Annotated in this window: 44 protein-coding genes, 4 tRNA genes and 1 pseudogene; 24 read left to right on the forward strand and 25 right to left on the reverse strand. The window is 73.6% G+C overall.

Going from position 1 to position 49936, the window contains the following annotated elements; all coding sequences use genetic code 11:
• Both AB0M28_RS23445 and AB0M28_RS23450 read right to left on the reverse strand, forming a co-directional pair.
• Positions 1 to 294, reverse strand: a 294-nt coding sequence (locus AB0M28_RS23445; protein ID WP_365408176.1) for a phosphoenolpyruvate carboxylase, incomplete at its 3' end; no start/stop codon positions are given.
• Entirely contained in the window at positions 294 to 1400 is a 1107-nt protein-coding gene (locus AB0M28_RS23450; RefSeq protein WP_365408280.1) for an ROK family transcriptional regulator, read from the reverse strand. The genes AB0M28_RS23445 and AB0M28_RS23450, both read right to left, overlap by 1 nt.
• Before the next feature lie 101 nt (positions 1401 to 1501).
• Here AB0M28_RS23450 and AB0M28_RS23455 point away from each other — a divergent pair, with 101 nt between their 5' ends.
• Genes AB0M28_RS23455 through AB0M28_RS23465 form a run of 3 tightly spaced genes read left to right on the forward strand, consistent with a single transcriptional unit; the run spans position 1502 to position 3905 of the window.
• Positions 1502 to 2608: a Gfo/Idh/MocA family oxidoreductase gene (locus AB0M28_RS23455; protein WP_365408178.1), complete on the forward strand. Its 1107-nt coding sequence runs from the start codon at positions 1502 to 1504 to the stop codon at positions 2606 to 2608.
• Entirely contained in the window at positions 2605 to 3168 is a 564-nt protein-coding gene (locus tag AB0M28_RS23460) for a heme-degrading domain-containing protein (protein WP_365408181.1), read from the forward strand. Before AB0M28_RS23455 ends, AB0M28_RS23460 begins: the two co-directional genes overlap by 4 nt.
• Before the next feature lie 50 nt (positions 3169 to 3218).
• Positions 3219 to 3905, forward strand: coding sequence for a nucleoside/nucleotide kinase family protein (locus AB0M28_RS23465; RefSeq protein ID WP_365408184.1), 687 nt, complete (start codon positions 3219 to 3221; stop codon positions 3903 to 3905).
• Here the strand turns inward: AB0M28_RS23465 and AB0M28_RS23470 are convergent.
• A complete protein-coding gene (locus AB0M28_RS23470) occupies positions 3895 to 4536 on the reverse strand; it encodes a response regulator transcription factor (protein ID WP_365408283.1) in 642 nt (213 codons plus the stop codon). The genes AB0M28_RS23465 and AB0M28_RS23470 overlap by 11 nt on opposite strands.
• A 2-nt stretch (positions 4537 to 4538) precedes the next feature.
• Positions 4539 to 5849: a sensor domain-containing protein gene (locus AB0M28_RS23475; RefSeq protein WP_365408186.1), complete on the reverse strand. Its 1311-nt coding sequence runs from the start codon at positions 5847 to 5849 to the stop codon at positions 4539 to 4541.
• A gap of 109 nt (positions 5850 to 5958) precedes the next feature.
• Here AB0M28_RS23475 and AB0M28_RS23480 point away from each other — a divergent pair, with 109 nt between their 5' ends.
• On the forward strand, positions 5959 to 7830 hold the full coding sequence (locus AB0M28_RS23480) for an FtsX-like permease family protein (RefSeq protein WP_365408189.1): 1872 nt from the start codon (positions 5959 to 5961) through the stop codon (positions 7828 to 7830).
• Between the two features lie 10 nt (positions 7831 to 7840).
• Here the strand turns inward: AB0M28_RS23480 and AB0M28_RS23485 are convergent, their stop codons facing one another.
• From AB0M28_RS23485 to AB0M28_RS23510, 6 genes are all read right to left on the reverse strand, one after another.
• A complete protein-coding gene (locus tag AB0M28_RS23485; RefSeq protein ID WP_365408191.1) occupies positions 7841 to 8362 on the reverse strand; it encodes a hypothetical protein in 522 nt (173 codons plus the stop codon).
• A 37-nt stretch (positions 8363 to 8399) separates the two neighbouring features.
• A complete protein-coding gene (locus tag AB0M28_RS23490) occupies positions 8400 to 12131 on the reverse strand; it encodes a S8 family serine peptidase (RefSeq protein WP_365408194.1) in 3732 nt (1243 codons plus the stop codon).
• 139 nt (positions 12132 to 12270) lie between these two features.
• Entirely contained in the window at positions 12271 to 16011 is a 3741-nt protein-coding gene (locus tag AB0M28_RS23495; RefSeq protein ID WP_365408196.1) for a S8 family serine peptidase, read from the reverse strand.
• A 141-nt stretch (positions 16012 to 16152) separates the two neighbouring features.
• Positions 16153 to 16470: a hypothetical protein gene (locus AB0M28_RS23500; protein ID WP_365408199.1), complete on the reverse strand. Its 318-nt coding sequence runs from the start codon at positions 16468 to 16470 to the stop codon at positions 16153 to 16155.
• A 138-nt stretch (positions 16471 to 16608) separates the two neighbouring features.
• Positions 16609 to 17316 (reverse strand): decarboxylase, encoded by a 708-nt coding sequence (locus tag AB0M28_RS23505; RefSeq protein WP_365408202.1) that lies wholly within the window; start codon positions 17314 to 17316, stop codon positions 16609 to 16611.
• A 129-nt stretch (positions 17317 to 17445) separates the two neighbouring features.
• Positions 17446 to 18219, reverse strand: a complete 774-nt coding sequence (locus tag AB0M28_RS23510) for a decarboxylase (protein ID WP_365408205.1) — start codon at positions 18217 to 18219, stop codon at positions 17446 to 17448.
• Positions 18220 to 18395: 176 nt separating this feature from the next.
• Between AB0M28_RS23510 and AB0M28_RS23515 the strand changes: the two genes are divergently transcribed.
• Positions 18396 to 19799 carry an amidase gene (locus tag AB0M28_RS23515; protein WP_365408208.1) on the forward strand — a complete coding sequence of 468 codons (1404 nt, stop codon included), beginning with the start codon at positions 18396 to 18398 and terminating at the stop codon, positions 19797 to 19799.
• 3 nt (positions 19800 to 19802) lie between these two features.
• Here the strand turns inward: AB0M28_RS23515 and AB0M28_RS23520 are convergent, their stop codons facing one another.
• Positions 19803 to 20291, reverse strand: coding sequence for a DUF3830 family protein (locus AB0M28_RS23520; protein WP_365408211.1), 489 nt, complete (start codon positions 20289 to 20291; stop codon positions 19803 to 19805).
• 184 nt (positions 20292 to 20475) lie between these two features.
• Here AB0M28_RS23520 and ehuB point away from each other — a divergent pair, with 184 nt between their 5' ends.
• The 8 genes from ehuB (at position 20476) to AB0M28_RS23560 (ending at position 26066) form a co-directional block, all read left to right on the forward strand.
• Positions 20476 to 21390 carry an ectoine/hydroxyectoine ABC transporter substrate-binding protein EhuB gene (gene ehuB / locus AB0M28_RS23525; protein ID WP_365408213.1) on the forward strand — a complete coding sequence of 305 codons (915 nt, stop codon included), beginning with the start codon at positions 20476 to 20478 and terminating at the stop codon, positions 21388 to 21390.
• A gap of 9 nt (positions 21391 to 21399) precedes the next feature.
• Positions 21400 to 22122, forward strand: a complete 723-nt coding sequence (ehuC, locus tag AB0M28_RS23530; protein WP_365408216.1) for an ectoine/hydroxyectoine ABC transporter permease subunit EhuC — start codon at positions 21400 to 21402, stop codon at positions 22120 to 22122.
• Positions 22122 to 22754: an ectoine/hydroxyectoine ABC transporter permease subunit EhuD gene (gene ehuD / locus AB0M28_RS23535; protein WP_365408219.1), complete on the forward strand. Its 633-nt coding sequence runs from the start codon at positions 22122 to 22124 to the stop codon at positions 22752 to 22754. Before ehuC ends, ehuD begins: the two co-directional genes overlap by 1 nt.
• A gap of 7 nt (positions 22755 to 22761) precedes the next feature.
• Entirely contained in the window at positions 22762 to 23574 is an 813-nt protein-coding gene (ehuA, locus tag AB0M28_RS23540; RefSeq protein WP_365408286.1) for an ectoine/hydroxyectoine ABC transporter ATP-binding protein EhuA, read from the forward strand.
• A gap of 237 nt (positions 23575 to 23811) precedes the next feature.
• Entirely contained in the window at positions 23812 to 24570 is a 759-nt protein-coding gene (locus tag AB0M28_RS23545) for an IclR family transcriptional regulator C-terminal domain-containing protein (RefSeq protein ID WP_365408222.1), read from the forward strand.
• 59 nt (positions 24571 to 24629) lie between these two features.
• Positions 24630 to 24703: transfer RNA gene (locus tag AB0M28_RS23550), tRNA-Lys, on the forward strand.
• Between the two features lie 53 nt (positions 24704 to 24756).
• Positions 24757 to 24830 (forward strand) — tRNA-Lys (locus AB0M28_RS23555).
• Positions 24831 to 25001: 171 nt separating this feature from the next.
• A complete protein-coding gene (locus AB0M28_RS23560) occupies positions 25002 to 26066 on the forward strand; it encodes an LLM class flavin-dependent oxidoreductase (RefSeq protein WP_365408224.1) in 1065 nt (354 codons plus the stop codon).
• Between the two features lie 20 nt (positions 26067 to 26086).
• Here AB0M28_RS23560 and AB0M28_RS23565 read toward each other — a convergent pair.
• The 4 genes from AB0M28_RS23565 to bcp all read right to left on the reverse strand — a co-directional run bounded on the left by AB0M28_RS23565 (position 26087) and on the right by bcp (position 28134).
• Positions 26087 to 26170 (reverse strand) — tRNA-Leu (locus AB0M28_RS23565).
• 49 nt (positions 26171 to 26219) lie between these two features.
• Positions 26220 to 26873 carry an HNH endonuclease signature motif containing protein gene (locus AB0M28_RS23570; RefSeq protein ID WP_365408227.1) on the reverse strand — a complete coding sequence of 218 codons (654 nt, stop codon included), beginning with the start codon at positions 26871 to 26873 and terminating at the stop codon, positions 26220 to 26222.
• Complete coding sequence (locus AB0M28_RS23575) at positions 26870 to 27520, reverse strand: HNH endonuclease (protein ID WP_365408230.1); 651 nt, start codon at positions 27518 to 27520, stop codon at positions 26870 to 26872. Before AB0M28_RS23575 ends, AB0M28_RS23570 begins: the two co-directional genes overlap by 4 nt.
• Before the next feature lie 140 nt (positions 27521 to 27660).
• Positions 27661 to 28134, reverse strand: coding sequence for a thioredoxin-dependent thiol peroxidase (gene bcp, locus AB0M28_RS23580; protein WP_365408233.1), 474 nt, complete (start codon positions 28132 to 28134; stop codon positions 27661 to 27663).
• A gap of 143 nt (positions 28135 to 28277) precedes the next feature.
• Between bcp and AB0M28_RS23585 the strand changes: the two genes are divergently transcribed.
• Together AB0M28_RS23585 and AB0M28_RS23590 are read left to right on the forward strand one after the other, a co-directional pair.
• On the forward strand, positions 28278 to 28613 hold the full coding sequence (locus tag AB0M28_RS23585) for a DUF3618 domain-containing protein (RefSeq protein WP_365408235.1): 336 nt from the start codon (positions 28278 to 28280) through the stop codon (positions 28611 to 28613).
• A 105-nt stretch (positions 28614 to 28718) separates the two neighbouring features.
• The gene (locus AB0M28_RS23590; protein WP_365408289.1) at positions 28719 to 29021 is read left to right on the forward strand and encodes a co-chaperone GroES; all 303 of its coding nucleotides are present in this window, start codon (positions 28719 to 28721) and stop codon (positions 29019 to 29021) included.
• Positions 29022 to 29117: 96 nt separating this feature from the next.
• Here AB0M28_RS23590 and AB0M28_RS23595 read toward each other — a convergent pair whose 3' ends face one another.
• On the reverse strand, positions 29118 to 30839 hold the full coding sequence (locus AB0M28_RS23595) for an EAL domain-containing protein (protein ID WP_365408292.1): 1722 nt from the start codon (positions 30837 to 30839) through the stop codon (positions 29118 to 29120).
• 564 nt (positions 30840 to 31403) lie between these two features.
• Between AB0M28_RS23595 and AB0M28_RS23600 the strand changes: the two genes are divergently transcribed.
• A complete protein-coding gene (locus AB0M28_RS23600) occupies positions 31404 to 32582 on the forward strand; it encodes a M6 family metalloprotease domain-containing protein (RefSeq protein ID WP_365408238.1) in 1179 nt (392 codons plus the stop codon).
• Between the two features lie 148 nt (positions 32583 to 32730).
• Here AB0M28_RS23600 and AB0M28_RS23605 read toward each other — a convergent pair.
• The 6 genes and pseudogenes from AB0M28_RS23605 to pepN form a co-directional block, all read right to left on the reverse strand.
• A tRNA-Lys gene (locus tag AB0M28_RS23605) sits at positions 32731 to 32804 on the reverse strand.
• Positions 32766 to 33371 carry a bifunctional DNA primase/polymerase gene (locus tag AB0M28_RS23610; protein ID WP_365408294.1) on the reverse strand — a complete coding sequence of 202 codons (606 nt, stop codon included), beginning with the start codon at positions 33369 to 33371 and terminating at the stop codon, positions 32766 to 32768. Before AB0M28_RS23610 ends, AB0M28_RS23605 begins: the two co-directional genes overlap by 39 nt.
• A gap of 121 nt (positions 33372 to 33492) precedes the next feature.
• Positions 33493 to 33867: a hypothetical protein gene (locus AB0M28_RS23615; protein WP_365408241.1), complete on the reverse strand. Its 375-nt coding sequence runs from the start codon at positions 33865 to 33867 to the stop codon at positions 33493 to 33495.
• Positions 33868 to 33958: 91 nt separating this feature from the next.
• Positions 33959 to 35287, reverse strand: a complete 1329-nt coding sequence (locus AB0M28_RS23620; RefSeq protein WP_365408244.1) for an AAA family ATPase — start codon at positions 35285 to 35287, stop codon at positions 33959 to 33961.
• A pseudogene (locus AB0M28_RS23625) lies at positions 35284 to 35508 on the reverse strand (hypothetical protein); the annotation flags it as partial. The gene AB0M28_RS23620 and the pseudogene AB0M28_RS23625, both read right to left, overlap by 4 nt.
• Before the next feature lie 369 nt (positions 35509 to 35877).
• Positions 35878 to 38460 (reverse strand): aminopeptidase N, encoded by a 2583-nt coding sequence (gene pepN, locus AB0M28_RS23630; protein ID WP_365408247.1) that lies wholly within the window; start codon positions 38458 to 38460, stop codon positions 35878 to 35880.
• Positions 38461 to 38563: 103 nt separating this feature from the next.
• On the opposite strand from pepN, the gene AB0M28_RS23635 reads away from it, so the two are divergent.
• Positions 38564 to 39238: a hypothetical protein gene (locus AB0M28_RS23635; protein ID WP_365408250.1), complete on the forward strand. Its 675-nt coding sequence runs from the start codon at positions 38564 to 38566 to the stop codon at positions 39236 to 39238.
• A 9-nt stretch (positions 39239 to 39247) separates the two neighbouring features.
• Here AB0M28_RS23635 and AB0M28_RS23640 read toward each other — a convergent pair whose 3' ends face one another.
• Positions 39248 to 40651 (reverse strand): amino acid permease, encoded by a 1404-nt coding sequence (locus tag AB0M28_RS23640; protein ID WP_365408252.1) that lies wholly within the window; start codon positions 40649 to 40651, stop codon positions 39248 to 39250.
• A gap of 342 nt (positions 40652 to 40993) precedes the next feature.
• Here AB0M28_RS23640 and AB0M28_RS23645 point away from each other — a divergent pair, with 342 nt between their 5' ends.
• Positions 40994 to 41584, forward strand: coding sequence for a biotin transporter BioY (locus tag AB0M28_RS23645; protein ID WP_365408255.1), 591 nt, complete (start codon positions 40994 to 40996; stop codon positions 41582 to 41584).
• On the opposite strand, the gene AB0M28_RS23650 is transcribed toward AB0M28_RS23645, so the two are convergent.
• Positions 41493 to 43028: an MFS transporter gene (locus AB0M28_RS23650; RefSeq protein ID WP_365408258.1), complete on the reverse strand. Its 1536-nt coding sequence runs from the start codon at positions 43026 to 43028 to the stop codon at positions 41493 to 41495. The two genes, AB0M28_RS23645 and AB0M28_RS23650, sit on opposite strands and share 92 nt — an antisense overlap.
• A gap of 95 nt (positions 43029 to 43123) precedes the next feature.
• Between AB0M28_RS23650 and AB0M28_RS23655 the strand changes: the two genes are divergently transcribed.
• From AB0M28_RS23655 to AB0M28_RS23665, 3 genes are read left to right on the forward strand one after another with little or no spacing between them, the layout of a single operon-like run.
• Positions 43124 to 43720 carry an XRE family transcriptional regulator gene (locus AB0M28_RS23655; RefSeq protein ID WP_365408260.1) on the forward strand — a complete coding sequence of 199 codons (597 nt, stop codon included), beginning with the start codon at positions 43124 to 43126 and terminating at the stop codon, positions 43718 to 43720.
• Between the two features lie 47 nt (positions 43721 to 43767).
• The gene (locus tag AB0M28_RS23660; protein WP_365408263.1) at positions 43768 to 44256 is read left to right on the forward strand and encodes a ribose-5-phosphate isomerase; all 489 of its coding nucleotides are present in this window, start codon (positions 43768 to 43770) and stop codon (positions 44254 to 44256) included.
• Positions 44256 to 45074: a DNA-formamidopyrimidine glycosylase family protein gene (locus AB0M28_RS23665; protein ID WP_365408266.1), complete on the forward strand. Its 819-nt coding sequence runs from the start codon at positions 44256 to 44258 to the stop codon at positions 45072 to 45074. Before AB0M28_RS23660 ends, AB0M28_RS23665 begins: the two co-directional genes overlap by 1 nt.
• A gap of 7 nt (positions 45075 to 45081) precedes the next feature.
• Here AB0M28_RS23665 and AB0M28_RS23670 read toward each other — a convergent pair whose 3' ends face one another.
• The gene (locus AB0M28_RS23670; RefSeq protein ID WP_365408269.1) at positions 45082 to 46311 is read right to left on the reverse strand and encodes a GNAT family N-acetyltransferase; all 1230 of its coding nucleotides are present in this window, start codon (positions 46309 to 46311) and stop codon (positions 45082 to 45084) included.
• Positions 46312 to 46436: 125 nt separating this feature from the next.
• Here AB0M28_RS23670 and AB0M28_RS23675 point away from each other — a divergent pair, with 125 nt between their 5' ends.
• From AB0M28_RS23675 to AB0M28_RS23685, 3 genes are all read left to right on the forward strand, one after another.
• The gene (locus tag AB0M28_RS23675; RefSeq protein ID WP_365408271.1) at positions 46437 to 47588 is read left to right on the forward strand and encodes a PP2C family protein-serine/threonine phosphatase; all 1152 of its coding nucleotides are present in this window, start codon (positions 46437 to 46439) and stop codon (positions 47586 to 47588) included.
• Between the two features lie 155 nt (positions 47589 to 47743).
• On the forward strand, positions 47744 to 48529 hold the full coding sequence (locus tag AB0M28_RS23680; protein WP_365408274.1) for an ABC transporter ATP-binding protein: 786 nt from the start codon (positions 47744 to 47746) through the stop codon (positions 48527 to 48529).
• Positions 48526 to 49936 (forward strand): ABC transporter permease (locus AB0M28_RS23685; protein ID WP_365408277.1); only part of this gene is annotated, 1411 nt, incomplete at its 3' end. The genes AB0M28_RS23680 and AB0M28_RS23685, both read left to right, overlap by 4 nt.

Consider the following 49936-nt stretch of genomic DNA (forward strand, 5'->3'; position numbering starts at 1 on the left):
CGAGCCCACGCCGTACCAGCCGGGCACGATCTGCCGGGACTGCGTCCAGCCGAACACCCACGGGATGGCCCGCAGTCCGTCCAGTCCGGCGCCCGCCCCCGCGCTCCGCCCGGCAAGGCCCCTTGGGGCCGCAGAATCGCTCCGATCCACAACGGTGACCGGCCACCTTACGTAGGCCCACCACATGAGGCCCTCCACATGAGGCTCACCGTACGAGGTCCACGCATGAGCCCCACCACGCCTTCCCCACCAACCACTCCCACCCCCCACCACATCACCCCGTGAACACCACATCACCCCGCGAACAACGGCCGCAGCACGAGCTCCGCCGCCCCCCTCGCGACCGCCAGGTCCCCGCCGGGGGCGACCTCGCAGGGGACGGTCGGGCCGAGTTCGTGGCGTACGCCTGATGTGAACGGGTTCGGTGTGGAGAGCACCGTGCGGCCGCCGAGGAAGACGCGGTCCACGTCCAGGAGGCGGGTGAGGTTCGCCGCGCCGATACCGAGCAGGCGTGCCGCGGTGGTCGTGTCGCCCGCCGACACGGCCGCGAGGCACAGCGCCTCCAGGCAGCCGCGCCGGCCGCATCCGCATGGGGGGCCGCCCAGCTGGACTACCTGGTGGCCGAACTCGCCCGCCCCCGTGCGTGGTCCGCGGTAGAGCTCGCCCCGCAGCGACAGGCCCGCCCCGAGTCCCGTGCCGAGGTGGAGGTAGGCGAAGCCGTCGCCGGGGCGGGCGGTGTCGATCAGGCCCAGGGCCGCCGCGTTGGTGTCCTTGTCGAGGGCGACGGGAAGGCCGAGCGCGTCCGAGAGCACCTGGCGCAACGGGTAGCCGTCCAGCGCCGGGGCCCCGGTGACCGCGCCCAGCACGCCGGACGCGTGGTCGAGCGGCCCGGGACAGGCGACCCCGACCCCGAGCACCGGGGCCGCCGCCCGGCCCGCGTTCGCCACCTCGCCCGGAGCCGCCACTCCGCCCCGGACCCCAGCGACCCGCCCCAGCACCCCCCGCACCGCCTCCACCGTCGCCCCCACCACCCGCTCCGCTCCCGCCGCCAGCGAGTGCCGCGCGCGGCGGCTGTCCACCACCACCCCCGCCAGGTCCACCACCACCGCCGTCACCTCGTCGCGGTCCAGCTGCACCCCCACCGCGTGGCCCGCCTCCGGTGCCAGCCGCAGTGCCGTGGCCGGTTTGCCGCCCGTGGAGGCGCGGGCGGCCGCGTGGGTGGCGAGGCCCTCGGCGCGCAGGCGGGCGGCGATCTTGCTCACCGCCTGGGGGGTGAGGCCCGTGCCGGCGGCCAGTTCCGCGCGGCTGAGGCCCGCGGGTCCGGCCGCCCGCAGCAGTGCGAGCACGACCGCGTCGTTGTGCAGCCGCACCGCGGGCAGCCGCAGCGCAGGCAGCCGCAGCGCCGCGCGCGGGCGCCGGGACGCCGGGGAGGATTCGCTGGTCACACGCCCATTCTGCCCTCCGCTTGCCCTTTCGCAACAGCGTTGCTTAAGTGGAGGGCATGGATGGCCCCACCACACCCGCCCCCGCGGCCCCACCGCTGCGCACCGGCATCCTCGGCTACGGCCTGGCCGGTTCCGTCTTCCACGCCCCGCTCATCGCCGGCACCCCCGGACTGGTGCTGGACACCGTCGTCACCGGCAACCCGGAGCGGCAGCAGCAGGCCCGCGAGCGCTATCCGGACGTCCGCGTCGCCGCGACGGCCGAGGAGCTGCTGGCACGCGCCGGCGAACTGGACCTGGTGGTGATCGCCTCTCCGAACCGCACGCACGTACCGCTGGCCACGGCCGCCCTCGAGGCGGGGCTGCCCGTGGTCGTGGACAAGCCGATCGCCGGCACCGCCGCCGAGGCCGAGGCGCTGCGCGAACTCGCGGCCAAGCGCGGGCTGATGCTCTCCGTCTTCCAGAACCGCCGCTGGGACAACGACTTCCTCACCCTCCGCAAGCTCGTCGAGGACGGCGCGCTCGGCGACGTCCTGCGCTTCGAGTCCCGCTTCGAGCGCTGGCGTCCGCAGCTCAAGGGCGGCTGGCGGGAGTCCGGCGACCCGGCCGAGGTGGGCGGTCTGCTGTACGACCTGGGCAGCCACCTCGTCGACCAGGCGCTCACCCTGTTCGGGCCGGTAGCGCGCGTGTACGCCGAGTCCGACGTACGCCGGGCCGGCGCGCAGGCCGACGACGACACGTTCATCGCGCTCACCCACCTCAGCGGCGTCCGCTCGCATCTGTGGGCCAGTGCCGTCACCGCCCAGCTCGGGCCCCGCTTCCGTGTGCTCGGCAGCCGGGCCGGCTACGTCAAGTACGGGCTCGACCCGCAGGAGGCCGCGCTGCGCGACGGCCATATCCCCGGCGAGGGCGGCGAGGGCTGGGGCGCGGAGCCCGAGCAGGCGTGGGGCCGCCTGGGCGCCGGCGAGTCCCCGCTGACCGGAGGCGGCCAGCCCGTGCCGACGCTGCCCGGCGACTACCCCGCGTACTACAAGGCGGTCGCCCAGGCGCTGCGTACGGGCGGGGAGCCGCCCGTCACCGCCGCCGAGGCCGCCGCCGCGCTGCGCGTGCTGGAGGCCGCCCGCCTGTCCGCCGCCGAGGGCCGCACCGTGGAGCTGACCGCATGAGTGACCACAAGCCGACCGACACCAAGCCCGCCACCGCCACCCCGACCACCCCCAAGCCGGCCGACCTCAAGCCGCACGACGTCAGCGACCTCAACACCCTCATCGCCGAACTCTGGGAGCAGGAGCAGCGCCTGCGCTTCACCCGCTTCGGCAACGACGACGCCTGGGAGCTCGGCTGCCTCCTCGCGGACCTCGCCGTCGAGCGCGGCGCGTCCGTCACCGTCGACATCCACCGCGGCGCCCAGCAGCTGTTCCACCGGGCGCTGCCCGGCACCTCGCCGGACAACGACCAGTGGCTGGCCCGCAAGCGGCGGGTCGTCGAGCGGTACGCGGCCAGCTCGTACCTCGTCGGCACCCGCTTCCGGGCCAAGGGCACGACCTTCGAGGAGTCCTCGCGGCTCGACCCGGACCGCTACGCCGCGCACGGCGGCGCCTTCCCGGTGTACGTGCACGACGTGGGCGTCGTCGGCGTGGTCGGGGTCTCCGGGCTGCCGCAGGCGGAGGACCACGCGCTGCTGGTGGAAGGGCTGGAGCGCTTCCTCCGGGACGGCCGGGGCTGACCGCGGAGCACCCGTGGCCGGTCCGCGACCCCGCGCCGTACAGTGCCGCCATGCGCATCGATCGGCTGGCCGAGGACGCCTGGAAGCTGCTCGGCGACTCCCCCCGGGCCGTGCTCGGTCTCACCGGGCCGCCCGGGGCGGGCAAGTCGACGCTGGCGCGGCGGCTGGTCGCCGAGCTGGGCGGGGAGCGGGCCGCGTACGTGCCGCTGGACGGGTTCCATCTGTCCAACGCCCAGCTCGACCGGCTCGGGCTGCGGCAGCGCAAGGGCTCCGAGCCCAGCTTCGACGCCTTCGGGTACGCCGCGCTGCTGCGCCGGATCACCGGGCGGGCCGGCGACGAGGCAGCGGGGGCGGAGGAGGTCTACGTACCGGACTTCGACCGCGCCCTCGACGAGCCGGTCGCGGCCCGGCACCTGGTCCCGCCGGGCGCGAGGCTCGTCGTCACCGAGGGCAACTACCTGGCCCTGGACGCCCCCGGCTGGCGGCAGGCCCGGGAGCTGATGGCCGAGGTCTGGTACGTGGAGGCGGACGACGGACTGCGGGACGCGCGGCTGATGGACCGCCATGTCGGCTTCGGCCGTACGGCGGAGGCGTCCCGTGCGTGGATCGACTCCAACGACGCCCCCAACGCGGAGCTGGTGAAGGCGTCCCGGTCCCGCTGCGACCGGGTCGTACCCGGCGTCGCAAGCCTCACCGATGCCACGGACGCCACGGACGTCACCAGTCTCACGACCTGAGGAACGCCAACACCGCCAGCACCCGCCGGTGCGTGTCCTCCGCCGGCGGCAGGTCGAGCTTGGCGAGGATGTTGCCGACGTGCTTGCCCACCGCGGCCTCCGTGACGACGAGGTCTCGGGCGATCGCCGCGTTCGACCGGCCCGTCGCGATGAGGGCCAGCACCTCGCGCTCGCGCGGCGTGAGCCGCTCCAGCGGATCGCGGTGCCGGCGCAGCAACTGCCGTACGACCTCGGGGTCCACGGCCGTACCGCCCGCCGCCACCCGCTCCACCGCCTGCGCGAACTCCTCGACCTGGCCGATCCGGTCCTTCAGCAGATAGCCGACGCCCGAACCGTTCCCGGAGTCCAGCAGGTCGGCGGCGTAGGCGCGTTGCACGTACTGGCTGAGCACCAGCACCGGCAGTCCGGGCCGCGCCTCGCGCAGGGCGAGCGCGGCGCGCAGGCCCTCGTCGCTGTGGCCGGGCGGCATCCGCACGTCGGTGACGACGATGTCCGGGCGGTGCTCGGCGACGGCGGCGGTGAGCGCTTCGGCGTCGCCCACCGCCGCGACGGTCTCGTGCCCGAAGCGGGCGAGGAGGGCGATCAGGCCCTCGCGCAGGAGGACACCGTCCTCGGCCAGGACTACGCGCAGGGCTACGTGCCGGGCTGGGTGCGGGGCTCCTCCGGTGTCCTCGGAGCGGTCGTCGGAGTCGGCGTGCACGGGATCTCCGCTCGCAGCTCGGTGGGCCCGCCGGGCGGGCTGGTCAGCGCAAGTCTTCCATCGAGTACGGCGATCCGGTCGGCCAGCCCCGTCAGCCCGCTGCCCGTGCCGGGGTCGGCGCCGCCGCGGCCGTCGTCCGCCACGAGCAGCGTCAGCTCGCCGTCGGCGTAACCCGCCCGGACGGTGACCGCCGTGGCGCCGCTGTGCTTCGCGGCGTTGGCGAGGGCCTCGCGGACCAGGAAGTACACGGCGGACTCCACCGGTTCGGGGAAGCGCGGGAGGCCGGACACGTCCGTGGTCACCGGGAGTGGAGAGCGGTCGGCGGCGTCGGTGAGGGCGGCGGGCAGGCCGTAGTCGGTGAGGACCTGGGGGTGGATGCCGTGGATCAGGTCGCGGAGTTCGGCGAGCGCGGCCTCGGCCTCCGCCTGGGCGAGGGTGAGCCGTTCGTGCAGGGCGCTGCCGGGCTCGGCGTCGAGGCGGGCGAGTCCCAGCGACATCGACAGGGCCACCAGCCGCTGTTGGGCGCCGTCGTGCAGATCGCGCTCGATCCGGCGGCGCTCCGCCTCGAACGCGGCGGCCAGCCGGGCGCGGGAGCGGGTGAGCTCCCGGACCGTGGGCGTACGGGTGGGCGTGAGGGCGCGGCGGGCGAGCCCGGCGCGGCCGGACGCCAGCACACGCAGCGGGTACGCGGCCAGGGCCAGGGCCGCCAGCCCCGCGACGGCGACCGCGATCGCCGTCGGCTGGCCGGTGACCGTCCACAGCTTGAGGACCTTCACCTCCGCGCCGTCCGCGGCGAGCAGGAACGGGGTCGCGACGAGCGCCGCGGGGAACGCCACCAGGACGGTCAGCGCGGCGGCCTCCAGCGGCCACAGCACGGTCGCCGTCAGCACGGCCCAGGCCAGCTCGCGCCAGGTCGCCGGTTCGGTGAAGCGGTGCCGGGCCCAGGCGGTGAACCCCGGCCGGCGGGTCGGGGTGTGACCCGGCGGCGGGGGCGCGCCCAGCAGGCGTATCCGGTGGCGTTCGGCCGCGGCGACCGGGATGCCGCTGAGGGCGGCCAGGGCCAGCAGCGGGATGCCGGCGAGGACCGGGGTGAGGGCGACGCCGGTGACGGTCAGCACGAGCAGCGCCGCCAGGGTCGCGGCGCCCAGGGGGAGACCGGCCGCGAGGTAGCCGAGCGCGCGCACGGACTGCGCAAGTGGGACCGAGCCGCGCACAGTCCGCGCCGGCCGGCGTTCGGGATCCATGCCCCCCACCGTAGATCGCGGACGACCGGCCCACGGTATGCCCAGCCCTACCCTTCACCCGGGGTCCAGCGGGCGTGTCCGCGCCCCGCGCAGCCGCTGGGATGGACGCATGAGCCCCCTCCGCCTGCTGAAGCTCACCCTGCGCTCCGTACGGGCCCGCTGGACGACCCTCGTCGCCGGCTTCACCGCTCTGGCGCTGGGCACCGCGCTGATCACCGTGATGTGCCGCGCCCTCGCCGGGACCGGACCGCTGCCCGCGAGCGAGGAACTCACCACCGCCGTCGCCCTGCTGGGCACCGCGGCCGGGGTGACCGGCTTCGTCTCGGTTTTCGTCGTTGCCTCCACGTTCTCCTACGCCGTCGCCCAGCGCCGCCGCGAACTGGGCCTGCTGCGACTGGCCGGCGCGGGCCGGGCGCTGGTGCGGCGGCTGGTGCTCGGCGAGGCGCTGGTGCTGGGGGCGGCGGCGTCCGCGGCGGGGTGCGTGCTGGGGGCGTACGCGGCGCCGCGGCTGGTGGCGTGGCTCGTACGGCAGGAGCTGGCGCCGTACGGGATGACCGCCCCGGACGACCGCTGGCCGTACGCCGTCGGCTTCCTCACCGGGCTCGGCGTCGCCCTCGCCGGGGTCGCCGCCGCCGCGCACCGGGCCGGGCGGGTGGCGCCCGCGGAGGCGCTGGCCGAGGCGGTCGTGGACGCCCGGGCGATGACTCCCGGCCGGTGGCTCGCGGGCGGCGGACTGCTCGCGACGGCCCTTGTCCTGATGGCCTGGCGGCTGGCCACGGACCCCGGTGAGCTGCTGCACCGCAAGACCTACACCGTGCAGCCCATGCTGCTGACCGGTGCGGTGGCGCTGCTCGCCCCGGTGACGGCGGTGCCGCTGTGCCGGCTCGCGGGGCGGGCGCTGCCGGGGTGGACGGGGCGGCTGGTTCGGGGCAACGCCTCGGCGGCGGTGCGGCGTACGGGCGCCGTCGCGGCGCCGGTGCTGCTGACGGTGGCGCTGGCCGGTTCGCTGCCGGGGACGGCGCAGACGGTGAGCGCGGCGAAGGCGGCGGAGGCCGCCGCGCAGACGCGGGCGGAGTACGTCGTGACCGGCGGGGTGGACCCCGCCGCCCTCGCCCGGGTGCGGGCGCTGCCCGGCGCGCGGGTGTCGGCGAGCGCGCCGGTGCGGGTGGAGACCGTCGAGGACAGCGACGTCCGCATCGCCTGGGAGGGCCGCGCGGTGCACCCCCGGGGCCTGGCGGCGCTGGCGGACCTGCCGGTCGCCGCGGGCCGCCTCGCCGACCTCGACGACCGCGGCATCGTCGTCACCGAGGAGTGGCAGCGCCACCGCGTCGGCGACACGGTGCCGGTTTGGCGTACGGACGGCAGCCGCGTCGACCTGCGCGTCGCGGCGGTGCTGCGCACGGGCACGGGCGACAACGGCGTGTACGTCACCCCGGCCAACGCACCGGGCGCGGCGGTCGACCGGGTCGACGTACGGGGTGTCGACGGCGCGGCGCTGCGGACGGCTCTGCACGGCACCGGCCTGCGCGTCAGCACCGCTGCCCGCTGGCTCGCGGACACCCACCCGCGCACTAGCCGCGCCACCCGCGCCGGCTTCGCCCTGGTCCTGGGCATCGCCCTGGTCTACGGCGTCCTCGTCCTCGCCAACACCCTGTGGATGTCCACCGCCGACCGGGTCCGCGACCTCGCCGCGCTCCGCCTGGCGGGCGCGACGAGGCCGCAGGTGCTGGCGACGGTGGCGGCGGAGGCCCTGCTGGTCGTCGCGGTCGGCGCCGTCCTGGGCGCGGCGGTGGCGGCACTGAACCTCGGCGCGGTCTGCGGCGCCCTCACCCTCCTCGGCACCCCCGTCCCGCCCTCCGTCCCCTGGCCGACGCTGGCCGCCCTCCTCGCGGCCTGCGCGGCGGCGGCCGTCCCGGCGGCGGTGATCCCGGCGTGGTGGGCGCTGCGGACGCGGCCGGTGGAGCACCTGAAGGCGGCGTGACGCCGCCCCTTCAGCCCTTCGCGCACTCCGGCTTCGGGAGCACGTTCTTCCAGCCGCTGACCGCCTTGTCGCCGAACCCGAGCCCGGTCCAGTACACGCCGATCGCGGCGCGCGCCGGACCGTCCTCGACCTCGGCGTCCACGCTGACGAGGAAGTGCGAGACGTAGGGCTGTCCCCCCGCCGTCTCACCCGACACCTCCAGCACCCAGCCGCCCGCCGTGTTCTTCGTGGCGGGCACGCCTTTGGAGCGCAGGACCTTCGGTCTGCCCCCAGGCCGCACACACTCGGCGCGGGCCTCGTCGAGAAGGTGGCCGCACGTCTCGACCTCGATGACGTTCTCCCCGCAGAACGTCTTCACCGGACCCGCGTCGTGCGCCGCCACCACCCGGTCCAGTTCGGCGAGTGCCTGCTTCTCCGTGACCGGGACGGTGCCGGGCTCCGGCAGACTCGGCGAGTCGGCCAGACTGCCGCAGCCCGCCGTCGCGAGAGCGCAGCCGACAGCCAGCGCGACGACGGGCAACCTCTTCCTCACAGCGCGTCCTCCTCGGGGAGACAAACGGGCGTCATGATCACTTCAGCCCGAAGGCCCTGATGATCTCCTGGCTCACGCTCAGTCCGCCAGGCCCCTGCGCCGTCGCGCGCAGCGACACGAACTCGCCCGGCCGCGGCGGCGTCTTGAGGTACGCCACCCACCGCCCCTCGCCCGTGCGGGTCAGGGTCACCCGCTGCCAGCGGTCGCCGCCGTCGTACGACACCGACAGCGTCGCCTGCGAGGCACGGACCCGGTCCGGGAGCCAGGACTGCGTGGCCGCGCCGAGGCCCAGCTCGACCACCGTCCCCGACGGGACGCGGCCCGCCAGGTCCGTACGGACGTCGAAGTCCAGGTCCAGCAGGCGGATGTCCGCGCTCTCGTCCAGACCGGCGGAGACGAACCCCCACTCCGAGCGGACCTTCGTGGACGTGGCCCACACGGACTTGTCGCGGTCGCCGCGTACGACGAGGCGGTACGGCAGCGGGTCCCGCGACACCGGCTCCTCCGTGTACAGCGCGGGGCTGTCCGCGGACGCCAGCAGCCTGTCGCCCTGGAAGAGCTGCGAGCGGATGCTGCCGTCGAACAGCCCCGCCGGGTACGTGCCCGCGTGGCCGTCGCCGGAGTCCGACCACATCGGGACGTTCGTCTGGATGTAGTCGTTGTCCTGGCGGAACGGCCCCCAGTAGCCGGTGCCGAAGCGCGGATGCTGCACCGGTGCGAACCACTCCTGCGCGAAGAGCCCGCCCGGCGTGTAGTGCCGCGCGTCGTCCCGCTCCTCCAGCAGCGCGTCCCCGGCGGCACCGGTGACCGCGTGCTCCTCGTACCAGTAGCCCTGGCCGGACGTCCGCTTCGGCGTCACCCACTCCGTGCGCCGGCCCGGGAAGGACTCGTACTCCGGGAAGCCGATGAACTGGGCGGTGCCCCACGCCGGGATGTCGTAGCGGTAGCCGCTGCCGAGGCGGGCGGTGCCGTCGGTGTGGAAGGTGTTCTCCACCCGTGCCAGGTCCCGCCGCGGGTCCGGCGCGTACGTCAGGTCCCGGTCCGGGATCCGGCCGGTGTGCAGGTCGACGAGGTCGTAGAGGTACGACGACCAGCGCTTCTCGCGTACGGTCAGCCGCAGTCCGCCGGCCTTCACCTCCTCGAGCAGCCGTGCTCCCGCGTCCCGTTTGACGGAGGCGATGACGAGCGGGCGGTCGAAGTCCCCGTCGCTGTACACCTCGTTGAGGCGCCCGGTGCCGTCGTGGACGACGAGCAGTGCCGCCGCCCCCGCCTCCACCGCGGCCACGGCCCGCTCCTGCGCGGACACCGCGTCACTGCGCACGACGACCGCCGCCTTGCCGCGCACGTCGAGGTCCGCGTAGTCGGCGGCCCCGCCGGCGCCCGCGTACACCGCGTCCAGGGTGCGCGTGCCGGCCGCGCCGATCGTGCCGCCCGGCTGGGGCAGTACGCCGAGGTCGCGGCCGTCGGCCGTGGTGACGGTCAGCTGCTTCTCGTGCAGCCGCCAGCGGGTGAGGTAGTCGAAGCTGCCGGTGGCCGGCCTTTCCGTGGGCGTCGCCCACACCTCGTCGTACGCCACCGGGACCGGCCACATCTCGCGGATGCCGGAGCCGTCGGGGTAGGCGCGGCTGAAGTCGACGCGGCGCTGGCTGTCGGCCGTCGGCCGGTCCGTCCGCGCGCTGACCAGACGCAGCCTCGTGCCGTCGAGGTGGATGGCCGTGGGGCCGTCGACGACCGTCTCGGGGTCGACGACCAGGCCCGCCGCCAGCGAGTCGGGCGTGGAGCCCGGCATGTCGGGCCACCAGTACGCCGTGTAGTTGCCCGGCGCGGCGCGCAGCGTGCGCGAGCCGTTCACCTCGTACAGGGAGGGCCAGAAGTCGCCCTCGCGGACGAGGACGACGCGGCCCTCGCCCGCCGACCCGTCGCGGTCGGTCAGCTTCAGCGTCAGGTCGTACAGCTCCCGCTCCTTCTGCACCGCGAACGCCGTGCGGGCGACGACCGCTCCGCCCGCCGAAGCGGTGATCCGGGCGGAGGCGTACGAGTCGGCCGCCAGGGACGCCGGGTCGATGGTGAGGGTGACGGAAGCGGTCCCGCCGGCCGGGACGGTGAGCGTGTCGGCGGACAGCCGGTAGGCGTCGGACGGGGGGTCGACGGCCAGGTCCAGGGAGACGTCGGCGCCGGACGTGTTGCGGTAGGTCACCGTGCGCTCGGCCGTCTCGCCGGTCTCGTGCGGCCAGTCGAAGACGGCCGTCGGCACGGAGCCGGGCGCCTCGACCGCGGCGTCCAGCGCGGCCGGGATGTCGATCCGGCCGGTGCCCTGCTGGTAGGGGGTGTAGCCGTCGAGCCCCTTCGCGGTCGCCATCAGCGCGTCCTTCACGCGCTGTCCGTCCCAGCCGGGGTGCGCCTGCTTCAGGATCGCCGCGGCGCCCGCGACGTGCGGGGTCGCCATCGACGTACCGGACATCGTCTCGTACATGCCGGTCACGTTCGGGGCCGCCTGCGAGGCCGCCGCGCGGATATCGACGCCGGGGGCGGACACGTCGGGCTTGAGGCCGTAGGTGCCGGTGAGCGGGCCCATGCTGGAGAAGTCCGCGCGTACGTCGGACTTGTCGACGGCCGCGACCGTCAGCGCCGCGTCGGCGGCACCGGGGGAGCCGATGGTGAACTCGCCCCAGCGGTTGCCGGCGGCGATCACGAACAGCGGACCGCCGTTCGCGGACAGGGTGTCGACGGCCATCGCCATCGGGTCGGTGCCGTCGGAGGGCTCGTCGGAGCCCAGGCTCATCGACACGACGTCGGCGCCCTGCTCCTTCGCCCACTCCATGCCGGCGATGATCTGCGAGTCGCTGCCGAAGCCGTCGTTGTCCAGCACCTTGCCGACGTACAGGCGCGCGCCGGGCGCCACCCCCTTGTACGTGCCGTCCGACGCCGCGCCGGAGCCGGCGATGGTGGAGGCGACGTGCGTGCCGTGCCCCTGCCGGTCGAGGACCTCCTGCCCGTCCACGAACGACCGGGACGCGGCGACCCGGTCGGCGAGGTCCGGGTGCGCGGGGTCGATGCCGGTGTCCAGCACGGCCACCTTCACCCCGGCGCCGTCCAGGCCCCGGGCCCAGGCCTGCGGGGCGCCGATCTGCGGGACGGACTCGGCGAGTTCGGCCCGCACCCGGCCGTCCAGCCACAGCTTGCCGACGCCGCCGTCCAGCGAGCGGGCCTCCGCCGCGGGGGCCAGGTCCTTCCAGAAGGCGCGGGCGGTGTCCTTGTCCGCCTTCATCGCCGTCGCGCCGATCGAGTCCAGTGGCCGCACGTGCGTCGCGCCCTTCGGGGCGGCGGGCGCGGCGGGCCTGCGGGCACCGCCCGCCCCCGTCGCGATGACCGGGATGCCGCCCGAACGGCGGTCGTCGTAGCCGGACTTCACCAGCTCCGTCACGCTGAACAGCCGGCGGTCCAGCCGCCCGGCGGCCAGCAGCGACTGCGCCTCGTCCGGTACGACGTACAGCTGTCCGCCGGTCTCCTGGATGTGCACGCTCCCCGGCGCGCCGTCGGGGCGGTCGACGGCGACCAGATCGTGCTCGCTCCCCGGGCGGTCGGTGTAGTGGACGACGTCCCCCGTGATCAGCGTGATGTCGTACGCCGTGCCGTCCGCCCGGTGGGGGGTGGCGGGGGACGGTCCCGCGGCCCCCGCGGCGGCGGGCGGCAGCAGCAGGCCGCCCCCGAGTGCCAGCGCGGTGGCCGCGGCCGCGAGCGCGGACCGGCGTCTCAATATCGTGGTCATGACAGGGGTCTACAGCGAACGCCCGCGTCCGCGCACCGCCGCACCGGTGGCGGGTTCCCGCCATTCGGCAATGCGCCGGGGCCACGGAGAGCGGCCCCCGCCGGGAGGCGGGGGCCGCTCGATTCCTTTTCGTCTACGGCTACTTCAGACCGAACGCCCGGATGACCTCCTGGCTGACGCTCAGCCCGTCGGGGCCCTTCGACGACGCGCGCAGGGAGACGAATCCGCCCGGGGTGTCCCGCGTGGTGAACTTCGCCGTCCAGCGGCCCGCGGCGGTCTTCGTCACCGGCACCGCCTGCCAGGTGGCACCGTCGTCGTACGACACGGACAGGGTGGCCGACTCGCCCTTGAACTGCTCGCCGGCGATCCAGTCCCCGGTCTCGGCGCCCAGCCCGACCGTCAGCGCCCGGCCCGCCGCCGCGTCGCCCCGCAGGTCGGTGGGGACGTCGAAGGCCAGGTTGAGCAGCTTCAGGTCGTAACGGGTGTAGTCGCCCTCGGCGTTCGGGTGGTGCGTGAAGCCGTACTCGGTGCGGACCTTGGTCGAGGTCCGCCACAGCTCACCGTCACGCACCGCCTGCGCCACCACCCGGTAGGGCTTGGCCTCACGCGGCAGATCCGCCCAGATGAAGCCGCCCTTGGACTGCTTGACCAGCGCGCCGCCGTCGTACAGGGCGATGGTGCCGGACGCGTACTCGTCGTAGGCGCCCGTCATCACGCCGGAGTGTCCCGCGCCGTCGTCCGAGAACGTCGGGATGTTCACCTGGACACCCCAGTTGTCGGTGATGGTGCTCTCGAACCCGTCGCCGAAGCGCGGGTGGTGCACCGGGGCGAACCATTCGGTGGAGTAGGCCTTGCCGGCCCGGTAGCGGTCCGCGCCGCCGCGCATCTGCTGCTGCTCAGGGCTGTCGTATCCGGCGGTGTGGTCCTCGTACCAGAAGCTGTCCCCGTACTGCGGCGAGACGTACTCCGTACGCACCGACGGGTACGCCTCGTACTCCCCGAGGCCCACCCCGCGCCCGCGGCCGATCTCGCGCACCGGGACGTAGTAGCGGAACCCGCCGCCCAGGGTGTCGCGGTGGCCGTAGTACCTCGCGGTGACCTTCGCCAGGTCGTCCTCCGAGGGGCGGTAGTCCAGCGCCCGGTCCGGGATCGCGTCGCGGTACACCCGCGCCAGGTCGTACAGGTAGTCCGCGAAGCGCTGCTCGTCCACCCGCAGCACACCGTGCCCTGACTTCGCCTCCGCGATCAGCCGCGCGCCCTCTCCCGCCCGCGCCGACGCCACGGTGATCTGCTGCGCGCCGTACGCCTCGTACAGCCGGCCCCGGCCGTCGTTGACGGTGACGATCATCGCCGCGCCGGCCGCGGTCGCGTTGGCCGCGCGGGTCTTGGCGTCGACCGTGTCGGACCGCTCGACCACGACCGCCTTGCCGCGGGCGTCCAGGCCCTCGTAGTCGGCCGCGGCGCCCTCGCCGGCGTACACGGTGGCGAGCTTGCGGGTGCCGTCCTTGAACGCCGTGCCCGCCTGGCCGGTCAGCTGTACGTCGGCACCGCTGCCGGTTTCCGCGTCGAGGAACTCCTCGCGCAGCCGCCAGCGCGTCATGAAGCTGAACTCGCCCTTGGTGATCCGCTCGGTCGGGCTCAGATAGACCGTGTCGTAGTACGGCAGCAGCACGAACTGCGAGTCGAAGCCGATGCCGCCGGTGCCCGTGCCGTCCGCGTACATGCGGTGGTAGTCCAGGACCGTCTGCGAGACCTCGGCCTCCTTCGGCGCCCGCACGTTCGCCGCGTGCGCCTTGCTCGCGTCCAGCGTGACCGTGGTGGGGCCGGACAGCACCGTCTCCGGGGCGGTCAGGAAGGCCACGCCCAGTGCGTCGGGGCTGTCCCCCGGCACGTCGAGGTACGACCACGCGGTGTAGGTGCCGACGGGCATCCGCAGCGTCCGGGAACCGTCCACGAGCACGTTGAACGGCGCGCTGTTGCCCTCCCACGTCAGGGCGACGACGCCGGCGGCCGGATTGCCGGCGCGGTCCTTCAGCTCCAGCGTGAGGTCGTACAGCTCGCGCTCCTTGTACAGCGCGAAGCCCGTGTGGGCGGCGACCGCTCCGGTGGCGGCGTCGGTGGCGGTGAGCTGGCCCGAGAAGGACGTGTCCGCCGGCACGTTCGCCGGGTCCAGCGTCAGCTTCACGTCGGCGGTGCCGCCCGCCGGGACCGTGACGGTCTTCGCCGACAGGGTGTACGCCGGGTCCTCGGTGTCCAGCGCCAGGTCCAGCGTGGCGTCCGCCGTACCGGTGTTGCGGTAGGTCACCGTGCGCTCGGCCGCCGCGGCGCCGTCGTGCGGCCACTTGTAGACCGCGGCCGGGACTGAGCCGGTGGCCTCGATCGTGGTGTGCAGGGTGGCGGGGATGTCGAGGCGGCCGGTGCCCATCTCGTACGGGCTGTAGTCCGTCAGCTTCTTCGACGCCGACATCAGCGCGTCCTTGACGCGCTGCGCGTCCCAGTCCGGGTGCGCCTGCTTCACGATCGCCGCCGCGCCCGCCACGTGCGGGGTCGCCATCGACGTGCCGCTCATGGTGCGGTACATGCCGCCCGTCCAGCCCGGCACCGCCTGCGAGGCGGCGGCGGAGATGTCCACGCCGGGCCCGGAGATGTCCGGCTTCAGGGCGTACGAACCCGTCAGCGGGCCCTGGCTGGAGAACGAGGCGCGCCCGTCGCCCTTGTCCACGGCGGCGACCGTCAGCGCCGCCGCGGCGGAGCCGGGCGAGCCGATGGTGCCGGGGGAGTAGGCGTTGCCGGCCGCCACGACGTACAGCGGACCGCCGTTCGCCGACAGGGCGTTCAGCGCCTGCGACTCCGGGGTGTTGCCGTCGTCGCCGACCTGGGTGCCCAGGCTCATGGACACGACGTCGGCGCCCTGCGCCTTCGCCCACTCCATGCCCTCGACGATCCCGGACTCCGACCCGTAGCCGTCGTTCGCCAGCACCTTGCCGACGAGCAGGCCGGCGCCGGGCGCCACGCCCTTCTTCGCACCGCCCGAGGCGGCGCCGGAGCCGACGACCGTGGAGGCGACGTGGGTGCCGTGGCCGTGGCCGTCGGTGACCTCCTCGCCGGGGATGAAGCTCTTCGTGCCGACGAGGCGGTCCTTGACGTCCGGGTGCGTCGTGTCGATCCCGCTGTCCAGCACGGCGACCTTGACGCCCGTACCTTCGAGGCCCTCGGCCCACGCCTGCGGCGCGCCCACCTGCGGCACGGACTCGCTGAGGTCGGCCTCCACCCGGCCGTCCAGCCACAGCTTGCCGATGCCGCCGTCCAGCGTCCGCGAGTTCCGTGCGGCGGGGGTGACGGCGTCCCAGAAGGCGCGCGCGGTGTCCTTGTCGGCCTTCAGCGCCGTCGCGCCGATCGACTCGAGCGTACGGACCTTCGCCGCGCCCTTCGGCGTCGCGGGCGGCTGGGCGGAACGGGACTTCGGCGCGGCGGCGATCACCGGGATGCCGTCCGCGTGCGCGTCGTCCAGCCCCATCGCGGCGAGAGCGGTCACGTTGAACAGCCGCCGGTCCACCCGGTCCGCCGCCAGCAGCGGCAGCACCTCGGCGGGCAGCACGTACGTGTCCTCGCCGTAGCGCTCGATGTGCACGCCGGCCGTCGCCCCGTCGGGGCGGTCGACGGTCACCGTGTCGTCGCCGCCGGCGAGTTCCCGGTAGTGGACGACGTCGCCGGTGATCAGGGTGATGTCGTACGACGTGAGTGCGGCGCGGTCGGGGGAGTGCTCCGCCGTGGCCGGGTCCGCCTGCGCCGCGTTCTGCGGCAGCAGCAGACCACCGCCGAGCGCGACCGCGGTGGCGGTCGCGGCCAGCGCGGACCGGCGTCTGGATATGAAGGTCATGCACAGGATGTACACGGAACGATCACGTCCGCGCAGCGGCCCCTGGCGGGCGGGTAGCCGCCGTGGCGGCTTTCCGCCAGGGCTGAAACTGTCGTGATTACGACACGGGTGACGTCACCGCCCCGCCGTGCCGCCGCCCCGCTACGCCGCCGCCGACCCGCCCGTCCCCGGCATCAGCGACCGGTGTACGCGCTTGAGCGCCCGCGTGCCGATCACCAGCACCGCCGGGACCTCGTCCGCGGGCAGCCGGCGGGCCAGCGCCAGCACGTCGACCACGATCTCGTAGTCCCGCAGCACCGTGGGCGGCACCCCGCAGGCGGTGGCCACGGCCGCGTACGAGGCCGCCACGTCGGCGTACTCGATGACGGCCAGCCGGATGTCGACGTCGAGGTTGCTCAGGGAAGACGCGTCGAGGACGGGCGGCTGCAGCACGTCGTCGTCGCGGAACTCGTCGGTCATGCCCCACACCCCCCGTGTTCGGACCGCGCACACCGATCGGACACCGTGAATATTCCCGCCGCACGGGCTGCCGTAGCCTCACCAGGGCCAGGAGATTCAGCCGATTCGAAACTGCCGGGAACCGGCAACGGACTTCTTTCAGCGTGCTGTTGTGAACAACGCGCCCAGCATCGGCCGCGTTCCCACCGTCCGCCCCACCAGTCGCAGCCCCTCCCACACCGTGACCTGGTTCGCCGTCAGCACCGGCTTGCCCAGCGCCTCCTCCACGGCGGGGATGTGGGCCGCCGTGTGCAGCGCCGTGTCCGGCAGCAGCACCGCCTCCGCCTCGGGGTGGTCGCCGGCCCGCGCCAGCTCCACCACCTGCTCCCGGCCCAGCGCGCCGACCTCCGCGGCCGTCACGATGCCGTGGGCCCGCGTCGAGACGACCTTCGCCCCCGCGTCGCGCAGGAACTCCGCGAACAGCCCCGCCACGTCCGCCGGATACGTCGCCGCCACCGCCACCCGCGTCACGCCCAGCGCGTGCACCGCGTGCGCGAAGGCGAAGGACGTCGAGGAGGCGGGCACCCCGGCCGCCGCCGACAGCTCGCGCACCTGCTCCAGCGCCCCGTCCCAGCCGTAGACGAAGCTCGCGGACGTGCACGCCCACACCACCGCGTCCACCTCCCCCAGCCCGTCGAGGGCGGCCGTCAGCCGCGGCAGCGCGCCCATCCGCAGCAGGGCGTCGACGCGGTGCGCGTCCTCGCCGATCTCCGTGTGGGCGACCCGCAGGGGCACGCCCAGCAGCGACCCGAGGGCCGGGTAGTCGTCCTCCGCGGAGTGTCCTGGGTACAGGAAGCCGATGGTCATGGGTGCCCTCTTCCCCGTAACGGCCGGATCAGACGGCTGTTACGTCCATCCGGCGGACGCGGACCACCGCTGCCGCCGCCTCTCACAACGGCTCCGAAGCCCGCCCCACACCGGCTCCGAGGCCCTGCCTCACACCGGCTCCGAGGCCCCGCCCCACTGCGCCCGCGCGGCCGGGTCCAGCAGCGCCTGGTACGGGCCCACCGCCTGCGCGCCGATCCGGCGCAGCGCCGCGAACATGGTGACCTGGTTGGCCGTCAGCACCGGCAGCCGCAGCTCCGCCTCCAGCTGCGGGATCGCGTCGTACGTCGGGAGGTTGGTGCAGCTGATGAACAGCGCGTCCGGGCGCTCCGCCCCCACCGCCCGCCGGGCCATGTCCATCACGTCGCGGTAGGGCACGCGCCAGATCAGCCGGGTCAGCCCGAGGTCCGCCCGCCCGGTGACCTGGACGCCGTCCTCCGCGAGATACGCGGCCAGCGCGTCCGTCACCGACCGCGTGTACGGGGTGACCAGCGCCACCCGCCGGGCGCCCAGCAGCCGCAGCGCCTCCGTCATCGCCCCGGACGTCGTCACCGCCGGCACCCGCGCCGCGGCGGCGATCGCGGCGGCCACCGCCCGCTGCCCGGCGTGCCCGTCGACGAAGCTGCCCGAGGCGCAGGCGTACGCGATGACCTCCGGCTCCACGGCGACCAGGGCCCGCGACGCCTCGCGCAGCGTCGCGTGCTCGCTGACCAGCCGGGCCAGGTCCACGCTCACCTCGGCCGGCACGTACGGGGTGCGGGTCAGATGGAGCGACACGTCGGCGGGCGTCCAGCGCCACAGCTCCCGGTCCAGGGCGAAGTCGAACGGGGCGACCACCCCGACACCGCGCTGGGGCCGCGGGCCCCCGAGGAAGGAGACGTCCATCGGCCGCCCTCATTCTTCCGTGGTGCGACGAACTCTGTCCACGACGGTAGGGCTGCCCGCCGAGTGCGGTCAATCCTCACAACTCGGGCGACCGTACGCCGTTCCCGCCGCCCCCGTGGCAAGGAGGCGATTCGCGGGTAAGGCTGTGCACACGGCGAGGCAGTGAGGGAGTGGCGATGACGCAGCTGGCGGGGCTGACGGCGGTCCGGATCGTCGAGGGGTACCGGACGGGCGCGTTCAGCCCGGTCGACGCCGTGGAGGCGGCGCTGGAACGGGCGCGCGAGGCGCAGTCCCGTACCAACGCGTTCGTGTACGTCGACGCGGACGGCGCCCTGGAGCAGGCCCGCGCGGCGGCGCTCAGATGGCGGCGCGGCGAGCCCGAGGGGCTGCTGGACGGGGTGCCGGTGACCGTGAAGGACATCATGCTGCAGCGCGGGCGCCCCACCTTCCGCGGCTCGTCGACCGTGAAGGACACCGGCTCCTGGGACGAGGACGCGCCCGCCGTGGCGCGGATGCGCGAACACGGGGCGGTGTTCCTCGGCAAGACCACGACCCCCGAGTTCGGCTGGAAGGGCGTCACCGACAGCCCCCGGTACGGGGTGACGGTCAACCCGCACGACCCCGCGCGCACCGCCGGCGGTTCCAGCGGCGGCTCCGCGGCGGCGGTAGCGCTGGGCGCGGGGGCGCTGAGCCTGGGTACGGACGGGGGCGGCTCGATCCGCATCCCGGCGTCGTTCTGCGGGATCTTCGGGCTGAAGCCGACGTACGGACGGGTGCCGATCTACCCGCCGAGCGCCTTCGGCACCCTCTCCCACACCGGGCCGATGACGCTGGACGCGGCGGACGCGGCGCTGCTGATGGACGTGATCGCCGCGCCGGACCCGCGCGACTGGTCGGGGCTGGCCCCCGCGGCGGGCAGCTTCCGCGAGGGGCTGGACGCCGGGGTGAAGGGCCTGCGGGTGGCGTACAGCGCGTCCTTCGGCGGCCAGGTGCCCGTCGACAAGGAGGTCGCGGCGGCGGTACGGGCCGTCGCCGGGCGGCTGGCGGACCTCGGCGCGTACGTCGAGGAGGCCGACCCCCCGTTCGGCGAGCCCCTGGCCGCTTTCCACACCCTGTGGTTCGCGGGCGCCGCCCGGGTCGTCCAGCCGCTGGGCCGCGAGCAGCGCGAACTGCTCGACCCGGGGCTGCGGGAGATCACCGGGCAGGGGGCGCGGATCACGGCGCTGGAGTATCTGGCGGCGGTGGACGAGCGGATGCGGCTGGGGTCGGCGATGGGCCGCTTCCACCAGTCGTACGACCTGCTGGTGACGCCCACCATGCCGCTGACGGCCTTCGAGGCGGGCGCGGAGGTGCCCGCGGGCCGGGGCTTCACCCGGTGGACGGGCTGGACGCCGTTCACGTACCCCTTCAACATGACCCAGCAGCCCGCGGCGACCGTCCCCTGCGGGACGGACGGGCAGGGCCTGCCCATCGGCGTACAACTCGTCGCGGCCCGGCACCAGGACGCGCTGGTGCTGCGGACCGCGCACGCGCTGTACGGGGCGGGGGCGGCCGTACGGCCGGTTCCGGCCGCCGGCTGACCGTCACACCCGCCGGAAGCCGAGGGTCTCGCCGAGCGCCCCCGCCCGCCACAGGTCCTGGCAGGCGTCGGCCATCGCGTCCAGGCCCTCGACGACCGTGCCCCACACGATGCCGGGCACCCAGCCCTGGTCGCCGTTGATCAGCAGGTTGTTGCGCTCGTAGAACAGCGCCAGGTCCACCACGCGCGCCCCGACGGGGGACCGGTACCCGTACGAGGACGTGCCGAGCTGGGTGCCGGTGAAGCTGAAGTAGCAGAGGTCGCCGGGTATCGGGGTCACCGTCGGGTTCTCCAGCGGGGGTTCGGCGGGGGCGAACGCCGGCAGCAGGGTGTAGATCTCGTTCCGCGCGTACTTCGCGTGGTACACCTCCCCGCCCAGGGGCAGCGCGTTCCAGACGGCCTCGCAGGTCAGGGGCGCGCGATCGGCGAGCAGCCGGGCCGTGCAGCTCACCTGGCGCCGGGCCAGCACGACTTCCACATACCGTTCGGTCATCCCCCGAGCCTCCCCGGGGAATCCGCCGGTATGCCCCGGTCAGCGCCTTCCGTGGATGATAACGGAAAGATAACGCCCGAATATACGTTCAATAACCTCGCTGGGGGCCCGGGCATATTTCGCCGGTCAAGGGCAGGCGCACACCTTGTCTGATCACCGGCCCTCCTTGGAGGTTGGAACCCGCATGGCTCACTACCCGAACCTGTCCCGCCGAGGCTTCCTGACCAGGACCGCGGCCGTCGGGGGGCTGCTCGCGGTCCCCGGCGCCCTCACGGCCTGCAGCAAGACCGACGAGGGCGGCGCCGCGAAGGCCGAAGGCGGCAAGGGCGTGCTGGACAAGCTCAAGGAGCAGGGCTTCGTCCGCGTCGCGTACGCCAACGAGGCCCCGTACGGCTACAAGGAGGGCGACGAACTCAAGGGCGAGGCACCCACGCTCCACCGGGAGATATTCAAGGCGCTCGGCGTCGACGAACTCCGGCCCACCCTCTCCGAATGGGACGGTCTGATCCCCGGCCTGCAGGCCGGCAAGTACGACGTGATCAGCGCCGGCATGGCGATCACGCCGGAGCGCTGCGCCAACGCCCTCTTCTCCGAGCCCGAGTTCATCTCGCCCACCGCGATGATGGTCGGGAAGGGCAACCCGGAGGGCCTCACCGACCTCGCCTCCGCCAAGCAGGCCGGCGTCACCATCGGCGTCATGTCCGGCGCCGTGGAGGGCGACTACGCCGAGGGCGCCGGTATCGACGGCGGAAAGATCAAGACGCTGCAGAGCTCCCAGGACGGCGCCGACGCCGTCAAGGCCGGCCGCGTCCAGGCGTTCCTGCTCACCGGTATCTCGCTGCGCTGGCTCGCCAAGACCAACCCGGAGACCCAGGTCACCGACCCCTTCCTGCCCGAGCTGAACGGGGTCAAGCAGTACAGCCCGGGCGGCGCGGTCTTCCGCAAGGGCAGCGAGGACCTGCGCGACGCCTTCAACGAGCAGCTGAAGAAGATCACTTCTGACAAGCAGCGGTTCGTCGGCCTCATCGGCCAGTACGGCTTCACCGAGACAGAGGTCCCGCCGGCCGAGCTGAAGACCGCCGACCTGTGCAAGGGCTGATCCCCGCCCATGGGTGACTTCCTCGACGTACTGCTCGACAACAGATCCGATGTCCTCGACGGGCTGTGGACCACCATCCAGGCGACCGTCTACGGCGCCGCTCTGGCCCTGGTGCTGTCCTTCGCGCTCGGCCTGTCGGCCCTGCACCGGCTGCTGCTCGTGCGGGGGCTGTCCCGGACGGTCGTGGAGTTCTTCCGCGGCACCTCGCTCTACATCCAGCTCTTCTGGCTCTACTACGCGATGCCGCAGCTGCTCGGCTACGAACTCGACCCGCTGTTCTGCGGCGTGGTCGCCTTCGGGCTCAACTACGGCGCCTACGGCTCCGAGGTCGTACGCGGCGCGGTCAACGCCGTACCGCGGGCCCAGCGCGAGGCCGCCGTGGCCCTCAACATGACACCGCTGCAGCAGATGCGCCGCGTGGTGCTGCCGCAGGCGTGGGTCCAGATGATCCCGCCCTTCGCCAACCTGCTCATCCAGCTGGTCAAGTGCACGCCGCTGCTGTGGCTGATCTCGGTCGCCGACCTGATGACCGTCATGGAGGGCCTGCGCAAGCGCACCGGCGACACGGTCGAGGCGTATCTGACGCTGCTCGTCATGTACTTCGTCCTCGCCGCGGCGCTGACGTTCCTGATGAACGCGCTGGAGCGGTCCGCCGCCGCCCGGCTCGGCCGGCGCCCGGGGACGGGCAGCCTGCTGCGCAGCCGCAGCACCACGAAGGCGGGTGTCGCCTGATGGACTGGAACGCCGTACAGGACGCCCTGCCGCTGCTGCTGGAGGGCTTCAGGACCACGGTGCTGGCGACCGTGCTGGGCATCCTGGTCGCCGCCGTGCTGGGCCTGGCGACCGCCATGGCCGGGCGGGCCCCGACCCGGCTGGTCACCGTGCCGGTGAAGCTGCTGATGGAGTTCGTCCGCTCCACCCCGCTGCTGGTGCAGCTGGTGGGCGCGTACGCCTTCTTCACCTCGGTCGACCCGCTGACCATCGGCATCGCCGTCCTCGGCATCCACTACGCCACCTACACCTCCGAGGTGTACCGCGCCGGTATCGACGCGGTGCCCCGCGGCCAGTGGGAGGCGTGCCGGGCGCTGTCGATGTCGCCCCGGCGGACCTGGCAGGCCGTGGTGCTGCCGCAGGCGGTGCGCAACGTGCTGCCGGCGCTGGGCAACTACGCGATCTCCATGTTCAAGGAGACGCCGTTCCTCGCCGTGATCACCGTGGAGGAGATGGTCTTCGAGGCCCGTCAGTACGGCGCCGACCACTTCGCCTACACCGAGGCGTTCACGCTCGCCGGCGTGATCTTCCTGCTGGCGAGCTACCCGACCTCGCTGATGATGAGAAAGCTGGAGAAGCGACTTGGCCACTGACCAGCCCCTGAAGGAAGCACCCGAGCCCGGGGACGCGCCGGCCGCGACCCCCGACGGGCCCCTGGTCCGCTTCGACCAGGTCGTCAAGCGGTACGGCGACCACACCGTCCTCGACCGCCTGGACTTCGACGTCCAGCGCGGCCAGCACGTCACGCTGATCGGACCCTCCGGCTCCGGCAAGACCACCATCCTGCGGCTGCTGATGACCCTGGAGCGGGTCAGCGACGGCGTGATCTGGGTGGACGGCGACCCGCTCACCCATGTCCAGGGCCCCGACGGAAGACTCAGGCCCGCGAACGAGAGGCATCTGCGGCAGGTACGGCGGAAGATCGGCATGGTCTTCCAGCAGTTCAACCTGTTCCCCAACATGAAGGTGCTGCAGAACATCATCGAGGCGCCCGTCAACGTCCTCGGCCTGTCGAAGGACGAGGCGGAGGCGCGCGCCCGCGAACTCCTCGAACTCGTCGGCCTCTCCGACAAGATCGACGCGCACCCCACCCAGCTCTCCGGCGGCCAGCAGCAGCGCGTCGCCATCGCGCGGGCCCTGGCCATGCGGCCGGAGATCCTGTTGCTGGACGAGGTGACGTCGGCGCTCGACCCGGAGCTCGTCGCCGGCGTGCTGGATCTGCTGCGGGACATCGCCCGATCGACTGATATCACGATGCTCTGTGTCACCCATGAGATGAATTTCGCCCGGGACATCTCGGACCGGGTCCTGATGTTCAACGAGGGCCGCGTGATCGAGCAGGGATCTCCCGAGAAGATCTTCAGCGCGCCCGAGCACGAGCGGACCAGGGAGTTCCTCTCGGCGATCCTCTGAGACGCACCCCCCGCGCCGCGCCGTGGGCATATGCCATCGGCAAAGTCCGAGGTGGCGGGCCGGATCCGGCCCGCCACCCGGTCGTCCGGGCCTCGTCAACTCGCGCCCGGACGGTCGCCGTTCACGGCTATCGTGGAAGCAACCGCCCTGCGGGTGCCACAGGATCACGCCCTCCCGTGGTCACCGGCAGCGACGACTGGTTCTCGAACAGTAACGCTCCGTCGGTCAGGGGGCACCGTGGCTGTGAAGCCCGAACCCACGGCACCGTTCCACTCGGTGCAGCACGCCTTCCGCGTGCTCGAATCCGTCACCCGGCACCACGACGGCGTCAGCGCGGCGGAACTCGCCCGCGAGACCGGCCTCCCCGGGGGCCATCTCGCCCACATGATGATCATGTTGCGCCGCGAGGGGTACGTCGAGCAGATCGCCGACGGCTCCTATGTGGTCGGCGAGTCCCTCGTCCTCCTCGGCTCCACCGCCGACCGCACCCGCGCCCTGCAGAACAAGCTGCAGACCGCCCTCGACGCCCTGCGCGAGAGCACCGGGGCCGCCATATACCTCAGCCGCTACGAGGACGGCGAGATCAGGGTCACCCACGTCTCCGACGGACCCGCCGCCCCCCGGGTCAACGAGTGGGTCGACTTCCGCTCCGCCGCCCACGCCACGGCCATCGGCAAGTGCCTCCTGCTGCAGCTCGACCTCGACGCCCGGCGCGACCACCTCTCCCGCCACCGCATCGCCCGGCTCACCTCCCGGACCGTCACCAACGAGAAGGCGTTCCTCGCCACCCTCGACCGGCACCCTGTCACCGTCCCCACGCTCGACCTGCAGGAATACGCCCTGGGCACGGTGTGCTCGGCGGTCCCCCTGACGGCCGGCTCCAGGGTCGGCACCCTGGCGCTCTCGCTGCCCCTGGAGAGCGCCCACCGGCTCCGCGCCGCCACGGACGCGCTCAACCGCAGCGCGGCGCCGCTGCTGCTGTCCATGGCGATCTAGATCACATCCACGGGTGGTCGGGACCACTGACCGGGACCCTGTAGAGTTGAGGACGTCAAGCGCCGCTAGCTCAGTTGGTTAGAGCAGCTGACTCTTAATCAGCGGGTCCGGGGTTCGAGTCCCTGGCGGCGCACTACGGAACGATCAAGGCTGGACAGCGCTCTGCGCGGATTCCGGCCGAGTCAGGCGCCGCTAGCTCAGTTGGTTAGAGCAGCTGACTCTTAATCAGCGGGTCCGGGGTTCGAGTCCCTGGCGGCGTACCGATCGTTCCGTACCACTGGGCGTTCCCGAGGATTCGGGGACGCCCAGAGTCGTTTGCGGGAGGTCCCGTCCGGGAGCTGCGACGCCACCGCCGGGGAATAACCGGAGACCCGCTCCGATTGACGGTTGAAGGCACATCACCCGCACCGCAATCCTGGAGGCCCGCCGCCATGTCGTCCGACGCCGCCGCCGTCCCGCTCTCCGTACTGGACCTCGCCACCGTCGGCACCGGCCATACCGCCGCGCAGGCGCTGCGCACCTCCGTACGGCTCGCGCAGACCGCGGACACCCTCGGCTACACGCGCTACTGGGTCGCCGAACACCACTCCATGCCCGGCGTCGCCTCCTCGTCCCCCGCGGTGATCCTCGCCCACCTCGCCGCCCACACCGGCCGCATCCGGCTCGGCTCCGGCGGCGTCATGCTCCCCAACCACGCGCCGCTCGTGATCGCCGAGCAGTTCGGCACCCTGGAGGCGCTCGCGCCTGGCCGCGTCGACCTCGGACTCGGCCGCGCACCGGGTACGGACGGGGCCACGGCGGCGGCGCTGCGCCGCACGACGACGCTCCCCGAGGGGGCGGACGAGTTCCCCTCCCAGCTCGCGGAGCTGACGCACTTCCTGGACGACGACTTCCCGCCCGGCCACCGCTACGCCCGCATCCACGCCGTCCCCGGCCCGGTACAGGGCAAGGCCCCCGGCGGGGTCCAGTCCGCCGACCGGCCCGCGATCTGGCTCCTCGGCTCCTCCGGCTTCTCCGCCCGGCTCGCCGGCGAACTCGGCCTGCCCTTCGCCTTCGCCCACCACTTCTCGGCGGCGAACACACTCCCGGCGCTGGACCTCTACCGCTCCTCCTTCCGCCCCTCGGCGGCGCTGTCCGCCCCGTACGCCATGATCGGCGTCTCGGCGCTCGCGACGGAGGACGCGGCGGAGGCGGACCGCCAGGTCCGCACGCAGGCCCTGTCGATGCTCCGGCTCCGCACGGGCCGCCCCGGCCTGGTCCCGTCCCCGGAGGAGGCGGCGGCGTACGACTTCAGCCCCCTGGAGTCGGAGTTCACGGACAGCTGGCTCGCGAACGTCGTCCACGGCACCCCGGACGAGGTCGTCACAGACCTGCGCGCGCTGACCGCCCGCACGGGCGCCCAGGAACTGATGCTCACGGCCCCGGCACACAGCGGCGACGCACGAGTCCGCTCGTACGAACTCCTGGCGAAGGCGTGGGGGCTGCCGGTCCATTGACCGGCAGCCCCCACATCGGGTGCGGCCGGTGGGATTCGAACCCACACGGGGTCTCCCCCACTGGCACCTAAAGCCAGCATGACTGCCAATTCCATCACGGCCGCGCGCTGGTCATGCTACCCGCAGGCCTCCGCCGCACCCAAGGTCCGTTCGCTATGGCCGGGCAACGCCCCGGCACCACGTGTCCGTGACCGCGTGGCAGTTCGGGCACAGGAAGCGGAGGTTCTCCGGGCGGTTGTCGAGCCAGTCGCCGTTGATGTGGTCGATCTCCAGCGTGATCGGGTCGCCCTGCCACGTCGTGTCGTTGCCGCACTCCGCGCAGCGTTCCGGGCGGCCGGTTTCCAGCAATGCGCGGCGCAGCATGAACGTCCTCGTTCTGCGGCCGTTGGCGGAGAGGACGAGGATCTCCTCCGGCGGGATGCGCCGGACCCGTCCTGGTCTGCCCCGCTGGTGCGCCTGGCCGAGGAAGTGCGAGGTGTCGAGGCCTTCCTCGGCCACCCATGTGCGCAGCGCCTTCCTCGTGGTTGCGGTGTCCGGGATCCCGAGGCTGCGGAGTGTCTCCGCGATGGACCGCGAACCGGTCACCGCCGCGCTGAGCACCTCCGCGGGCGGGCACGCCCGGCGTCTCCTGGGACGGCGTGCCATATGCGACACGTCGATGCCCATCTCGTCGAATCGACGGAAGAGGTGGCGCTCGAGGCTGTCGTAGGGTCGGGTGCCCAGGTGGGCGATGACCGCCTCGATGTCGCCGCACACCCGCGCCGCCTCGGTGAGGCGCTCCCTGGTGTACCGCTGCGGCCTGCTCACGCGGCCGCCCTCCTGTTGGCCCGCCCCCGGTAGGTGTCCGTGGCCGCATGGCAGTTGGGGCAGAGCAGGCGGAGGTTCCTTGCGCGGTTGTCACGCCAGTCGCCGTCGATGTGGTCCACCTCCAGAGGCAGCGGACGGCGCCGCCACTGCGGCCCCTGGCCGCACCGGGCGCACCGCTCGGGTACGCCGATGCTCAGTAGCGCCCGCTTCAGGCGGTCTCCGGGAACGCGGCGCGCCGTCGCCGGGTCCTGCCGGACGAGGCGTTCCTCCGGGCGGCGCCAGCGGAGCCGCAACCGCTCCCCTTTGGCTGACCGGACGAAGTGGGACGTGTCGATGCCCATCGACCGGACGCGGCGGCTGATGTGCGTATGGTTTCCGCCGACCACGGCCAAGCCCAGGTGCTGCAGCACCTCGCACATGTTCGTGGAGGCCGCGACCGCCTCGGCCAGCCGGTCCCTGGTCCAGCGCGCCCCGTTCTCCGTTGCGAAGTGCGACGTGTCCACTTCCAGCTTCCGCATCCGCTCCCGGAGGTACCGCCGCGTCCCGCTCCGCGGATCCACCCCCAACCGCTCCAGCGTCTCCGTCAGCGTTCCCGACGCCGCGGCCGCCTCCGTGAGTCGTTCGCGGGTGTACGGACTTGCCCCCATGGTGTTGCCCCTCCGACGAAGTTTCCGTCCTCGTACAGAGCAACGATCGGACTATCGTAAGGTTACGTAGAGTGAGTGCTCTTCCGCCCAGGAGGGCGAATCCGTCACTCCGGGGAGTCGGAGCGGGGGGATCGCGGTCCTCAGGCCTCGACCTTCAGGTCCTTCAGGAGCTTGGCCACGTGGCCGGTCGCGCGCACGTTGTACCAGGCGTGTTCGACCTTGCCCGCCTCGTCGACGACGATCGTGGAGCGGATCACGCCGGTGACCTTCCTGCCGTACATCGTCTTCTCGCCGAAGGCGCCGTACTGCTCCAGCACCGCCTTGGACGGGTCGCCCACCAGGGTGACCTTCAGGGACTCCTTCTCGCGGAACTTCGCGAGCTTCTCCGGCTTGTCGGGCGAGACGCCGATGACGTCGTAGCCGGCGGACGCCAGGAGGTCGAGGTTGTCCGTGAAGTCGCAGGCCTGCTTCGTGCAGCCGGGGGTGAGGGCCGCCGGGTAGAAGTAGACGATGACCTTGCGGCCGGCGTGCTCGGCGAGGGAGACCTCGTTGCCGTCGGCGTCGGGGAGGGTGAACGCGGGGGCGGTGTCTCCGGGCTTCAGGCGGTCGCTCATGAGTGCGAGGGCTCCTCTTTGCGGGTGACGGCTATTGCGGGGTCGATATCGCAGTCGAGCCTAGCGGCTGACAGACTGTGCACATCGGACAAGCCTGACGGGCGATACGGCGACCCGCGGCGAGGCAGAGCGGAGGCAGCGCGGTGTCGGATGCCAGGACCCCGGCGCAGATCGAGGCGGCGATCGTCCGCCGCAGGCAGGAGCTGGCGGCGACGCTCGACGAACTCGCGACGCGGGTGCACCCGCAGGCGATCATGAGCGATGTACGGGCCCGTACGCTCGGCGCCGTCGACCAGGCCGCGGGCCGCGCCTTCGTCGCCGCGAACCGGGCCGTCACCGGGGTGAAGTCGCAGCTGGTGGCGGCCGACGGCTCGCCGCGGCTGGACCGGGTGGTGCCCGTGGCGCTGGCGGCGGTGGCCGTGGTGGGGCTGCTGGCGCTGGGCTCGCGGCGGCCCCGCAAGGGCAGCCGGCGCCGCTGAGCGGGCCGCGGGCCAACCCCGGTGGCAGCGGCCGTCCCCCCGCGCGGGTACCGTCGTACCGTGACTGACTCCTCCCCGCCGACCCACGACAAGCTCCCCATCCGGATGCTGCACGACCGCGTGCTCGTCCGCACCGATACGACCGAGGGCGAGCGCCGCTCGTCCGGCGGCATCGTGATCCCCGCGACCGCGCAGGTGGGCAAGCGCCTGTCCTGGGCCGAGGTGGTGGCCGTGGGGCAGAACGTGCGGACGGTGGAGCCCGGCGACCGGGTGCTCTACGACCCGGAGGACCGCGGCGAGGTCGAGGTGCGCGGCATCGCGTACGTGCTGCTGCGGGAGCGCGATCTGCACGCGGTGGCCGCCGAGCGGCTGGAGGGGTCCGCGGACTCGACCGGGTTGTATCTGTAGGAACGCGGGCGGCCCTTTCAGGAACGCGGGCGGTCCCTTCAGGACTGCGGGCGCTCCTTTCAGGACCGCGGGCCGGGTGGACCGCCCCGCCGGCGGTCAGCTCCCGGGGGAGCGCAGGAGCAGTGCCGTGATGTGGTCCGCCGGGACCGCCCGGCTGTAGAACCAGCCCTGCGCCGTGTCGCAGCCGATCGCCCGCAGGCGCTGTGCCTGGTCCTCCGATTCGACGCCCTCCGCCGTCACCGACAGCCCGAGCTGGTGGGCGAGGTGTACCAGGGCCTCGACGATCGTCTCGTCCGCCGGGTTCGGGTGCTCCGCGTCGCGGAAGCCGCGGACGAAGGAGCCGTCCAGCTTCAGCGTCGTCACCGGCAGCCGGCTGAGGTAGGCGAGGTTCGAGTAGCCGGTGCCGAAGTCGTCGATGGCGATCCCGACGCCCATCTCGTGCAACTCCTGCAGGGCCTGCAGCGGGCGCCCCGCGGAGCCCATCACCGCGGACTCCGTCAGCTCCAGCTGGAGGAGCCCGGGCGGCAGCCCCGTCTCCTTCAGGATCGACGCCACGTCCGCCACCAGGTCGGAGTCCCACACCTGGCGCACGGCGACGTTGACGCTGACGAACACGGGCTCGTCCGGCCTCGACTGCTGCCACGCGTGGGCCTGCCGGCAGGCCGTACGCAGCACCCAGCGGCCGAGGGGGACGATCGCCCCATTCTCCTCAGCCAATCCGATGAACCGATTCGGCGCGAGCAGTCCGAGCCGCGGATGCCGCCAGCGCACCAGCGCCTCGACGCCGCGTACGGCCCCGTCGCCGAGCCCCACGAGCGGCTGGTACGCCAGCTGGAACTCGCCGCGTTCCACCGCCGGGCGCAGTCCCGAGGAGAGGGCCTGGCGGGTCATGCGGTGCGCGTTGCGCTCGGGGTCGAAGAGCGTCCAGCGGGCCTTGCCGTCGGCCTTCGCCCAGTACAGCGTCGTGTCGGCGGCCTGCATCAGCGCCGTGGCCGTCGTGCCGCGCGCGACGCGTTCCACCACGCCGATGCTCGCGGAGACCGACTGCCGCTGCCCGGCCAGGTCGAACGGTTCCTGCAGGGCGCTGAGCACCGCCGAGGCGAGTTCGCTGACCTGGTCGGTGCCGGTGGAGTCGGCGATGAGCACGGCGAACTCGTCCCCGCCGAGCCGGGCCACCAGATGTCCGCCGGCGCACTGGGTGAGCCGCTGGCCGACCGCGGCGAGCAGCCGGTCGCCGGTGCGGTGGCCGAGGGTGTCGTTGATGGCCTTGAAGCCGTCGAGGTCGAGGTAGAGCAGCCCGATCCGGCCGCTGCCCCCGGGGTCCCGGGCTCCGTCCCTAGTGCCGGGGGCTCCCTCGCGGGCGCCTTCGCGGGCTCCCTCGCGCGCTCCGTCGCGGGCCCCTTCCAGGGCCGCGGAGAGGCGCTCGAAGAACAGGGCGCGGTTCGGCAGCCGGGTGACCGCGTCGTGCATCTGCAGATGCCGCAGTGTGGCCCGCAGCTCCCGGTCCTCGCCGACGTCGGCCACCGACAGCAGGGCGCCGCCGGCGGGCAGCGGGGTGATCGTTACTTCAGCCCACAGCGGCGAGCCCGTCGCCGTGGTCAGCCGCCGCGACACCTGCAGCAGGGGCCGCCGCCCCTGGAGTACGTCGATGAAGGAGCCCCACATCCACGGCTCGTCGCGCAGCTCGCACAGATCGGCGGCGGAGGCGCCGGTGAGGGCGCCGGGACCCGCGGTGTCGGCCGTGCCGGGCAGCGCGAAAAGGGTGAGCATCCGTTCGTTGGCCGTACGCAGCAGCCCGTCGCTGCCGATGACGGCCATCGCCAGATGCGCCGACTGGAAGGCGCCACGGAAGTCCTCCGCGTCGGCCGGCGCCGCGGCAGCCAGATGACGCTCCGTGACCAGTGTCGCCGTGGTGCCGGTCCCGCAGACCGGCCCGCCCAGGGATCCGCTCACCGCTCGCTCCCGCCCGTAGGGGGCACACGTGAAGGCGTGCGGCGGCCCTGAACAGCGCCGCCGTCACGCGGGAAATGTGCCGATCATAGAGGCAGTCCGGCGTGTCGATCCAGCAGCGCCGTGAGCCCTGGACCCACGGTACCCCCGCGAGTGGCCCGCAACTGCCCGGTTGTGAACGCGCCCGTCCACGTCTGCTCGAAAGTGACTCTCTGTAAACCTCAGTTCGATCACGCCCGCCGGGCGCCGCTCACCCGGCTGGCGCAGGTGAACAGGGCATGTGCCGACAAAAGCGCAGAGGGTGGGGCTTGTTCGGTAAGTCCGCATTCGTGAGCCGACGGGGTCGATGTGGTGCAGACAGGGCGCATAGCCAGGCTGGGTGAGGCAGGGTCGGACAGCCCGCGCGGGGCAAGGGCCCGGCGGATAACCGCGGTGGCCGGTTCGGTCGCCGCGCTCATAGCCAGCTCGTTCGTCGCAGGTCCGGCGGGGGCGGACGCACCCCGCCCGTGCGCCCTCGAACGCACCGACGCGCATCACTCGGAGGGCGTCGACACCTGGAACGCCGCCTATCCGCAGCCGCGGAAGTCGCTGAACGCGGTGATGGTGTTCCTCTCCTTCCCCGACGCGGAGCCGCGCACCGGCACCGCCGAACTGGCCGCGGACCACTTCCCGGCCACCTCCGAGTTCTTCGCCCGCTCCTCCTACGGGCGCTTCAAGCTCCGCGCCACACCGCTGCCCCGGTGGATCGAGATGCCGTCACCGTCGACGGCGTACGACATCCAGCGCGACTGGGCCCCCGACCGGCGGGCGCGCTATCTGCGCGACGCGGTCGCCGCGGCCGACGCCAAGGTCGACTTCCGCGACTACGACATCGTCTACTTCGTCGCCGACCCCGACGCGCCCGGCGTCGACTCCGACGCCACGAAGGTCGTCAACTTCGACCGGCCCCTGGTCGCCGACGGCGCCCAACTACGCCGTATCGTCACCGTCTTCGAGCAGCACCCGCCGGACCGCAACGTCCTCGCCCACGAGACCGGCCACGTCTTCGACCTGCCGGACCTCTACCACCGGCCGGTGGACGGCAAGGCCGACTGGGACACGTACGTCGGCGACTGGGACGTGATGGGCAGCCAGTTCGGGCTGGCGCCCGAGCCCTTCGCCTGGCACAAGTGGCGGCTCGGCTGGATCACGGACGGCCAGGTGGCGTGCGTGCGGGAGACGGGGAGCAGCGTGCACTCGCTGCAGCCGCTGTCGGCGCCCGCGGCTGCGGCCACGCTGCGCAGCACGCGCATGATCGTCGTCCGTACGGGCGCGGACAGCGCCATCGCCGTCGAGGCGCGGGGACGGGCCGGGAACGACGCGGAGTCGTGTACGGAGGGCGTGCTCGTGTACCGGGTCCGGGCGCGGACGTCCTCCGGTGACGGTCCGATCGAGGTCCTCGACGGGCATCCCGGCTCGGACGCGTGCCACACCACGTCGGTGTACCCGCCGCTGGCCGATGCGCCGCTGGGGGTCGGGGAGAGCCTCGACCTCGCGTCGGACGGCGTGTCGGTGTCGGTGACGGGGCGCGCCGCGGACGGTTCGTGGACGGTGCGCGTGGACCGCGCGTGAACCCGTCCGCCCCATGACTGCGTCCCCCGGGCCCCGCCCCTGGCCCGGGGGGCGCGACCGCGTGGCCCCATGCCGTACGACGGCACGGGAAACGACGAAGGCCGAGTCCGACTGCGTTTCCGCAATCAGGACTCGGCCTTCGGCCGGGTACGCCGCCAGGGACTCGAACCCCGGACCCGCTGATTAAGAGTCAGCTGCTCTAACCAACTGAGCTAGCGGCGCCTGGTGAGACGACTCTAGCATCTGATCGGCCGAGATCGAAAATCGATATTCGGCCCGCGGCCCGGCCGCCCGGACGCACGCCCAGAGCACCGCCTGGGCCCCCGGCAGCCAGGGGTGACGGACCTCCGGGGCGACCAGCCAGCGCGTGCCGGGCAGCGGACCGGTCTCCGGTACCCGCAGGGGCGGGATCGTGACCGCGTCGCCCTCGCCGTGGCACAGCGGGCGCGGGATCGCGCCCGCCCACTGCTCCCAGGCCAGCAGCGAGGGCAGCCGGGCGGCCGTGCCGGGCGCGGCGAAGAGCAGCGTGCGGCCGCGGACCACGGCGACCGGTCCGCTGCCCGGTCCGTCGGACCAGAGGCGGTCGACGACCAGCCGCCCGTACAGCGAGGGCAGGCTCACCACGTCGAAGACCGTGCCGCACGGCAGCACGCTGGGAGCCGTGGGCCGTGCGGACCACAGGGCCAGCACACTGCGCGGGAAGGCGGAGGCGGAGGCCAGCCAGTCGGCTCCGGCCTGGGTGACGTACGCGGTGAGGGCCGGACCGGTGCCCTGGATGTCAGTGGTCATGGCATATGCCTACCGGCGGGCCGGGCGCGGGCCGCGGGCTTCCCCGGAAACGCGGACGTCGGACAGGGGGTGGGGGTATCCTCCCGGGCTTCCGGAAGCCGGGACCGGGCCCCGGCCGGCGTCAGTCGTCGGTCCGCGGTTCCTTGCCCTTCAGCAGGTCGCGGCCGAACTCGATCATCCGCTGGGCGTAGTCCACCGACCAGTCGGCCCGCTCGGCGACGGCCTCGGCGGTGAGCCGGTCGAAGCGGCGCGGGTCGGCGAGCTGGGCGGCGGCGATCGCCTGGTACTCGACGGCGCGGTCCGCGGCCGCGCGGAACGCCAGCGCCAGCTCCGTGGAGCGGGCGAGCAGGTCGCGCGGGTCGTCCAGGCCCTCCAGGCCGAAGAAGTGCTCGGGGTCGGCGACAGCCTCCTGCGGCTCGAAGATCAGCGAGGAGGGGCGGCGGGGAACGACACGGCCGCCCTCACCGGGGGTCTGAGCCGGCTGCGGCTCCGTCATGCGTGGTCCTCCAGTTCATTGGCCGCCTCCCATTGTCCCGTGCCGCGCAAGAGGGCGGGCATTCCGGGCGGTACGGCGGTGGGCGGCGCGCTCACACCCGTACGGCGTGCTCCGCCAGATGCGCCAGCACCGCCTGGTGCGCCTCCCAGCCGTCCGGGAACTTCACCTCCACGCCCAGGCGCACCGGCTCCGCCGACGGGTACTCGTCGAGCAGTTCGGGGATGCCCGCCCGGGTGACCACCACGCACGCGTGCCGGTGGCGGGACGCGAGCACGCACAGCCGGCCCGTCTCCAGATGGAACGCGGTGGCGTCCGGGCGGCCGGACAGCGGGTGCAGGACGACCGTCACGTCGAACTCCATGCCCTGCAGCCGGTTCGCCGTGTCGACGCTGACGCCCTCGACGCCGAGGGCGGTCAGCGCCGCGCGTACCGCGGCCGCCTGGTCCCGGTGGGCCGTGCCGACCGCGATCCGGTCGGCGCCCACGGCGGTGCCCTCGGGCTCGCGCTCCGAGTGGGCGACCGCACGCCGGTCCAGCAGCCGCCGTACGACCTGGGCCACGGCGGCGACGGCCTCCGGGTCGGTGCGCGGGGTGTGCCGGGGCGGCAGCTCCAGCAGGCCCCAGCCGGACTCCGCGGCGACCTCCAGCACCCGGTCGACCGGGGAGCCGTCGCCGGCGGCGGTCAGGCGCAGGGTGCGGTCGTCGGGGCCGGTGCCGCTGCGGAACGGGGTGAACGGGTAGAACGCCTCCGACACCAGCGGCGCCGCCGAGGCCGGCAGCCGCCACGACACCGGGAGCCGGCGCTGCGGCAGGTCAGGGTTGTGCGCGAGCAGCGTCGTCACGGCGCTCGCCGACGGGTCGTACGACAGACCCGCCCACTGCTCGGAGCCGACCACCGCGAACGGGTCCAGCTGCCCGGGGTCGCCCACGAACAGCGCCCGCTCGAACAGGCGGCCCACGGCCAGCAGCGAGTCGGAGCGCATCTGGTACGCCTCGTCGACGATCGCGTGCTCCCACGGCTCGGTGTCCTTCACCCACGCCCACTTGGCGGCGGTGGAGACCACGACGGGCAGCCCGGCGAGATCGCCGATCTTCGCGGACTTACGCACCTGCTCGTGCCGGTCGAGGAGCGGGTCGTACGGGCTGGGGTCGCTGCTGTGCAGCCTGCCGAGCGGCAGCTCGGGCTCGGCCACCGCGAGCCGGTCGACGAGATCGTCGACCTGCGCGTTCGTCTGGGCGACGATCATCAGCCGGCGCCCGGCGGCGGCCAGTTCGCGCGCGGCGCGGACCACGAGCGTGGACTTCCCCGCGCCGGGCGGCGAGTCCACGACGACGCCGCGGGCGCTCCCGCGCAGGGTGTCGCGCAGGATCTGCTCGGTGGCCAGCCCCGCGGCCTCCGCGGGCTCTTGCTCGGCGCTCACAGGAAGTCCTCCGCGGTGAGGGGGTCGGCCGCCTCAACCACCGCACCCCCGGCCGGCCCACCATGCGTCCACGGCGTGTCCTCGGGATCGGGCAGCCCCGCCCCACCCCTCGCGGCGTGCTCAAACCCGGTGAACACGACAACGTCCCCCCACTCGGGCACACTCCCCACCTCGGGGGTCTTCCCGCGCCCCATGCCACTGGTGAGCCGCAGCACGATGACCCTCCGGGGGGCGGTGTCGGCGCCGGGGTGCGAGGGGGTGGGGATGTGGGACGGGGTGCCGGGGTTCGAGGTGGCGGGGATGTGGGACGGGTGGCTGGGGTCCGAGGGGGCAGAGATGTGGGACGGGGTGCCGGGGTCCGAGGGGGCAGAGATGTGGGACGGGGTGCCGGGATTCGAGGTGGCGGGAATGTGGGACGGGTGGCTGGGGTCCGAGGGAGCGGGGATGTGGGACGGGGTGCTGGTCTGCGAGGCGGCGGGTTGCCATTCCAGCCCGTCCGGCGTTTGAGGACGAGGCGCGTCAGCGCCGATGCGGCCGGAGGCCGCCGGGGGGTCCGGGGGCGCAGCCCCCGAACACCCCGTGTCAAACGGTCACCGACCGCCGGAGGCCTGCGCGCGCAGCGCCCGCGCAAGATCATCACGAGCCTCGAGAACCAGCCGCCGCAAGGCAGGCGCCGCCCCCGCGCGATCGGACAGCCACGCATCGGTAGCCGCCAACGTACCGACGGAGTCCTGCAGCGCCGGATAGAACCCCCGCACCACGGCCATCCCGATCTCGATCGACCGCTCGGCCCAGATCCGCTCGATCACCTCGAAGTACTTCGACGCGTAGGGCGCCAGCAACTCCCGCTGCCCCGCCTGGTCGAAGCCCGCGATGGTCGCCTCCACGATCGCGTTGGACAGCTCGTCCGACTCCACGACCGACGCCCACGCCGCGGCCTTGACCTCCGCGGACGGCCGCGCCGCGAGGCACCGCACCGAATGCCGCTTGCCGGACGCCGTGTTGTCGCGCGCCAGCTCCGCCTCGATCCGCTCCGCGTCCGCCGCCCCCTGCGCGGCCAGCGGCAGCAGCAGCGCCCAGCGCAGCTCCTGGTCCACGTCGAGCCCGTCGACGACCGCGTTCCCGTCGAGCAGCTGCTCCAGCAGCTGCAGATCCGCGGGGCTGCCCGCCACGGACGCGAAGAACCGCGCCCACGCCAGCTGGTGCCCGCTGCCGGGCTCCGCCTGCCGCAGCTCGCCCAGCGCCGCCTCGGCCAGCACCCGCTCGGCCTCGTCGCGCTGCGACGCCTGGCAGAAGCGGTCGACGGTGAGGCGGGCCTGCCCGTGCAGGTTCTGCAGCACGCCGATGTCGGACTCCGTGCCCGCGAACCGGGTCACGAGGGAGATGAAGTCGGCGGCGGGCATCAGCCCGTCCCGGGTCAGGTTCCACACGGCCGACCAGCACAGCGCCCGCGCCAGCGGGTCCGTCAGCTCACCGAGGTGCCCGCGCAGCGTCTCCAGCGACCGCTCGTCGAAGCGGATCTTGCAGAAGGTGAGGTCGTCGTCGTTGACCAGGACCAGATCCGGACGCTCCTGCCCGGCCAGCTCCTTCACCACCGTCCGCGTCCCGGTGACGTCCAGCTCGGCGCGGGCGTAGCGCACCAGCGCCCCCTCGGCGGGGTCGCGCCGGTACAGCCCCACGGCCACCCGGTGCGGACGCAGCTCCGGGTACTCGGCGGCGGCCTCCTGCAGCACGACGAGCTCCGTGATCCGGTCCTCGGCGTCGTAGGTCACCTGCGGCGTCAGCGTGTTGACGCCGGCGGTCTGCAGCCACGCCTTCGCCCAGGCGGCCATGTCCCGCCCGGAGACCTCCTCCAGTACGGCGAGCAGGTCGCGCAGCCGCGTGTTGCCGTACGCGTGCCGCTTGAAGTAGCGCCGCGAGCCCTCCAGGAACGCGTCCCGGCCGACGTACGCCACCAGCTGCTTGAGCACCGAGGCGCCCTTGGCGTAGGTGATGCCGTCGAAGTTGAGCTTGGCGTCCTCCAGATCGCGGATGTCCGCCGTGATCGGGTGCGTCGTGGGCAGCTGGTCCGCCCGGTACGCCCACGCCTTGCGCTGGTTGGCGAAGGTGATCCAGCCCTCGGTGTACCGGGTGGCCTCGGTCATCGAGAAGGTGCCCATGAAGTCCGCGAAGGACTCCTTCAGCCACAGGTCGTCCCACCACTCCATGGTGACGAGGTCGCCGAACCACATGTGCGCCATCTCGTGCAGGATGACGTTCGCCCGGCGCTCGTACGCGGCCCGCGTCACCTTGCCCCGGTAGATGTACTCCTCGCGGAAGGTGACCAGCCCCGGGTTCTCCATCGCGCCCAGGTTGTACTCCGGGACGAACGCCTGGTCGTACTTGCCCCAGGGGTAGGGGTAGTCGTAGTTGTCGTGGAAGAAGTCCAGGCCCTGCTTGGTGACCTCGAAGATCTCGTCCGAGTCGAAGTACTTGGCCAGCGACCTGCGGCACTGCGCGCCGAGCGTGATCTCCAGCTCCGTGCCGTCCTCGAAGGTGCGCGTGTAGCGGTCGTTGACGCTGTGGTACGGACCGGCCAGCACCGAGGTGATGTACGTCGAGATCGGCTTCGTCGTGGCGAACCGCCAGGTCGCCGAGGCGTCGTGGTGCCGCTCCACCGGGCCCGTCTGGGCGCCGTTGCTGAGGACGAGCCACTCGGCGGGGGCCGTCACGGTGAAGGTGAAGGGCGCCTTGAGGTCGGGCTGCTCGAAGTTGGCGAAGACCCGCCGGGCGTCCGCCGGCTCGTACTGGGTGTAGAGGTAGACCTCGCCGTCCTCCGGGTCCTGGAAGCGGTGCATGCCCTCGCCGGTGCGGCTGAAGGCGCACTGGGCGTCCACCACCAGCTCGTTCTCCGCGGACAGGTCCTCCAGCCGGATCCGGGAGCCGTCGAAGACCTCCGCCGGGTCGAGGTCGCGGCCGTTCAGCGTCACCGACTGCACGTGCGGGGCGATCAGGTCCGCGAACGTCGAGGCGCCGGGCTCCGCGCAGCGGAAGCGGAGCGTGGTCACCGAGCGGAAGGGCTGTGCCACCGGGGCCACGGCCGGACGCAGGTCCAGCTCGACCTCGTACGAATCCACCGACAGCAGCCGTGCCCGCTCCCGGGCCTCGTCACGGGACAGATTCTCACCGGGCACCGATCGACTCCTTCGTCTGTGGATGTACGCCGGAATCATGTCACGAGGCCCTGACGGGCGGTGCTCGGGTGCGGGGCCTGGATATGCCCGATAGCGTCCCGGTATGGGACTACCGCTGGGGCGTGCGGGCGGCCGGGACGAACCCGGACTGCCGGGCGGCGGCGCCCCGTACGCCTCGCTCCCGCCGCGCGTCACGGACCGCGCGGTGCGGCTGGCCGCCCGGCTGCTGGCCGCGGTGTGGACGGCGGTGGGGCTGCGCCGGGCGGGCTCGCTGCTGCGGCACTATCTGCGCGGCTCCGGCCGCCCGTACCGAGCGGACGCCGGCGCGCTGCTGCGGCTGCCGGCGGTGGCCGGGGCGGTGGACGCGGAGCTGCTGCGGTGGCGGCTGGAGGCGCTGCAGCGCTGGGAGGACGCGGGCGGCGCCGAGGTGCGCTGCCCGGCGGACAGCGGCTGGCGGGGCGTGCTCATCACCCGGCCCCGGGGTACGGCCCAGGCCGCCTGGCGGTCCCTGGACTGGTGGCTGGCGCTGCGCGGGGTGTCGTACCGGCTGAGCGGCACGGTGCGGGTGCGCCGCGACGGGGCGGTGACCGTCGACCACCGCTTCGAGGTGCACATGAACTGGAACTCGGGCCGCGGCGAGTCCGGTCCCGGCATCCCCCTCACGCCGTTCGCCCGGCTCCACGGGGCGGGGCTGGCACGGGAGTTCACCGTGACCGGCGAGGCGGACGGGCTGGTGTACGACGGGACCCGCACCCGGGGGGCGCGGGTCCCGTCGTAGGCGCGGGGGTCAGCGCCGCGCTGTCCGCTTCTGCCGTACCAGCCCGACCACCGAGAGCACCACGGCCAGCCCGCCGGTCGCGTACAGCTGTGTGCGGGTGTCCGGCTCGCGCAGCATCAGCACCAGGACGGCGGCGATGCCGGCCAGCGCCAGCCAGGTGAGGTACGGGTAGGCCCACATCCGTACGGTCAGCAGCTCCGGCGACTCGCGCTCCAGCTTCCGGCGCAGCCGCAGCTGGGCGACGGCGGTGAAGCCCCAGACGACCAGGACGGTCGCGCCGACCATGTTCAGCAGCCACTTGAAGACGGTGTCCGGCCACCAGAAGCTGGCCAGGACCGCCGCGAAGCCGTACGAGCAGGTGGCGATCACGGCGCGGCGCGGCACGGAGCCGGCCACCTTGCCGAGGAACGCCGGGCCCTGGCCGCGGGCGACGAGGGAGTACGCCATGCGGGAGGCGCCGTAGATGTTGGCGTTCATCGCGGACAGCAGGGCGGCCAGGATGACGATCTCCATGATCGTGCCCGCGTGCGGGATGTCCAGCCGGTCGAGCGCGGCGACGTACGGGCCCTTCTCGACGACCTTCGGGTCGTTCCACGGCACGAGGGCGACGACGACGGCCATCGATCCGACGTAGAAGACGGCGATGCGGAGCATGGCGGTGCGGACCGCCCTCGCGACGCCCGCGCGGGGGTTCTCCGACTCGGCGGCGGCGATCGTGACGTTCTCCAGGCCGCCGTAGGCGAAGACGGAGGCGAGCAGGCCGACCAGCAGGCCGTCGGCGCCGTTCGGGAGGAAGCCGTGGCCGGCACCGGTGAGGTTGTCCAGACCCGGCGCGGCGTGGCCGGGGAAGGCGTCGAGGACGGCCAGCACCCCGACGATCAGGAAGACGGTGATCGCGACGACCTTCAGGCCGGCGAACCAGAACTCGGCCTCGCCGAAGTTGGCGACGGCCGCGAGGTTGGTGGCGCAGAAGACCACCATGAACAGCGCGACCCACATCCAGGTCTCGGTGCCCGGCAGCCAGCCGGTCACGATGCCGGCGGCGCCGATGGCCTCGGCGGCGATCGCGACGCCCAGCAGCGTCCAGTACATCCAGCCGGCGGTCAGTCCCGCCCACGGGCCGATCGCGCGCTCGGCGTGTACGGAGAACGAACCCGAGGCGGGGTTCGCGGCGGACATCTCGCCCAGCATCCGCATGACCAGCATGACCAGCAGGCCGGAGAGGGCGTACGCGAGGACGATCGACGGACCGGCGGCGGCGATGCCCGCGCCGGAGCCGACGAAGAGGCCGGCGCCGATCACGCCGCCGAGGGCGATCATCGTGAGGTGGCGCTGCTTGAGGCCGTGGCCGAGCTTCCCGCCGGCGGCGGGGGTGCCGGTGGCGGGGGCGGCCTTCTCCAGGGTCGGGGACATGGGGCTCCCTGAGCACGGGGTGGGGGGATGGAGCGGCCAGTCTGCAACGGGTGTCCATTTATCGGAGCCCGGTGTCCGATTATTGAGACGGTGATCCGGCCGCGGCCGACCCGGCGTCACCGCCCATCCACCCTTTCGTCGCCGCCGCTTTGGTGAAACCCAACAGGGGGTCCTCCGGGTGCCGTCGTGACGTAACTCACGTGACCAGCGTGAATCGGGCCCTTGGCGAGTGGGAGCGCACAAGGCCCTCCCGTGGACCTTTGTCACTCTCTGACCAAGACCAAGGTCCACTCGCCGACTTAGGGTCACAGAGGTCCCACCCTCACTGTGATCGGAGTCCCGATGACCACCGCCGTCCTCGCCAAGGAAACGCACCGCGCCACGCTGGCCGACCTGCTGCCCGGCACCCGCGTCCGCGACGCGGCCCTCGTCGTCGGCGGCGCCGTGCTGACCGGCGCGGCCGCCCAGCTCTCCGTGCCGATCCCGGGCTCCCCGGTCCCGGTCACGGGCCAGACCTTCGCCGCGCTGCTCGTCGGCGCCTCGCTCGGCACGGGCCGCGCGTTCGCCTCGCTGCTGCTGTACGCGGTGGCGGGCATGGCCGGCATGCCGTGGTTCGCCGACGGCACCTCGGGCTCCTTCGGCATCCCGTCCTTCGGCTACATCCTCGGCATGCTGCTGGCCTCGACGGTCGTCGGCGCCCTCGCCCGCCGCGGCGGCGACCGGAACGTCTGGCGCACGGCCGGCACGATGGCGCTGGGCAGCGCGATCATCTACGCCGTCGGCGTCCCGTACCTGGCCCTCTCCACGGGCATGTCGGCCTCGGCGGCGATCGCGGCGGGCCTCACCCCGTTCCTCCTGGGCGACGCGGTGAAGGCGGCGCTGGCGATGGGCGCGCTTCCCGCGGCGTGGAAGTTCCTGGGCGACCGCGGCTGACGCCGGCCGTCCCCACGGGCCCCGCTCCGGTGCTGTGCACACCGGCCGGGGCCCGTTCGGCTTCCCCGGGCCGCGACAGGCGGGCGACGAGGAGGAGCAGTACGCCGCAGCCGGCGACCACGATCCAGCCCGGCCGCGACGCGTGTGCGAGCCCTGCCGGACCGGTGGCCGCGACCAGACCGCCGGCGACGGCGATGCCGAGCGCGGAGCCGAGTTGCCGTGCGGTGGAGGTGATCGCCCCGGCCACGCCGGCGCGGGCGGGCGGCAGCCCGTTGACCGCGGTGTTGGTGATCGGGGCGTTGGCGAAGCCGAACCCGACGCCGATGAACGCGTACGCGGCCAGCAGCAGGAGCACGCTCGTGTGCGGGGTGAGCCGGACCAGGCAGAGCCCGCCTGCCGTGATGAAACCGCCGGCGAGGAGCAGCGGCAGCCGCGGTCCCGTACGGCCGACCATGCGGCCGGACCAGGGGGCGCAGACCGTCGCCCCCACGGCCAGCGGCAGGGTCGTCACGCCGGCGGCCAGCGGTGTCCACCCCCGGGTGTGCTGCAGATAGAGGGTGTTGAGCAGCAGGGTCATGCTCAGCGCGACGAAGACCGCCACCGCCCCGACGACGGCACCGCTGAAGACCGGGCGTACGAAGAGCCGCAGGTCCATCAGCGCGTCGCGGCGGCGGGACTCGACCCGCACGAATCCGGCCGTCGCCACGGCGGCCCCCAGGTAACCCGCCAGCGCCGCGGGCGAGGTCCAGCCGATGCGCGGCCCTTCGATCAGGACGCCGACGACGACCGCGAGGACCACGGTCAGCAGGACCTGGCCGGGCAGGTCGAGCGGCCGGGCCCGCGGGGCCCGGGACTCCGGCACGAACACCGCGCTCAGCAGGAGAGCGGCCACGACGACGGGTGCGTTGATCCAGAACAGCGCCCGCCAGTCGAGCCCCGCGAGCAGCGCACCGCCCGCGACCGGTCCGGCCGCCGTACTCAGCCCGAACACCGCCGCCCAGACGCCGATCGCCCGTGCCCGCTCCTTCGGGTCCGGCATCGCGTTCACCACGATCGCGAGCGCCACGGGGCTGAGCATCGAGGCGCCGACGCCCTGCAGGGCGCGGGCCGCGACGAGTGCGCCCGCCGACGGGGCGAGCGCGCAGAGCAGTGAGGCCGCGCCGAACACGGCCAGCCCGCACTGGAACACCCGGCGGCGTCCGAAGCGGTCCGCCAGTGCGCCGGCGGAGATCAGCAGGCTCGCCAGGACGAGGGTGTAGGCGTCCACGATCCATTCCAGACCGCGGGTGCCGGCAGCCAGGCCGTGCCCGATGGCAGGCAGGCCCACATTGACGATGGTGGTGTCCAGGCCCACCAGGAACATGCTCAGACAGCAGACGGCCAGCACCGTCCGGCGTCTGCGTGCGCTCAGCACTGGGGGTACGGGGTGTGTCGTCGCGGCCACGGCTGCCTCCGGCGTAGGGGGACGGTGCCCGGCCAGGCTCGGCCCGGGCCACGGCCGCGGCCCATCGATTTTGCGAACACTGCAAAACTGGATCCATGGACACGGCATCCGGGGACACAGAGCTGGAGCGGATTCTCGACGGCATCGGGCCCCGGTTGCGCCGGCTGCGCCGGGACCGGGGACTGACGCTCGAGGCGCTCGCGGCCACGACCGGGATCTCGGTCAGCACGCTGTCCCGGGTGGAGTCGGGCAGGCGGCGCCCGACCCTGGACCTGCTCATCCCGCTGGCACGGGCACACCGCGTGGCACTCGACCAGCTGGTCGCGGCGCCGGCCAGCGGCGACCCCCGGGTGCACCTGCGGCCCCTGCGCAAGGAGCGCGGGAGCGTCCTCGTGCCGCTGACGCAGTACCCCGGCCGGGTGCAGGTCTTCAAGCAGGTGCTGGCACCCCGCCCGCCGGAGCCGGTCACCCACGAGGGCTACGAATGGCTCTACGTCCTCGCCGGCCGGCTGCGCCTCATCCTCGGGGAGCGGGACTTCACGCTGCGGCCCGGCGAGGCGGCCGAGTTCGACACCACCGAGCCGCACTGGTTCGGCCCCGCGGACACGACCGCCGTGGAGATCCTCCATCTCTTCGGCCCACGGGGCGACCAGGCCGTCGTGCGCACCACCCCGTCCGCGCCCGCCCCCTGAGCGGCCCCCGCGCGTCGCGGTCCACCGGGCATGCCACACTCGTGCACATGCGCGTGTACCTCGGCAGCGACCATGCCGGTTTTGAGCTCAAGAACCACCTCGTCGAGTGGCTGAAGGCGAACGGGCACGAGCCCGTCGACTGCGGGCCGCACATCTACGACGCCGTCGACGACTACCCGCCGTTCTGCCTGCGGGCCGCGGAGAAGACCGCCGCCGACGCGGGTGCCCTCGGCGTCGTCATCGGCGGGTCCGGCAACGGCGAGCAGATCGCCGCCAACAAGGTCAAGGGCGTGCGGGCGATCCTCGCCTGGTCCAAGGAGACCGCCCAGCTGGGGCGCGAGCACAACAACGCCAACGTCATCAGCGTCGGCGGCCGGATGCACACCCAGGAGGAGGCGACGTCCTTCGTCGAGGCCTTCCTGGCGACGCCCTTCACCGGCGAGGAGCGCCACCAGCGCCGGATCGACATGCTGAGCGCCTACGAGACGACCGGCGAGCTGCCGCCCGTCCCGGCCCACCACCCCCAGCAGGACTGATGCCCGAGGGGCACACCATCCACCGGCTGGCCGCCGACATCGGCATCCGCTTCGGCGGACGCGCGGTGCGGGCGGCCAGCCCGCAGGGGAAGTTCGCCGACGGCGCCGCGCTCATCGACGGCACGCGGCTGACCGGCACCGAGGCGCACGGCAAGCACCTGTTCCTCGGGTTCGCCGCCGTGGGATGGGTGCACATCCACCTCGGGCTGTACGGGAAGGTCGCGTTCGGCGACGGCCCGGCGCCCGCCCCCGTCGGCCAGGTGCGGCTGCGCCTGCACACCGGGGCCGGTTACGCCGATCTGCGCGGCCCCACCGCCTGCGAGCTGATCACCGAGGGCGAGAAGGACGCGATCCACGGCCGCCTCGGCGACGATCCGCTGCGTACCCGGGACGACGGCGAGCGCGCCTGGGCGCGCGTCTCCCGCAGCCGGACGTCCGTCGCCGCCCTGCTGATGGACCAGAAGGTGATAGCCGGCGTCGGCAACGTCTACCGCGCCGAGGTCCTCTTCCGCCACGGCATCGACCCGTACCGCGCCGGCCGCGACCTGACCCGCGCCGCATGGGACCTGGTCTGGGCCGATCTGGCCGCCCTCATGCGCGAGGGCGTCCGCCTGGGCCGCATCGACACCGTCCGCCCCGAGCACCTGCCCGAGGTCATGGGCCGCCCGCCGCGCGTCGACGACCACGGCGGCGAGGTGTACGTCTACCGGCGGGCCGGGATGCCCTGCCACGTCTGCGGGACCGAGGTTCGTACCGCGGAGCTCGTCGCCCGCAACCTGTTCTGGTGCCCGGGCTGCCAGCCCGCCGCGACCGCCTGAGGCAGCCTCAGAAGCCGTGGGAGAACCACGGCGCCACCGGGCTGAGGAACGCCGCCGACGCCTCCGCCAGCGCCCCCGGCCGTACCTCCGTCACCCGCCCCGCCCCGGCCAGCGACGCCAGCGACGTCCCGCCGAGATACACCGCACCCAGCTCCGACGCGCCGAGCAGCAGGTCCGCCGGCTCCTCCGTCCGCTTGCACTCGGCGCCTCGCGCGTCGCCGGACAGCAGCCAGCGCCCCTCGTTCCACGGGCAGAACGGATCGGCCACGTCCAGCACCACCCGCACCGGCGCCGCGTACGTCCGCGCGTCCAGCGCCGCGGCCACGTCCACGATCCGCACGAACAGCCCGTCCCGCACCTGGAAGCCGCACCTGCGCTGATCGCTGACCAGGTGCAGCAGGGGATCGTCCACCGGCCGGCTGCGGAAGCGCAGCGTCGAGGTGAGGGACATTGCGAACAGGTAGTCCCACAGCGCCGCGTACGCCGCCGGCGTCAGCGCCTCCACGTCCCGCAGGAACACCGAGCCGTCCGGCCCGGCCGGCGTCCAGTTCGGCGCCACGGCGTACCGGGCGTAGCCGAGCAGCTCGTCCCCGTCGTACGCCAGTACGCACATCAGCGGCGAAGCCCCGTCGCGCTCGGACGGCGGGTCCAGGACCTGCCGCGCCTCCCAGCCGGGCGACCGCTCGAAGAGGCCGGGGCGGGCGGTGACGCGCCGGGCGTAGATCCGCTCGCAGTCGGCGAGCGCCTCGTCCGGGTCGGCGAGTTCGAAGCGGATCCGCTCCGCGCCCGCCGGCAGCCGCAGCCGCACCCGGTCCGTGTCGATCTCCGCCCGCAGCTGCGCGCAGCCCAGCCCGTACCCGAACCGCGGGTAGATGTCCGGCTCCGAGGCCAGCAGCACCGACAGCGGCTCCCCGCGCCGCCGTACGTCGTCCAGCTGCCGGCGCATCATCGCCCGCAGCACGCCGCGGCGCCGGTGCGTCGGCGCCACGCCCACGCACGTCACCCCGGCCGCCGGGACGACCGCGCCGCCCGGCACCACGATCCGGAAGGAGAACGCCCCCGCGGTGCCCACGATGCGGTGGCCGTCCCGGGCCGCGATCGTGCGGTCCGGTTCGTTCACCTCCGCGTAGAACGCCCGCTCCTCGACGTTCTCCGACACTCCGCCGAACGCGAGCTCCACCTGGCTGAACCAGGTGTCCCATTCCCCAGCTTCGATCTCCCGCAGTTCAGTCGTCATGCCCCCATCACTAGCAGCGGTTTCGCCAACAGGCGAGCGCATTTCGCATACGCTTTCGGCGATGGACACGGGTGTCGCGCCAGGAAATCGACGTGCGGCCGTTCGGGTGGATAGGGTCCCGGGGCATGGCGGGTGGAGGACGAAGGAGCGGGGGGAGTACCCCTACGGCTCGGTGGCGCAAATCGCTGCACCGGGTCCGCGTCAGCCTGCGCCGCTCCGCCGTCGACTACTTCCGCGGTGACGGCTCCGACTGGATCGCGCTGGCCGTCCTGATGGCCGCCATCCCCCTCACGGCGTGGGGCACGATCACCCAGCCCGAGTGGATCTCCCCCTCGGCGCTGGTGCTGCCGATCGTGCTGGGCGGTCTGCTGCTGCGCCCGGCGAGCCTGCTGGCGCTGTACGCGGCGGCCGCCTCGGCCCTGATCGTCGAGGCCGTCGTCCTCGGCCCGTACACCGAGGGGCCCGCGCGGGTCACCCCGGGCACGGTGCTCGTCGTCGCCGCCGTGGGGCTGACCGGGCTGGTCATCGCCCAGTTCCGGCAGCGCGTCGGGGTGCCCTGGCGGCGCGGCGGGACGATGCTCTTCGACCTGCGCGAACGGATCCGCGTCCAGAGCAAGCTGCCCGGGCTGCCGCGCGGCTGGCACGCCGAGATGTCGCTGCGGCCCGCCGGCGGCCAGTCCTTCTCCGGTGACTTCGTCGTAGCCACGCGTACGCACGGCGGGCAGGTGCTGGAGGCGGTGCTCACGGACGTCTCCGGCAAAGGGATGGCGGCCGGTTCGCGCGCGCTGCTGCTGTCCGGTGCCTTCGGCGGACTCCTCGGCTCGCTCCCGCCGCACGACTTCCTCCCCGCGGCGAACGGCTACCTCCTCCGCCAGGAATGGGACGAGGGCTTCGCCACTTCGGTCCATCTGGTCCTGGACCTGGAGTCCGGTGACTACGAACTGCTCTCCGCCGGCCATGTGCCGGGACTCCAGCTCAGCGCGGGCACCGGCCGCTGGGAGGAGAAGACGGCCGACGGCCCGCTGCTGGGCGTGCTGGACGGCACCCAGTTCGATCCGGTGAAGGGCCGGCTGCGGCGCGGGGACGTCCTGATGCTCTTCACCGACGGCCTCGTCGAGGGCCCTGACCGCGAGCTGTCGGACGGCATCGACCGTCTGACGGGGGAGGCGGACCGGTACGTCTCGTCGTCCTTCCGCGGCGCCGCATGGCATCTGATCGAGGCGGTCGCCAAGGACGTCAAGGACGACCGGGCGCTGCTGCTCGTGTGCCGCGACTGACTCGCCTCTGCAGGGACCGCTCGCGTCCGCCCTGACCGACGGGTCCTGGTCGGGTTAACCCCACCCCGGATCCGCCGGTAGCCGCCATGGTCCCTCCCGCCCCCGCTCCGTAGCGTCGAAACCGGACATTCGAGTACGGCGGAGAGGCGGACGGCATGCGGCGGGCGGCGGTTCAGGAGCGGGCGGAGACGGACGGGTACGCCGTCGAACTGCGCGGCGTGCACCGGCGGTACGGGCGCGGCGCGGGCGCCGTGCACGCCCTGCGGGGCGTCGACCTGGGCCTGGCCCGCGGCACGTTCACCGCCGTGATGGGCCCCTCCGGCTCCGGCAAGTCCACGTTCCTGCAGTGCGCCGCGGGCCTGGACCGCCCCACCTCGGGCTCGGTACGCCTCGGCGGCACGGAGATCACCGGCCTGAACGAGAACAAGCTCACCGAACTGCGCCGCACCCGCCTGGGCTTCGTCTTCCAGGCGTTCAACCTGCTGCCGTCCCTGACGGTCGAGGACAACGTCCTGCTGCCGCTGCGGCTGACCGGGCAGCGCCCCGGCCGGCGCCGCGCGGAAGAGGTGCTCGGACAGGTCGGGCTGGCGGACAAGGCCCGCCGCCGGCCGGGGGAGCTGTCCGGCGGCCAGCAGCAGCGCGTGGCGATCGCACGCGCCCTGGTGACCCGGCCGGACGTGGTCTTCGCCGACGAGCCCACCGGCGCCCTGGACACCGGCACGGCCGCCGAGGTGCTGGGGCTGCTGCGCCACGCGGTGGACCGGCTCGGCGCGACCGTCGTGATGGTCACGCACGACCCCGTGGCCGCCGCCTGGGCGGACCGGGCGCTGTTCCTGGCGGACGGGGCGTTCGCCGACGCCCTCGACCGCCCGTCCGCCGAGGCCGTCGCGACCCGGATGACGGCGCTGACCGGGCGCGTACCGGCAGGGGTGGCGGCGTGAGCCTGCGGGGCAACGGGCTGGCCCGGGCGGCCGTCCGCTTCAAACCGTCGTCCTTCGTGGGCACGTTCGTGGCGCTGGCCATGGCCGCGTTCATCGTCTCCGCGTGCGGGATCCTGCTGGAGACCGGCGCGCGGGCCTCGGTCCCGCCGGTGCGGTACGCCGGGGCGCCCGTGGTCGTCGCGGCCGACCAGCAGGCCCGGCTGACCGTGGGGCACGGCGAGGAGCGCCACGTCGAGTCCGCCCAGGTACCGGACCGGGCCTTCGTCGACGCGGAGCTGGCCGGGCGGCTGAGCGGCGTGCCGGGCGCGGCGCGTGCGGTCGCCGACGTGAGCTTCCCGGTGCGGGTGGGCGACGCCGCCGGGGTCACCGCCCACGGCTGGGGCTCCGCCGCCTTCACCGGCGTACACCTGGCCGAGGGCGTCGAGCCCCGGCCGGGTGAGGCGGTGCTGGACCGCGCCGCCGCGCAGGCCGCCGACGCGGCCGTGGGCGACACCGTCCGCGTGGCCACCGCCGACGGCGGCCGCGACGTCCGTGTCGCCGGTCTCGCGGGCTCGCCCGGTGCCGGGGCCGACGGCCCCGCCGTCTGGCTCCCGGACGCCGAGGCCGCCGCCCTCGCGGGCCACGGCGGCCGCGTGGACGCCATCGCCGTCCTTCCGGCGAAGGGCACGTCCACACCCGAGCTGGCCGACGCGGTGAAGGCCGCCGTCGGCGGCAGGGCGCTCGTGCACACCGGCGACGACCGCGGCGCGGTGGAGGACCCCGGTCTCGCCGGGGCGCGGGAGGTGCTCACGGGGCTCGGGGGCTCGTTCGGCGGGATCGCCACGATGGTCGCGGTGTTCACCGCGGCGGGCACGGTCGCGCTCTGCGTGAACCAGCGGGCGCGCGAGTTCGCCCTGCTGCGGGCGATCGGCGCGACACCGCGCCAGATCCGCCGCTCCATCGCGACCGAGGCGCTGCTGGTCGCCCCCCTCGCCGGCGCCCTGGGCTGTCTGCCCGGGATCGGCCTGGCGGCGTGGTGGTTCGGTCAGCTGAAGGACCGCGGGGCGGTGCCCGCGGCCGTGGACCTGCACGTCTCGTTCATCCCCCTGGTCAGCGCGATCGGCCTCGGCCTGCTGACCGCCCTGTGCGCGGGCCGCCTCGCGGCGCGCCGCCCGGCGCGGATCAAGCCGGGCCAGGCCCTGACGGAGGCGTCGCTGGAGCGCCTGCGGCCGGGCGTCGTACGGACGGTCCTGGGCGTCGGCGCGCTCGTCGGCGGCGGCTTCTTCGCCGTCCTCGCGGCCTCGTCGGCCGGCGACGACGCCGCGGAGGCGTCGCTGGGCGTCGTGATGCTGTTCATGCTCGCCGTGGCGCTGCTCGGGCCGCTGCTGGCGCGGCTGTGCGCGGCGCTGTTCGGGGTGCTGCTGCGCG

This window comes from Streptomyces sp. NPDC051940, assembly GCF_040680895.1.
GTDB lineage: Bacteria > Actinomycetota > Actinomycetes > Streptomycetales > Streptomycetaceae > Streptomyces.

Bases quoted from the DNA above. Each gene is read 5' to 3' on its own strand.
- AB0M28_RS23465 (WP_365408184.1), top strand. From the start codon at position 3,219: ATGCGCATCGATCGGCTGGCCGAGGACGCCTGGAAGCTGCTCGGCGAC.
- AB0M28_RS23675 (WP_365408271.1), top strand. From the start codon at position 46,437: ATGGCGGGTGGAGGACGAAGGAGCGGGGGGAGTACCCCTACGGCTCGG.
- AB0M28_RS23520 (WP_365408211.1), bottom strand. From the start codon at position 20,291: ATGACCGAACGGTATGTGGAAGTCGTGCTGGCCCGGCGCCAGGTGAGC.
- AB0M28_RS23615 (WP_365408241.1), bottom strand. From the start codon at position 33,867: ATGACGGAGCCGCAGCCGGCTCAGACCCCCGGTGAGGGCGGCCGTGTC.
- AB0M28_RS23560 (WP_365408224.1), top strand. From the start codon at position 25,002: ATGTCGTCCGACGCCGCCGCCGTCCCGCTCTCCGTACTGGACCTCGCC.
- AB0M28_RS23475 (WP_365408186.1), bottom strand. From the start codon at position 5,849: ATGGATCCCGAACGCCGGCCGGCGCGGACTGTGCGCGGCTCGGTCCCA.
- AB0M28_RS23680 (WP_365408274.1), top strand. From the start codon at position 47,744: ATGCGGCGGGCGGCGGTTCAGGAGCGGGCGGAGACGGACGGGTACGCC.
- AB0M28_RS23610 (WP_365408294.1), bottom strand. From the start codon at position 33,371: ATGACCACTGACATCCAGGGCACCGGTCCGGCCCTCACCGCGTACGTC.
- ehuD (WP_365408219.1), top strand. From the start codon at position 22,122: ATGGACTGGAACGCCGTACAGGACGCCCTGCCGCTGCTGCTGGAGGGC.
- AB0M28_RS23635 (WP_365408250.1), top strand. From the start codon at position 38,564: ATGGGACTACCGCTGGGGCGTGCGGGCGGCCGGGACGAACCCGGACTG.
- AB0M28_RS23515 (WP_365408208.1), top strand. From the start codon at position 18,396: ATGACGCAGCTGGCGGGGCTGACGGCGGTCCGGATCGTCGAGGGGTAC.
- ehuB (WP_365408213.1), top strand. From the start codon at position 20,476: ATGGCTCACTACCCGAACCTGTCCCGCCGAGGCTTCCTGACCAGGACC.
- AB0M28_RS23660 (WP_365408263.1), top strand. From the start codon at position 43,768: ATGCGCGTGTACCTCGGCAGCGACCATGCCGGTTTTGAGCTCAAGAAC.
- AB0M28_RS23490 (WP_365408194.1), bottom strand. From the start codon at position 12,131: ATGACCACGATATTGAGACGCCGGTCCGCGCTCGCGGCCGCGGCCACC.
- AB0M28_RS23510 (WP_365408205.1), bottom strand. From the start codon at position 18,219: ATGGACGTCTCCTTCCTCGGGGGCCCGCGGCCCCAGCGCGGTGTCGGG.
- AB0M28_RS23640 (WP_365408252.1), bottom strand. From the start codon at position 40,651: ATGTCCCCGACCCTGGAGAAGGCCGCCCCCGCCACCGGCACCCCCGCC.
- ehuC (WP_365408216.1), top strand. From the start codon at position 21,400: ATGGGTGACTTCCTCGACGTACTGCTCGACAACAGATCCGATGTCCTC.
- AB0M28_RS23455 (WP_365408178.1), top strand. From the start codon at position 1,502: ATGGATGGCCCCACCACACCCGCCCCCGCGGCCCCACCGCTGCGCACC.
- AB0M28_RS23595 (WP_365408292.1), bottom strand. From the start codon at position 30,839: ATGGCCGTCATCGGCAGCGACGGGCTGCTGCGTACGGCCAACGAACGG.
- AB0M28_RS23590 (WP_365408289.1), top strand. From the start codon at position 28,719: ATGCTGCACGACCGCGTGCTCGTCCGCACCGATACGACCGAGGGCGAG.
- AB0M28_RS23665 (WP_365408266.1), top strand. From the start codon at position 44,256: ATGCCCGAGGGGCACACCATCCACCGGCTGGCCGCCGACATCGGCATC.
- AB0M28_RS23495 (WP_365408196.1), bottom strand. From the start codon at position 16,011: ATGACCTTCATATCCAGACGCCGGTCCGCGCTGGCCGCGACCGCCACC.
- AB0M28_RS23505 (WP_365408202.1), bottom strand. From the start codon at position 17,316: ATGACCATCGGCTTCCTGTACCCAGGACACTCCGCGGAGGACGACTAC.
- bcp (WP_365408233.1), bottom strand. From the start codon at position 28,134: ATGAGCGACCGCCTGAAGCCCGGAGACACCGCCCCCGCGTTCACCCTC.
- AB0M28_RS23575 (WP_365408230.1), bottom strand. From the start codon at position 27,520: ATGGGGGCAAGTCCGTACACCCGCGAACGACTCACGGAGGCGGCCGCG.
- AB0M28_RS23480 (WP_365408189.1), top strand. From the start codon at position 5,959: ATGAGCCCCCTCCGCCTGCTGAAGCTCACCCTGCGCTCCGTACGGGCC.
- AB0M28_RS23655 (WP_365408260.1), top strand. From the start codon at position 43,124: ATGGACACGGCATCCGGGGACACAGAGCTGGAGCGGATTCTCGACGGC.
- AB0M28_RS23645 (WP_365408255.1), top strand. From the start codon at position 40,994: ATGACCACCGCCGTCCTCGCCAAGGAAACGCACCGCGCCACGCTGGCC.
- AB0M28_RS23460 (WP_365408181.1), top strand. From the start codon at position 2,605: ATGAGTGACCACAAGCCGACCGACACCAAGCCCGCCACCGCCACCCCG.
- AB0M28_RS23500 (WP_365408199.1), bottom strand. From the start codon at position 16,470: ATGACCGACGAGTTCCGCGACGACGACGTGCTGCAGCCGCCCGTCCTC.
- AB0M28_RS23670 (WP_365408269.1), bottom strand. From the start codon at position 46,311: ATGACGACTGAACTGCGGGAGATCGAAGCTGGGGAATGGGACACCTGG.